The sequence below is a fragment of the Franconibacter sp. IITDAS19 genome, from assembly GCF_023079515.1.
Lineage (GTDB): Bacteria > Pseudomonadota > Gammaproteobacteria > Enterobacterales > Enterobacteriaceae > Franconibacter > Franconibacter pulveris.
Genome location: NZ_JALJCP010000001.1, coordinates 447,092 through 504,762 on the forward strand (window position 1 = coordinate 447,092; position 57,671 = coordinate 504,762).

Sequence of the window (57,671 nt, forward strand, 5' to 3'; positions counted from 1 at the left end):
AATGGTGCGGCCAAGGTTTGAGGCCTGCAGCATAGGAATCGACAGGTAGGCGGGGTTGATGCCGGAGCTGTGGGCAAGTTTCGGGATCATCTCCACGAAGGCATAAAACGGCGCGTTGCCGGAGCCGGTCGTCATGGCGGCGAGCATGGTCAGCGTCACCAGCACCAGCATCAGAATAATGCTGGCGGAGCCAAACGAGGTGGCGATAGAGATAAGGCTTTCGATAAAGCCGATGGCGCTTAACCCCTGAGCGAAAACGCCGGCGGCGACCAGCAGGATCACCACGCCTGCAAACGCGTCCGCCATGCCGCGATAGGCGACCTCAAGCCCGGAAAAGACCTTTTGCGTATTGAAGCCGCGAAAAAATTCGATCAGCGCGCTCAGCAAAATGCACAGCACCAGAATCGTGATGATATGCAGTTGCGGCCCCCATTTGCCGTCGAAAATCAGCACCCCGAGGATAGGCGTAAAGGGCAGGATGGCGTAAAACGACGGCGCCGTGGTTTCGATGTCGCTAACGTCCAGCATCTCGTGGCTTACCTGCTCTTTTTTATCGAGATAGCGCTGCCAGAAAAAGTGAGCAATCGCCATGGCGATAATCGCGGCGATGGAAATCGGCAATGTGGTTTTAAACGCGAAATCGATAAGCGGCATTTCGGCGGCTTTAGCGGCCAGCACCACGTCACCGGAGGTGGGCGAAAGAATGATCGCCGCAGGCGAGGCGCAAATGGCGGCGGCAGCGCCGCGGCTGATGCCGACGTTCACCATCACCGGAAAGAGCGTGGCCATAAGCAACACGCCAAGGCCGGTTGCTGAAGAGACGGCGAGCGACATCAGGCAGGCGACGAAATAGGCGGCAATCATCAGCAGATAAGGGGAGTTGATGTAGCGCAGCGGCTTTGACGCGAGCTTAACCACCATATCGTTCGCGCCGATGTGGGTCATGTAAGCGGCAAATCCGCACAGCATCATAATCATCATGCCGAGATCGCCGCCGCGGCTCATCAGCAAGATTTTGACATATTCGACGATATCGGTGGCGGTATAACCGGTGGACTCGCTGCTGGCCGGTAAAACCTGATGACCCATCAGCGCGCTGATGATTAACAAAAGCAGGCCGCCGACAAATAACACGCCGGTGGCGGAATAGCCTTTAATGATATAACGCGCCACACCGGCAATGACGATGACGCCGATAAAAAGCTCCAGAAGTATTTGCATAAATTCCTCTGCTAATCGCGGCCCGCGACAGGGCGCCCGAATAACAAGTCATAATAAGAAAGGGGGAAGAAACGCAACGAATGTGCCTAAATCTTCAACGCGTTTAGCTGATAAAAATCAACGAAAAGCGTGGTTGCGTGCAATTTTGTACCGTAGCTGAAAAGGTAAGTAAATAATTATACGGGCCAGTTTCACCTAAGGGAGGTTATTAGCGTGCGTCAATTGTTAGCGAAGAGGTAAATAATGTCGTGGGGAAAATGGCCTGAATGTTAATTAAAGGTGTTTTTTAGCGGGCCGTATGCAAAAGCCTTAAAAAGGCGTGTCTAAGTGAATCTCGCCTCGTTATACTCCCGATAATTTCTATTCATAAAGTGAATGTATGCCGACGCTGTTTGCCAGAATCAAAAGTCTGCGCGCGCTCCGTCAGCACCTGTTAAGGCTGCTGCTGGCGCTGGGCTTTTTGTTTATCGGCAGCCAGCTTGCTCTCGCCTCCCATGATTGCGGACTGGCGATTAGCGGCGATACGGTCATGGCGCAGCACATCGGGCATCTGCAAAGCCCGGCGATGCCCGACGCTCATGCCAAATCCCCCGCCTGTGAAAAACACTGCGTGCCGGATCTCGCGCAAAAAGAGACCGTGCATCTCTCTCTTACGGCGCTGCCGGTTGCCGATACGCTGGCTGTGGCGCAGCCGCCTTGCCCGCCCGTTATCGCTTCTCACTGGTCGCTTACCCCTCCCGCAGCAGGGCCGCCGGCAACGCTTCGTTTTTGCCGGTTTCGCGAATAGATCCAGAACTGTCGTGCCTTTACCGGGCTCAGGCCCTTTTATCGACTGAATTCTGGAGAAAATTATGTCTCGCTTACTGCTTTGCATTTTACTGGCGGCCGTTGCCGCGTTGACTTCCTTTTCCGCGTTTACCGCACCGCATCATGATATGCATCAGATGGCGTCAGCTGACGCGCCCGTGTACGCCTCTCAGGGCATTGTGAAGAAGGCGGACGCGCAAAGCGTCGCTATCGCCCATCAGGCTATTCCCGCGCTTAACTGGCCGCCGATGACCATGACGTTCGCCCAGCCCGCCACGCCGGTGGCGCTAAAACCGGGCGATGCCGTGGCGTTCACCTTCCGCCAGACGGCCGGGGGATATCAGCTCCTTTCCGCAACGCCTGCGAAGTAAAACGGAGGCGTAATGAAATCAACAACCCTGAGCCTCTGGCTCGCAGGGGGCGTGCTCGCCTGCGTCTGTTTCGCCGCAGAGGCGGCGCCGTGGACGCTGGAGCAAACCCTGAGCGCCGCACAGCGCTACTCCGCCGGGCTTTCCGCCAGCCGCAACGAAGAGCGCGCCTGGCGCGCCATGGCGGACTCGGCGCGCGAACTGCCGGACCCGAAACTGAAAGTGGGTATTGAAAACGTCCCGGTGGAGGGCGGCAATGCCCGTCGCTTCACCCGCGACGGCATGACCATGCAGCGTATCGGCGTAATGCAGGAGTATGTCAGCGGCGAAAAGCGCGAACGTAAAGCCCAGACCCTTATCGCCGAATCTGCCAGCGTCCGGGCCAAAGCGGATGTCATTCTCGCCGCCCTGCAACGCGATGCGGCGCAGGCCTGGCTTGATCTCGCCCTGTCGCAAAAAGCGCTGCAGGCGGCGCAACGGCTGGTCGTGGAAACCGAACGCCAGCTGCCCGCACAAAAAGCGGGGGTCGGCGCCGGGGAAACGTCCGCCGCTTCCGTGGTGGAGCTGCAGATGGCGCTGGCGGCGCTTCGCGATAATGTCACCCTTGCTGAGCGCGACGTTACGCTTGCCAGAACGCGGCTGCTGCAATTAACGGGCGAGGAGATTACTGACGTGCGCGGTCCGCTGCCGCGCTATCAGCGGTTGCCCGCCGACCCTGCCGCGCTTGAACAGGCGGTCGCGCAGCACCCGGAGCTTGCGCTCGCCGCACGGGAAGCGGAGGTTGCGAAAGCCCGCTCCGCCCAGTCTGCGGTGGCGGCAAAACCGGATGTGGGCGTGGAGGTGTGGTATGGCAAACGTGCACAACGGGAAGAGGATATGGCGGGCATTATGGTGACCGTCGATCTGCCGCTGTTCCAGGGGCACCGCCAGCAAAAGGATTACGCCGCCGATCTCTCCCGCGCCTATGAGGCGAACGACAAGCTGGCGCAGGTGACGAGGGATGAGATAGCCCGGGTGCGCACGCTGCTTGCGGAGTATCAGGCTGCGCAGACGCTCTGGACTCGTCAGCGGCAGGAGATAGTTCCGCTGCAGCGCCAGCGGCTCGCTTTGCTGGAGGCGCAATATCGCGCAGGGGAAAGCGATATTGCCGCCGTGCTGGCGGCGCGGCGCGACGTGCTGAACAGCGAAACCAGCGCCATCAGCGCCGAAAAGACACTCGCCAGCCGCTGGGTTGCCCTTCGTTACCTCACTCCCGAGGCGTTAGCACAATGAAAAAATTAACCTTAAGCGCGTTAGCGCTCTCTCTGTTTATGGCGGCGGCGGGCTACTGGGCTGGTCGTGAGCAAGCATCTGAAGGCGCAAGCCAGAAGGCGGAGCGCCAGGTGCTCTACTGGTATGACCCCATGGTGCCAGGCCAGCGTTTCGATAAGCCAGGCAAGTCGCCTTTTATGGAAATGGATTTGGTGCCGCGCTACGCCGATGAAGAGACGCAGCAGGGCGGTGTGACAGTGGACGCCCGCCAGCAGCAAAACCTTGGCATGCGCACCGCGCCAGTCGAGCGGCGCGCGCTGGCGTCGCCTTTCTCCGCTTTCGCGACCGTGGAGCAGGATGAGCGCAGCGTGGAGGTGGTGCCCGCTACGGCGACCGGCTTGGTGGAAAAACTTTTTGTTCGCGCGACGGGGCAACAGGTTAAAGCGGGAGAGCCGTTGGCAAGACTCTGGATCCCGCAGTGGACGGCGGCCCAGCAGGCTTATCTGGCGGTGCGGCAGCTTGGCGACTCTGCGCTGAGCAATGCCGCTCGCGAACGGTTGGCGCTGCAGTTTATGCCTCAGGAGGTGATCGCGCTCGTTGAGCGCAGCGGCAAACCGCAACCGCGCGTGACCCTGCGGGCCAGCCGGAATGGGTATGTCACAAAACTTGAAACGCGGGAAGGGGCGCAGGTAGCGGCGACCGCGCCGCTGTTTGAGCTAGCAGGCCTGGACTCTGTCTGGCTGGTGGTGGATTACCCCGCCTCGCAAACGCTGGAGCCCGCGAGCGAAGTGGTCGCCCGCAGTGAAAGCTGGCCGGGCGAGTGGTTTACCGGTCGCGTAAGCGAACTGTTGCCGACGCTTGAGAGCGGAACGCGCACGCGAAAAGCGCGGGTGGTGTTGGATAACCCGCAGCAAAAGCTGCGGCCCGGCATGTATCTCACTGTGCAACGCGCTAAGGAAACGGCGGTTCCCTCCCGGCTGGCTATTCCCGAAGAGGCGCTCATCGAGACCAGCAACGGCGGTCGGGTGCTGGTGGCGCAGGAGGGGGGACGCTTTGCGCCGGTTAACGTGACGACTGGCGTGCATAGCGACGGTTTTGTGGAAGTGCTTGCCGGACTCAAGGAAGGAGAGCGAGTGGTCACTTCCGGTCAGTTCCTTATCGATTCCGAAGCGAGTTTGCGCAGCGCGCTGCCGCAAGAGGCTGCCATGAGCGCAAGCTATGCCGGCGAGGGCGTAGTGAAAGCGCTGGAAGCTGACAGCGTCACCCTCGCGCATGGCCCCATTGCGGCGCTTAACTGGGGGGCGATGACCATGGATTTCGCGCTTGCGCGCCCCGTTACGGGAATACAGGTAGGGGACAAGGTGACGTTTCATTTTACCGTTGATGAGAAAGCGGGAGCCGTGATTACCCACCTCATGCCTGCCGGGGAGGCGAAGCCATGATCGCGCTTGTTATTCGCTGGTCGCTGAAAAACCGTCTGCTGGTGCTGCTGGCGACGCTGGGGCTGGCCATTTGGGGCATCTGGTCTCTCATGCGGGCGCCGCTGGACGCCTTGCCCGATCTCTCGGATGTGCAGGTCATTGTGCGGGTGAGTTACCCGGGAAAAGCGCCGCAGATTGTAGAAGATCAGGTGACCTATCCGCTTACCACCACCATGCTCTCAGTGCCGGGCGCGAAGACCGTGCGCGGCTTTTCGATGTTTGGCGACGCCTATATTTACATCCTGTTTGAAGACGGCACCGATCTCTACTGGGCGCGATCGCGGGTGCTTGAGTATTTAAGCCAGGTGCAGTCGCAATTGCCCGCCCAGGCGAAAGCCTCGCTCGGGCCGGATGCCACCGGGGTAGGCTGGGTTTACGAATACGCGCTGGTGGATCGCAGCGGCACACATAGCCTTGCCGATCTGCGCTCGTTGCAGGAGTGGACACTGAGGTATGAACTCAAAACCGTTCCCAATGTGGCTGAAGTGGCGAGCGTGGGCGGGATGGTGCGCCAGTATCAGGTCGTTCTGCTGCCCGAGAAGTTGCGCGCGTTAAGCATCACGCATCAGCAAGTTATCGACGCCATACAAAGCGGCAACCAGGCGAGCGGCGGCGCGGTAGTAGAGATGGGCGAAGCGGAATATATGGTGCGCTCCACGGGCTATATTCAGAGCCTTGATGATTTGCGCGACACGGTGGTGATAAACCGCAACGGCGTGCCGGTGATGCTTGGCGATGTCGCCACCCTGCGTCATGGTCCGGAGATACGGCGCGGCGTGGCGGAGCTGAATGGCGAAGGGGAGGCGACGGGCGGCATCATCGTCATGCGTTACGGTAAAAACGCGCTGGAGACGATTCACGCTGTGAAGGCGAAGCTTGCTGATATTCAGCGCACGCTGCCGCAAGGCTTGGAGATTGTGCCGGTATATGACCGCTCGACGCTTATCGGACACGCTATCGACACGCTCACCCATAAACTTATCGAAGAGTTTATTGTGGTCGCGCTGGTCTGCACCCTGTTTCTGTTCCACTTTCGCTCGGCGCTGGTGGCCATGGTTTCACTGCCGCTCGGGATCCTGGGCGCTTTCGTGGTGATGCATTACCAGGGCATTAACGCCAACATCATGTCGCTTGGCGGCATCGCTATCGCTATTGGCGCGATGGTCGACGGCGCCATCGTGATGATTGAAAACATGCATAAAGTGCTTGAGCACTGGCGGCGGGAGCATCCGGAGCAGGAGCCGCGCGGCGGCGACTACTGGCGTATCGCCGCTGAGGCGTCGGCAGAAGTCGGGCCTGCGCTGTTCTGCAGCCTGCTGATTATTACGCTCTCGTTTATTCCGGTCTTTTCGCTGGAAGCGCAGGAGGGGCGTATGTTTTCGCCGCTCGCCTTTACCAAAACCTGGTCGATGGCCGTCGCTGCCGGGCTTGCGATTACGCTTGTGCCTGTGCTGATGGGCGCGTTTATTCGCGGGCGCATTCGTACAGAAAAAGAAAACCCGCTTAACCGCTGGCTTATCGCCGCCTACGAGCCGTTGCTCAATAAAGCGCTGGCCTGGCCGAAAGCGACGCTGGCGCTGGCATTGGCCCTGCTGCTGGTTACGCTGTGGCCGCTCAGCCGTCTCGGCAGCGAGTTTCTGCCGCCGCTGGATGAAGGCGATTTGCTCTACATGCCCTCCACGCTGCCCGGGATCTCGGCCCGCGAAGCGGCCCGACTGCTTCAGCAGACCGACCGGCTTATTAAAACGGTGCCGGAGGTAGAGAGCGTATTCGGCAAGGCGGGGCGGGCGGAGACGGCGACCGACCCGGCGCCGCTCACGATGCTTGAAACCACCATTCGCTTTAAGCCGCGCGCGCAGTGGCGTGCTGGTATGACCATGGACAGGCTGGTTGAGGAGCTGGACCGCGTGGTGCAGGTGCCCGGCATCGCTAACGTTTGGGTGCCGCCTATCCGCAACCGCCTCGATATGCTGGCGACGGGGATTAAAAGTCCGGTGGGCATTAAGGTCAACGGCAATTCGCTTGCGGATATTGAACGGGTGGCGCAGCAGATAGAACAGGCGGTGAAAAATGTGCCAGGGGTAACCTCAGCCCTGGCGGAAAGGCTGACGGGCGGACGCTACGTTGATATTTCCATCGACAGACGCAAAGCCGCGCGCTATGGCGTTTCGGTAAAAGAGTTGCAATCGATGGTGGAGAGCCTGGTCGGCGGTGACAATATTGCGCAAACGGTGGAGGGGCGGGAGCGCTACCCCATTAACGTTCGCTATCCGCGCGAATGGCGCGACAATGTGCAGAAGCTGCGCGAGTTGCCTGTAGTGACCGCAGGCGGCGCGCAGGTGACGCTGGGCGAGCTGGCGGAGGTAGCCCTTGTTGAAGGGCCGCCGATGCTGAGAAGCGAAAATGCGCGTCTTTCCAGTTGGGTGTTCGTTGACCTGCGCGGGCGTGATTTGCGCTCTGCCGTCGTCGCCATGCAGCAGGCCGTTGCGCAGCAGGTGAAACTGCCGCAGGGGGTGACGCTTGCCTGGTCGGGGCAATTTGAATATCTGGAGCGCGCCGCGGAAAAGCTGAAAATTGTCCTGCCGTTCACCTTACTGATTATTTTTATTCTGCTTTATATTACTTTTGGACGACTGAGCGATGCCCTGATAATTATGGGAACGCTGCCATTTTCGCTTATTGGCGGCATCTGGCTGCTCTGGTTGCTCGGATATAATCTTTCCGTTGCCGGGGCGGTGGGTTTTATCGCGCTGGCAGGCGTTGCGGCGGAATTTGGCGTTATTATGGTGCTTTACCTTAATCAGGCGATGCAGAAACAACGTACTTCGCAGGCGTCTGAAAATCAGGAACATATTAAAGCCGCAATTCATGAAGGCGCGGTGCTACGGGTGCGGCCCAAGGCGATGACGGTCGCCACCATAATGGCGGGGCTATTGCCCATCATGTGGGGCGACGGAAGCGGCGCAGAGGTGATGCGCCGCATCGCTGCGCCGATGATAGGCGGCATGGTAACCGCGCCGCTGCTTTCCATGCTGGTTATTCCCGCGCTCTATTTTCTTCTCCATCGAAATAAATAGTTTTTGACCGCTCCGCAAGGGGCGGTTTTTAGCGTCTCAGGGAAAGCGGGGGCGCTATGCTAAGCTGGTTTCGGATTAAGCTTGCTGCGGTTAAGGCATTATTTAGTTAGCCTTTGGTAAGGTTAGCCTGAAACATATTTTATAAGTAAGAACTTAATTGATGAAAAAAGCAGTAACCCTTCTTATTCCTCTCTTGTTTTCATTTGATAACGCCAGCGCAGCGGAAAACAAACGCCTGCCTAAGCCTTTTACCACGCTCAAGAAAAATATTGCGCAAACGTGGGGTGAGCCTGCGCACTATGACGGCTATCTGCCCGTTATCACCTGGCATGCGCGCTTCGCATACGATAAAGAGAAAACCGACAGGTACAATGAGCGTCCCTGGGGCGCCGGTTTCGGCCAGTCGCGCTGGGATGAAAAAGGCAACTGGCATGGGCTGTACGCGATGGCGTTTAAAGATTCTTTTAACCACTGGGAACCCATCGCCGGCTATGGCTGGGAAGCCACGTGGCGCCCGCTTGCGGATGATAATTTCCGGCTTGGGCTTGGCTACACCGTGGGCGTAACGATGCGCGAAAACTGGAATTACATCCCGATTCCATTGGCATTGCCCCTGGCGTCGGTAGGATACGGACCGGCGACGTTTCAGATGACTTACATTCCCGGAACCTATAACAACGGCAACGTCTACTTTGCCTGGTTGCGGCTTACGTTTCAGTAACCTAAAAAAAATTTGGCCTACGTCACACTTTAAACCCTGAAAAAACAAGGGTTAAAAGCGGGGTGGAAAAAAAGTTGGCGACTTTTATCACTTTTTAGCAAAGTTCGACTGGACAAAAGCCATCACAATTGATGTACTGATACCCGACACAGCATTTGTGTCGTTTTTTCATGTAAAGGTAATTTTGATGTCTAAGATTAAAGGTAACGTTAAGTGGTTTAATGAATCCAAAGGCTTTGGTTTCATCACTCCGGAAGATGGCAGCAAAGATGTGTTCGTACACTTCTCTGCAATCCAGAGCAATGGTTTCAAAACTCTGGCTGAAGGTCAGCGCGTTGAGTTCGAAATCACTAACGGTGCCAAAGGCCCTTCTGCTGCTAACGTAATCGCTCTGTAAGCGTCAGCAAGAATTTCAAAACCCGCCCACTGGCGGGTTTTTTTATGCCTCTTTTTGGCAGCCATCAATAAAACAAAAACGTTTTTAAGAAGGCGGCGACGACCAGTACGCTTAGCAGTACGGCCCCCAGGCTTTGCAAATTCTCTTTCATGGCGACACCTCAAAATGACGATGCCGCCATGGTGGCAGAGAAAGATTAAGGCTGGATTAAGAAGGCGGCGTTAATGGGCGCTGGCGGTGGAAAAGATCCAGAATGCGATCGCCGTCATCATAAACGAACCCGCCAGGTTTACCGCCACGTTCAAGGCGGCCCAGCCAAAACGTCCTTGCTGCAATAAAAACACCACTTCCGCGGAGAAGGTGGAAAAGGTGGTTAAGCCGCCGCAAAAGCCAGTGGTGATAAGCAGCTTCCACACAGGATCGATATGCGTCAGGCGGTTAAACCAGGCAAGCCCTGCGCCGATAATGAATGCGCCAGCCAGGTTTGCCGTCAGCGTGCCAAGCGGAATGGCATGATGCAGCGGATTAAGGCGCAGGCTTAGCCACCAGCGCAGCACGCTGCCCGTGCCGCCGCCAATAAAAACGGCCAATAAAATATTTACCACGTTAAGATCCATCAGCAGAAATTTCAGAAACTAAAGTCTACCGCCGCTCCGCACAGCCTGGCTATCCCCGATATACTCGTTAAAAAAGCGCACGGGAGAAAATAATGAAAATCGCTGTTGGGCAGTTCGCCGTTACGCCGCACTGGCAGAAAAACGCGCTGACCTGTGTGGAGATGATGGCTAAAGCGGCAAAACAGGGCGCCGATTTGCTGGTCTTGCCGGAGGCGCTGCTGGCGCGTGAAGACAGCGACCCGGATTTATCCGTGAAATCAGCGCAGACGCTGGATGGCGAGTACATACGCATATTGCGCGAGGAGAGCCGTAAGAACGCGCTCACGACGCTTTTGACGGTGCATGTACCCACGACCAGCGGAAGAGCGGCAAACACGCTGCTGGCGCTTAAGTGCGGCAAAATTATCGCACGGTACGAAAAGCTCCATTTGTACGATGCGTTTTCGGTACAAGAGTCGCGATGTGTCGACGCCGGTGAAACCGTTCCTCCGCTGATTGAAGTCGCGGGCATCAAAGTCGGATTAATGACATGTTATGACCTGCGCTTTCCTGAGTTGGCGCTAAGCCTGGCGTTAGCTGGCGCTGAGGTGTTGGCGTTGCCCGCCGCCTGGGTACGCGGCCCGCATAAAGAGCATCACTGGGCGACGCTGCTTGCCGCCAGGGCGCTTGATACAACCTGTTATCTGGCGGCGGCGGGCGAGTGCGGCAATAAGAATATTGGCCATAGCCGGATAGTAGACCCCTTCGGCATTACCATCGCCGCCGCCGCCGAGGAGCCGGAGATGATTTTTGCTGAGATTTCTTCGCAGCGGGTTGCGCAGGTGCGGGAAAGATTACCGGTGCTAAAAAACCGGCGCTTCGCTCCACCGAGTCTGTTGTGATGTTTTTTTACGCAACGCTTGATTCACCTTGTTACAGATTGCTATTGTGTGTCGGGCTCAAATGTCCGTTAATAAGTGCGGGCTTTCGGGTGGCCATTTAAGCGCCAGTTTTTTAAAGAAGGTATGTATGGGTGAAATTAGTATTACTAAGCTTCTGGTGATCGCCGCGCTGGTGATCCTGCTGTTTGGTACCAAAAAGTTGCGCACGCTGGGCGGTGACCTTGGCGCTGCAATCAAAGGCTTTAAGAAAGCGATGAACGACGACGACGCCAGCGCGAAAAACGCCCCGGCGGCTGACGCGTCCGCAGAGCGTCTCTCTCACAAAGAGTAACTGCGTACTGCCCGTTTAAGGGTATAAAAAAACCGGCGCTAAGCGGCCGGTTTTTTTGTGGGTGAAAGCCCGAGAGTAACAGGATGTTACGCTGTTATTTGACTTCCATCCCTTTCGCCTGCAAATCAGCATGGTAAGAGGAGCGCACAAACGGGCCGCAGGCTGCGTGGGTAAAGCCCATCGCCAGCGCTTCCGCTTTCATCTCTTCAAACTCTTGCGGACTTACGTAACGCTGTACCGGCAGGTGATGACGGCTCGGCTGCAGATACTGGCCCAGGGTCAACATCGTCACGCCGTGGGCGCGCAGGTCGCGCATTACCGCAACGATCTCTTCATTCGTTTCGCCAAGACCCACCATCAAACCCGATTTCGTCGGGATATCCGGGTGCGCTTCTTTAAAGCGTTCCAGCAGCTTCAGCGACCAGGCGTAATCGGCGCCCGGGCGTACCTGACGATAAAGACGTGGCACGTTTTCCAGGTTGTGGTTAAACACATCCGGCGGCGTAGCGGTGAGGATGTCCAGCGCTTTGTCCATGCGGCCGCGGAAATCGGGCACCAGCGTTTCGATTTTGATGCTCGGGTTTTTTTCACGAATCGCGCTGATGCAGTCCGCAAAGTGTTGGGCGCCGCCGTCGCGCAGGTCATCGCGGTCAACAGAGGTGACAACAACATAACGCAGGCCCATGTCGGCGATAGTTTGCGCCAGCTTCTGTGGCTCGTTAGCATCTGGCGCGACCGGTCGGCCGTGAGCCACATCGCAGAACGGGCAGCGACGGGTGCAGATAGCGCCCAGAATCATAAAGGTGGCGGTGCCGTGGTTAAAGCATTCCGCAAGGTTCGGACAAGAGGCCTCTTCGCAGACGGAATGGAGGCCGTTTTTGCGCATCGCCGCCTTAATTCCCTGAATACGGGTAGAGTCGGCAGGGAGTTTGATTTTCATCCACTCCGGCTTTCTGAGCAGTGCCTCGCGCTCTGTAACCACGTTTTTAACCGGGATAAGGGCCATTTTATCGGCATCGCGGTATTTCACACCGCGTTCCATCACAATGGGTTTACTCATAGCGTGCGTGTTCCAGTTGCGGATAACGAAGGAAAGCGTCTCAATTCAAGCAAACGTTGTATTTATCAACTATTTTTGAATTAACGGCACGCAGTATATCATTAGTAACAGGCAGAAATCAGCCTGCGGGCACGGGAAATAGAGAAAGAATTGTAAAATAGTTGTTATTTCGTGCCCTTATGTGGGTTAAACGCCTGTACGCAGGCGTCTGATATGCATGAGCGCTTATTCGTGCTTGCCGAAGCCTTCCACCAGCGTTTCTATGACGCTTTGCACCACCGGGTCGCGCAGGCTGAACTTGTTGTAATGCAGAGAAATATCCACGCCTTCATCAATCAAAATTTCACTTTTCACTTCGCTTAACTGGCAGCTCTCTTTAAACATTTCATACAGCCTGCCGGGCATAAAGCCTATCAGATCGCTGCTGCCGATGATTGCGGCGATGGTCACCATGTTGTAGCTGCTAAAGGTGACGTTGCGGTTGGGCAGCAGGGCATTAATTTGTTTGCGCAGGCTGCTGAGCGCTTCGTTTGGCATCATGATAAGGGTTTGACCGTAGCGCTGCAGCTGTTCCATGGAAACAGGCGCTTCGCTGCAGGGATGGCCGCGACGGCATACCATAACGACACGGTCTTTAAACAACACGTGGCTGCTCAGGGTGCGTGAGGACCAGGAGCTGGCGTCAATGACCAGGTCGGTCTGAAACTGGCTGAGCTGGGCTTCGGTATCGGTAAGCGGGATGTTGCGGATTTGCAGGTTAGGATTGACTTGCTGAATCAGTTGGTAAATTTGAGGGATAACCAACGCGCCCACCGAAGGCGAAGTGGCGATACTGAGCGTGCGCTGTTTGTCATGCTCGCCGTGGAAGTCGAGCGCGCCGAGAATCGACTCAAGCCCCTGGCTGATATACTCGTGCAAATGAGTGGCATATGCGGTCGGCGTAACGCCCTGGCCTTTACGGATAAAGAGCGGGTCAGGAAATATCAGCCGTAATTTTTGAATCGACTGGCTAATCGCTGAAGGCGTCAGGTTCAATATTCTGGCCGCGTTCACTATCCCTTTATGAACGTAAACCGCTTCAAAAATGGTCAGCAGGTTGAGATCGATATTTCGCAGCGTCTGGAATATTTGCGGTTTGTTCGCATCGTTTTTTCTGGCGCCGGGGTGCTCCGGGGGATGGTTGAATTCCACGCTACGCTCCAAATACAGTGATAAAACATATAATAAATTGATTATATTTATTAAATCTATGAATTGGCGATTAAGCAGACAATAAAGCCGTTGACGTGTCGTTTCACTATTTAAGTGAATAGGACTTTCCGCTAACGGCAAGCAGGAAAAACGATTTTTCAGATTATTCTCGCATTGACCGCCCTGTCATTATTTATTGCCTGAATTAATAATTACTCGTTCAGGCGAAAAGAAAATATATAATCCATCACAGATTGTAAAGCGACAAATAAACGGCACGAATGGCCGCAATAGCGCATTGCGGCCTGAATAGAAATTTAAGCAGAAATATATTCCGCGGCGGGATTGTTAAGCAGTGCTAAAAAGTGATGGACCAGGCGCGGCTGGATTTTTTCGACGCTCGCGCCCGGGCGTAGCGCGCTGATTTGCGTCATCTCCATGCCGGCGTATCCGCATGGGTTGATGCGCAAAAAAGGCGTAAGATCCATATCAATGTTCAATGCCAGACCGTGAAAAGAGCAGCCTTTACGGATGCGCAGCCCCAGCGAACAGATCTTTTTCTCGCCTACATAGACGCCAGGCGCATCCGCACGAGGATGGGCTTCAATATTAAGCTCAGCCAGGGTATTCACGACGGTTTGCTCCAGTAGCGTGACCAGCTCGCGTACGCCAAGCTTGCGGCGTTTAAGATTAAGCAACACATACATCACCTGCTGCCCGGGGCCGTGATAGGTAACCTGCCCGCCGCGATCGCTTTGAACAACCGGAATATCGCCCGGCATTAAAACATGTTCCGCTTTGCCCGCCTGCCCCTGAGTAAAAACAGGCTGATGCTCAACCAGCCAGATTTCGTCTGGGGTAGTCTCGTCGCGGGTATCGGTAAACTCATGCATCGCCTGCGATATGGGCTCATAAGGCTGCAGGCCGAGCTGGCGTATCAGAAGGGTATCCTGAAACAAAACAGCGTCTCCGGAAGGAATAAGGTGCGGGGAGTATATCACAGCGAGTGGGGAAGGAGATTGCCCGGCTATGGCCGGGCGACGCGATTACAGCACCATACGGACAATTTCGATATTGCCCAGCTCTTCATAGAGCGTTTCTACCTGCTCGATATGCGTTGCGTTAATGGTGATAGAAACCGAGTGATAGTTCCCTTTGCTGCTCGGTTTAACCTGCGGCGTGTAGTCGCCAGGGGCGTGGCGCTGCACAACCTCAACGACCAGATCAACCAACTCAGGCTTCGCCAGACCCATCACTTTGTAAGTAAAGGGGGTAGGGAACTCAAGCAGTTCGTTAAGTTTGGTTTTCATGTCAGCTCCAGCGTTACGTCAGAAAATAATAACTCCCGCCGTAGCGGGAGTTGGTTTGATGCCTAGTATATGGGGACAAATCTGAGGCTTTCAAGTGGTCATTTTTTAGCCGAACCAGTGATGGAACATCAGTTTGATGTAATCAATGATTTTGCCAAAGAAATTGCCTTCCTGAATTTCTTCCAGCACCACCAGCGGGCGCTGGTCGATAGTTTTGCCGTCGAGCTGGAAGTTAATGGTGCCCACCACCTGGTTTTTAGCAAGCGGCGCGTGCAGTTCAGACGTGTTCAGCACATAGCTTGCTTTCAGATCTTTCATGCGGCCACGGGGAATGGTCAGATAAATGTCTTTATCCACGCCAAGCGAAGCGCGATCGCTGTCGCCAAACCACGCCGGTTCAGAGGCGAACTCTTTACCCGCTTTCAGCGGATTCACGGTTTCGAAGAAGCGAAAGCCCCAGGTCAGCAGTTTTTTACTTTCCGCTTCACGCCCTTTAAAGGTACGGCCGCCCATCACAGCGGAAATCAGGCGCATCTGGCCTTCAGTCGCTGATGCCACCAGGTTATAGCCTGCTTTATCGGTATGCCCGGTTTTAATGCCGTCCACGTTAAGGCTGTTATCCCATAGCAGACCGTTACGGTTGGTCTGGCGGATGCCGTTAAAGGTGAACTCTTTTTCTTTATAAATGGAGTATTCGTTCGGCACGTCGCGAATAAGCGCCTGGCCAATCAGCGCCATGTCGCGGGCGGAGCTGTACTGACCATCAGCATCAAGGCCATGCACCGTCTGGAAATGGGTGTTTTTCAGGCCCAGGGCGTTCACGTAGTTATTCATCAGCCCGACGAAAGCATCCTGGCTGCCTGCGACATAATCCGCCATCGCTACGCAAGCATCGTTGCCCGATTGCAGGTTGATGCCGCGGATCAGCTGTGAAACCGGCACCTGCATGCCGGGCTTCAGGAACATCAGAGACGAACCTTTGAACACCGGGTTGCCGGTGGCCCATGCATCATTGCCGATAGTGACCAGATCCGACTCTTTGAATTTATTGGCTTTCATCGCCTGGCCGATGACATAGCTGGTCATCATTTTGGTCAGGCTCGCCGGGTCGCGACGCGCGTCGGCGTTCTGCTCGGCCAGCACTTTGCCTGAGTTGTAGTCGATCAGGATGTACGCCTCGGCATCAATCTGCGGCACGCCCGGGATCATGGTTTTGATGTTGAGATCGTCAGCGTGAGCGGTAGAAAGTGCCGCGACAGAAAACGCGGTCGCGAGCGCAACGCGCTGCATAAAACGAACGGAGAGAGTGGTCTTCATGGTCAGAACAACGACATCCGTGATGAAAATGAAAAAAAGTGCCTTACTATAACAAATGCGTTTTGGGCTGGCATCCGACTTTGCTCATGAGTTTGTTAATGGCCTTTACCTTAACTGACAAAGCGGCAAGCCAGCCCTTCACGTTTTATTGTGCGGCGGCGTTAGTGACGAAAGATTGCAACTGGGCCTCGCTTAGCAGCCGCTGTTGCAGCGCGCTGGCTTCGGCTTTACTGGCGAAAGGACCAAGCTGAACGCGATAAACCGCGCCGTTTTGGTTGACCCGGCCCGGCACCGAAAATTGCTGGCTCAGCTTTTGTTGCCACTGGCTGGCGCGGCCCGCATCGCTGACGGCGCCCACCTGCACCACATAGCCTGCGGCTACCGTTCCGGCAGCACTCGCTGCGGCGCCCGGCACGCTGCCCTGAACGGAGCCGGGGGCGGTAACCGGTGCGGCAGGCTGACCAACAGGCTGCGCAGGGGCGGTTTGCTGCGGCGCGGCAACGACAGGCTGCGCCGCTGTCGGCTGGGTTGTCGGGGCGGCAACAGCGCCAGCGGGGGCGACAACCGGCTGCGTCGGCGCGTCGCTTTCCAGCACGCCGCTGTTTAGCGTGGTAGGCGCGCCGAGAAAACCGCTGCTTTTGACGGGCGCACCGGTCGCATCATCGCTTTGCAGCGTATCGTTGCTGATGGCGCGTACGTCGCCCTGCGGCTGTTGAGGCGCTGGCGCTGACGAAGCGCTGCCCATGCCGCCGCTTAAGTCCGGACGAGCGGGCAGGGCGTAAGTCTGTTTGGCGACCGTTGTACACGCCATGCCAGGACCAGAGAGCGAACCGTCCGGCGCGACGATAATCGGATCGACCCGCACTTTGGTGTTATTAGAGGTGTTCAGGCGGTCTGCCGAGGCGCGAGAAAGCGAAATAATCCGATCGTTGCCATACGGCCCGCGGTCGTTAATGCGCACCACAATCATACGGCCATTCGCCAGGTTCGTGACGCGCGCATAGCTTGGGATCGGCAGCGTAGGGTGCGCGGCGGTCAGTTGCATGGGATCAAAAGGTTCGCCGGATGCGGTCTGGTTGCTGCCAGGCTCCGCGTCATAAATGGCCGCAAGGCCTGCCTGGCTGAAGCGGGAGAGATCCTGCACGATTTTATAGCGCTTACCGTCGCGCTCGTAATCCTGGTTAACCGAGGGGTTCAGCGGCTCATAACGCGGCTCCGCGCCGCTGATTTCCACAACAGGCCCGTTACAGACCGCCGGTTGCGGCGCAACAGGCGCCTGTTGTTGTCCCTCGTCACTGGTAGTACAAGCCGCCAGTAATCCTGCGGCGATACAGACGCCAAGCCACTGCTTACGCATTGCGCACCTCTTATACGCTTTTCGACAACATTTTTCTGTGGGTATGGATCGACATCACGATGCCAAACCCGGCCATGAGCACGATAAGGGCCGAGCCCCCGTAACTCACCAGCGGCAGCGGTACGCCTACCACCGGCAAGATACCGCTCACCATACCAATATTTACAAAGACATAAACAAACAAAATCAGCATCAGGCCGCCTGCCATTACGCGCCCGAAGGTGGTCTGCGCGCGAGCGGCTATCCACAGGCCGCGCATAATCAGCAGCAGATAGAGCGCAAGCAGTATCAGTACGCCCACCAGCCCCAGCTCTTCCGCCAGCACGGCGAAGATAAAGTCGGTATGACGCTCAGGCAAAAACTCCAGCTGCGACTGGGTGCCATGCAGCCAGCCTTTGCCGCGCAGGCCGCCTGAGCCTATAGCAATTTTAGACTGGATAATATGATAGCCCGCGCCGAGCGGATCGCTTTCCGGGTCAAGCAGCATCATAACGCGCTGACGCTGGTAGTCGTGCATCAGGAAGAACCACAGAATCGGGATAAAAGCCGCCAGCAGCAGCACCGCGATGCCGATTAAACGCCAGCTCAGGCCGGAGAGAAAGAGCACGAATAACCCGGAAGCGGCGATAAGAATGGCGGTGCCGAGGTCCGGCTGCGCCGCTACCAGCAGCGTCGGCATAAAAATCAGCACCAGCGCGATGCCTGTATTTTTAAGCGAAGGCGGGCAGACGTCGCGGTTAATAAAGCGCGCCACCATCAGCGGCACCGCGATTTTCGCTATCTCCGAGGGCTGAAAGCGCACGACGCCCAGGTCAAGCCAGCGCTGCGCGCCTTTTGAGATGGCGCCGAAGGCGTCCACCGCCACCAGCAAAATAATACAGAAGATATAGAGATAGGGCGCCCAGCCCTCATAAACGCGCGGCGGGATTTGCGCCATGACGATCATGATGACAAGCCCCATCACAATCTGGCCAATCTTGCGCTCCATCATGCCGATATCCTGGCCGCTGGCGCTCCAGATAACCATCGCGCTGTAAAAGCAGAGCGCGAAAATAATCAGCAGAAAAGTCGGGTCGAGGTGGATTTTATCCCACAGCGACTTTTTATTGGGATTGTCGGTCATGGTAATTAATCCTCAGCCGCCGTCTGAGCCGGGTTCTCGCTCGGCAGGTCGGTGTTGTTATCCCCGAGCATAATATGGTCGAGAATTTGACGCATGATGGTGCCTACCGCCGGACCGGCGCCGCCGTTTTCCAAGATCATCGCCACAGCCACTTGCGGGTGGTCATACGGGGCGAAGGCGGTCATCAGCTTATGGTCGCGCAAACGCTCGGAAATTTTATGCGCGTTGTAGGTTTCGTTAGCCTTCAGGCCAAACACCTGCGCGGTACCAGATTTGGCCGCGATTTTATAAGGCGCGCTGGCGAAATATTTATGGCCTGTGCCGTTAGCGCGGTTCGCCACGCCATACATGCCGTCTTTCGCGATTTCCCAATAGCCGGAGTGGATATCGCCTACCGGCGGCTGTTCCGGCTGCTTCCAGGGCACCTGCTGGCCGTTGACGTTGGTGCTCATCAGCAGATGCGGCACTTTGACGATGCCGTCGTTAATCAGAATCATCATCGCTTTGTTCATCTGCACCGGCGTGGCGGTCCAGTAACCCTGGCCGATACCCACCGGAATGGTATCGCCCTGATACCACGGTTTCTTAAAGCGCTTCATTTTCCATTCGCGGGTCGGCATGTTGCCTGAACGCTCTTCCGCAAGATCGATGCCGGTAAGATGGCCGTAACCAAATTTGTTCATCCACTCGGAAAGCCTGTCGATGCCCATGTCGTAAGCGACCTGGTAAAAGAAGGTATCCGCCGACTCTTCAAGCGATTTGGTAACGTTAAGCCGCCCGTGGCCCCACTTTTTCCAGTCGCGGTAGCGTTTTTCAGAGCCCGGCAACTGCCACCAGCCCGGGTCGAACAGGCTGGTGTTACGGTTGATAACATTCGCGCTCAGCGCGGAAACCGCCACGTAAGGCTTAACGGTAGACGCCGGCGGGTAAACCCCCTGCGTGGCGCGGTTAATCAACGGCGTGTTCGGGTCGTTGAGCAATGCCGAATAATCTTTGCTGGAGATGCCGTCAACAAACAGGTTCGGGTTATAGCTTGGTGTGGAGACCATCGCCAGAATGCCGCCGGTGCGGGGGTCGGTTACGACGACTGCCGCACGGCTGCCCTGCAGCAAGGTTTCGATATAGCTTTGCAGCTTGAGATCGAGCGTCAGATAGATGTCGTGGCCTGCCTGCGGCGGCACTTCTTTAAGCTGGCGAATCACGCGGCCGCGGTTGTTGACTTCAACCTCTTCGTAACCGGTCTGGCCGTGAAGGATATCTTCGTAATAGCGCTCAATGCCAAGCTTGCCGATGTCATGCGTGGCGGCATAGTTAGCGAGCTTGCCGTCTTTATCGAGCCGCTCAACGTCTTTGTCGTTTATTTTTGAGACATAACCTATCACGTGGGTGAGGGCAGAGCCGTAGGGATAGTAACGACGCTTGTAGCCTTTCACTTCCACGCCGGGAAAGCGGTACTGGTTAACGGCAAAGCGCGCCACCTGAACTTCCGTCAGGTTGGTTTTCACCGGAATCGAGGTGAAGCGGTGCGAGCGGGCGCGCTCTTTTTTGAAGTTGGCGATATCGTCATCGTTAAGATCGACCACGCTGCGTAACGCTTCAAGCGTTTGCTGCACGTTATCGACCTTCTCCGGCATCATCTCAACCTGATAAATAGTGCGGTTGAGCGCCAGAGGAATGCCGTTGCGGTCATAGATAATGCCGCGACTTGGCGCAATGGGGACCAGCTTGATACGGTTTTCGTTCGAGCGCGTCTGGTAGTCGTTGAAGCGCACGATCTGCACGTTATAAAGGTTGGCGATCAGCACGCCGGTAAGCAGCAAAATCCCCACAAAGGCGACAAGCGCCCGGCGCACAAAAAGCGCGGACTCAGCCGTATAGTCGCGAAAAGAATTCTGTAATTTCATCCGCTGCTTAGTCTACCTGGTAGCGTTACTCACGATGGTAAGGGTGATTGGTGGTAATGCTCCACGCGCGATAAAGGCTCTCCGCCACCAGCACCCGCACCAGCGGGTGGGGGAGGGTCAGGGTCGAAAGCGACCAGCTCTGCTCCGCCGCCGCTTTGCAGGCGGGGGCCAGACCTTCCGGCCCGCCAATCAGCAGGCTGACGTCACGCCCATCCTGTTTCCAGCGCTCCAGCTCTTTGGCAAGGCGTGGCGTATCCCAGGGCTGCCCTGGAATATCCAGCGTGACGATGCGGTTGCCTTTGCCTGCCGCCGCCAGCATCATTTCGCCCTCTTTATCGAGGATGCGCTTGATATCGGCGTTTTTACTTCGTTTACCGGCGGGAATTTCCACCAGTTCGAACGGCATGTCTTTGGGAAAACGGCGCAGGTATTCGATAAAGCCCGTTTGCACCCAGTCGGGCATTTTGGTGCCGACGGCAACCAGCTGCAGCTTCACCCGTCAGCCCCAGAGTTTTTCGAGCTCGTACAGGCGACGGCTCTCTTCCTGCATGACATGTACGATGACATCGCCCAGGTCAACCACCACCCAGTCTGCGGCGCTTTCGCCTTCCACGCCCAGCGGCAGCAAGCCGGCGGCGCGGGATTCCTGCACGACGTGGTCAGCGATAGAGACGACGTGGCGGCTGGAGGTGCCGGTGCAGATTATCATACAGTCGGTGATGCTGGATTTACCCTGAACGTCTAAGGCGACAATGTCCTGACCTTTCAGATCGTCGATTTTATCGATAACAAAATCCTGGAGTGCTTTACCCTGCAAGTTTTCCCCCTGAGAGAGTGAAAAGTTAACAGACATGGAGGCCACGTCTTTGATTTGATTGTTCTGGTAGCCGTACCGGACGCATTTGGCCGGTCTGCGGACAGAAGTGGGCTATCATCCCACCGCTGGCAAGAGTTTGCATCGCCATTTTTGTAAAACAATTTCAGAAAGGCGCGTGCGGCGGGAGAAAGTCTGGCAGCGGAGAATAGCAGCATCCCCCGCCGTGTCAATGGGCGTATGCGACTATCGCCTTGATGCGCCATGCCCGTAAGTAAAATCAGACGGCGGGCAGGAGGTTTGCTTGCCACGGCGCGCGATTGTTGAGCGTGCGTAAGGTAACGAAATTATCGAATCGCTCCAGCATGCTCCATGCGCCCTGCTCGATAAGAAAGTGCCACAGCGAAGCGGAGGGCATTTGCATCAACCGGGCGATGAGCAGGCTCAGCACGCCCTGATGGCTCACCAGCAAGACGTTTTGCGCATCGTTCATGGTGTGAAGACGGGCGATAAGTTGCTCTACGCGCAGAGAAAACGCCTGAAAACCTTCGCCATTGGTGGGAACGACATTCTGCCAGTCGGCGCACCAGGCGGCATAGTTAGCCGCGTCTTCGCGCTGTAAATCACGGTGATGACGCATCTCCCAGTCGCCGAAATGCATTTCGTTAAGCAACGGTTCGACTTCCGGCGTCAGGCTGCGGCCCGCGACAATAAGCTTCGCCGTATGCTGCGCACGACCCAGCGCGCTGCACAGGACTTTATCGAATGGCGCCGCTTTTAGCATTTCGCCTACGGCCTGCGCCTGCTGGATCCCTCTCGTGGTTAACACTGTTTCCGAATGGCCGCTGTAAAGCCCGGCCACGTTAGCTTCGGTTTGCCCATGACGCACCAGCCACAGTTTCATTCTTCTTCTCCTCGCTTTATCTGTATGCAGTTTATCACCGCAAAACGACAGGGCGGCGGCTTTGGCTGAAGATGTGCGCGGAATCGGTTAACGGTAAAGGTGATGCTCGCGGATGTAGGCAAGGACGCGGGGAGGGACTATCTCATCACAGGGACGATTTGCCGCCAGGCGGTGGCGAATATCGGTGGCGGAGATATCAAAAAGCGGCGTGTCGGCAAGGAAGATTTGTCCGGCGGGACGCTGATGAAGCAGGGCGATATCGCGGGTAAGGCGCGCTTCTAACCAGCGCTGCTGTTCTTCATTCTGCATGCGCACCGGATAGCCGGGACGGCGACATACCAAAAGGTGGCATCGCTCCAGCAATTGCTCGTAGCGATACCAGTACGGCAAAGAAAGTAAAGAGTCCTGGCCGATGATAAAGGCCAGCGGACGGGTCTCGCCCTGTTCTTCACGCAGCTGGCGGAAGGTTTCGGCAGTATAAGACGGGGTTTCGCGCTGCAACTCCCGGCTATCCAGCGTAAAGAGCGGATTGTCGGCAATCGCCAGCTCCACCATCGCTCTGCGCTGTTCGCTGCTGGCCTGCGGCTGCGGACGGTGCGGCGGGACATTGTTCGGCATGATGACAACACGCTCAAGCCCCACCGTTTGCGCCAGCGCTTCCACTGGACGCAGATGGCCATAATGAATGGGATCGAAGGTGCCGCCGTAGTAAGCCTGTAATTTGCCAGCCGCGTTAGCCATCAATAAATATGTCCGCCAGGGGTTTATGACAGAGTAGCAGAGAGAGGCTGTCGAGCTCTGCCCAGACCGACTGGCCGTAATCCTGCTTAAGCGTCAATTCGATTTGCGTCAACAGGCGAACGGCCTGCCAGAGCTGATCGTCGCCAAGGCGCGTTAACGCTTCGGTCAGAAGCCCACGGCGGTTTTGCCAGACGCGGTGCTGATCGAACAGATTACGCAGCGGCGTAGCAGCAGACTGGCGCTTAAGGGTAACGAGCAGCAGCAGTTCGCGCTGAATGGTGCGCAGTAAGATAACCGGCTCGGCGCCTTCAAGGCGCAACTGTTGCAGAATATGCAGGGCTCGCTTGCTTTTTCCCGCCAGCAGAGCATCAACCCAGTGAAACGGCGTAAAGTGCGCGGCGTCGTTGACCGCCTGCTCGACTCGCGGCAGGGTCAGCTTGCCGTCGGGCCACAGCAGAGAAAGCCGCTCCAGCGCCTGGGAGAGCGCCAGCAGGTTGCCTTCATAGCAGTAGCAAAGCAGTTGGTTCGCCGCATCATCAAGCTGCAGGTTCATCTGCTTCGCCCGGGCGGCCACCCAGCGCGGCAGCTGCGCCTGTTCGGGCGTCTGGCAGGTAACCTGTACGGCGCGGTTCGCCAGCGCGGTAAACCAGGCGGCGTTTTCCTGCGCCTTAGTAAGTTTATTGCCGCGAATAATCAGCAGCAGGTCGTCATGCAGCAGGGAGACCAGCGTGGAAAGCTGTTCGTTGATAGCCGCGTTCGGGCCATTTTCCGGCAACGTGAGCTGTAACGTTTGTCGGCTTGCGAAGAGGCTCATCGCCTGGCATAACGAGAAAATCGACTGCCAGTCGGTGCTGGCGTCGAGAATAAAGCGATGGTGCTCGGCAAAACCCTGTTGCTGCGCTGAAGCGACGATGGCGTCGTGGCTCTCCTGCAGCAGCAGCGGGTCGTTGCCAAGCAACAGATACGCCGCGCGCAGCCCCTCATGGAGCTGCGCGTGGAGTTGTTCAGGGTAAAGCTTGATCATCAGAGCGTAGTGGAGACGCGGCCAGAAGAGGCGACCGGCGCGGTCGGCGGATTAGTCACCGTAACCGGCTTCTGCGCTTCCTGCGTTTCGGCAACATCTTTGGCGTGAACCGCCAGCAGTTTACGAATCAGCTGCTCGGCAGCTTTATCGTACATCTCCTGAATGATCAGCTCCTGTTCAGCCGTTTTCGCCAGCGCCGTCAGCGGGTTGTCGAAGAACGAGCGATACACTTTGGTGCTGATGGGGTAAATATCGTGATTCGGGATCAGAACCGAAGCATTGACCACCATTACCATCTGGTATTCCGCGGTCTGGCCATTCTGGAATACCGAAGCGGTATCCTGCGACAGCGACGCGCCGCCAAGACGCAGCGACGGAATATCTTTGCGTACCGCGCTCGGCTCGACAATTTCTACGCCGTTAAGGCGCAGCTGTTCGCGAACCGCACGCGTCAGCGGGCCATTCGGATCGCCAGAGTCCAGGATCAGTTTCTGCATTTGCGTCGGCACCGACGTCGTGTTGCGCAGGTGCCAGCCACATCCGGCGGTGACCAGCACCGCCAGGCTCATCATTACAGCGATAAAATATCGCACGCTTCCTCCTGCGCTTAGCCTACAACCAGGTTCAGCAGTTTACCCGGCACGTAAATCACTTTACGTACGGTAACGCCGGTAAGGTATTTCGCCACCAGATGCTCCTGGCCGGCGCGTTCGCGAACCTGCTCTTCGGTAGCATCTGCCGGAACGGTGATTTTGCCGCGCACTTTGCCGTTGACCTGCACGACCACGAGCGTTGTGTCTTCCACCATGGCGCTTTCGTCAGCCTGCGGCCACGGCGCGTTGTCGATATCGCCTTCGCCGCCCAGTTCCTGCCACAGCGTAAAGCAAATATGCGGCGTGAACGGGTTCAGCATACGCACCACCGCCAGCAGGGCTTCCTGCAGCAGAGCGCTATCCTGCTCGCCTTCCTGCGGCGCTTTCGCCAGCTTGTTCATCAGTTCCATAATAGCCGCGATAGCGGTGTTAAACGTCTGACGACGGCCGATATCATCGGTCACTTTAGCGATGGTTTTATGAACGTCGCGGCGCAGCGCTTTTTGATCTTCGCTCAGCGCAGCCACATCCAGCGCCGGCGCAACGCCCCGCGCGGTGTGTTCCGCAACCAGCTTCCAGACGCGTTTCAGGAAGCGGTTAGCCCCTTCCACGCCCGATTCTTGCCACTCAAGCGTCATATCTGCCGGGGAGGCGAACATCATGAACAGGCGAACGGTGTCCGCGCCGTAACGCTCAACCATCTCCTGCGGGTCAATGCCGTTGTTTTTCGACTTCGACATTTTGCTCATGCCGGTGTACACCAACTCATGACCCGCGGCGTCGGTCGCTTTCACAATGCGGCCTTTCTCGTCGCGCTCCACGATGGCGTCTTTCGGAGAAACCCAGATGCGCTCGCCGCTGTTGCCCACGTAGTAGAAGGCATCCGCCAGCACCATGCCCTGGCAGAGCAACTGTTTAGCAGGCTCGTCAGAGTTCACCATGCCCGCATCGCGCATCAGCTTGTGGAAGAAGCGGAAGTAGAGCAGGTGCATGATCGCGTGTTCGATACCGCCAATGTAGATATCCACCGGCAGCCAGTAGTTGGCGGCTTTGGAATCCAGCATGCCTTCCTGATATTGCGGGCAGGTGTAGCGCGCATAATACCAGGAGGACTCCATAAAGGTGTCGAAGGTATCGGTTTCACGCAGCGCCGGCTGGCCGTTAACGGTGGTCTTCGCCCATTCTGGATCGGCTTTAATCGGGCTGGTGATGCCATCCATGACCACATCTTCCGGCAGGACAACCGGCAGTTGATCTTCCGGGGTCGGCATCACGGTGCCATCTTCCAGCGTCACCATCGGGATCGGCGCGCCCCAGTAACGCTGACGGGAAACGCCCCAGTCGCGCAGACGGTAGTTAATTTTGCGCTCGCCAACGCCTTTCGCGGCCAGTTTGTCGGCGATGGCGTTAAACGCCGCTTCAAAGTCGAGACCGTCAAATTCGCCGGAGTTAAACAGCACGCCTTTTTCCGTCAGCGCCTGCTGGCTGAGATCCGGCTCGCTGCCGTCCGCTGCCAGGATAACCGGCTTGATCGGCAAACCATATTTAGAGGCGAATTCGTAATCGCGCTGATCGTGGCCCGGAACGGCCATCACGGCGCCGGTGCCGTATTCCATCAGCACGAAGTTAGCGGCCCAGACCGGAATGGCTTCGCCAGTCAGCGGATGAATCGCTTTAATGCCGGTGTCGACCCCTTGCTTCTCCATGGTCGCCATGTCGGCTTCCGCCACTTTGGTGTTGCGGCATTCCGCAATAAAATCACCTAGCGCCGGATTATAGGCTGCCGCCTGCTGCGCCAGCGGATGGCCCGCGGCGACCGCAAGGTAAGTCACGCCCATGAAGGTATCAGGACGGGTGGTGTAAACCGTCAGCTTCTCGTCGCTATCCTGCACGTCAAAAGTGATTTCAACGCCTTCGGAGCGGCCGATCCAGTTGCGCTGCATGGTTTTAACGGTATCCGGCCAGTGGTCGAGTTTATCCAGATCGTTAAGCAGCTCATCGGCGTAAGCGGTGATTTTGATAAACCACTGCGGAATCTCTTTACGCTCGACTTTGGTGTCGCAGCGCCAGCAGCAGCCGTCGATAACCTGTTCGTTCGCCAGAACGGTCTGGTCGTTCGGGCACCAGTTCACCGCTGAGGTTTTTTTGTAAACCAGGCCTTTTTTATAAAGCTCGGTGAAGAACTTCTGCTCCCAGCGGTAATATTCCGGGGTACAGGTCGCCAGCTCGCGGCTCCAGTCATAACCGAAGCCCAGCATCTTGAGCTGGTTCTTCATGTAATTAATGTTGTCGTAGGTCCACGGCGCCGGCGCGGTGTTGTTTTTTACCGCGGCGCCTTCAGCCGGCAGACCAAAGGCGTCCCAGCCAATCGGCTGCAGCACGTTTTTACCCAGCATGCGCTGGTAACGCGCGATAACGTCGCCGATGGTGTAGTTACGGACGTGGCCCATGTGTAGTCGGCCAGAAGGATAGGGAAGCATCGACAGGCAGTAATACTTCTCTTTGCTCTCGTCTTCGGTCACTTCAAACGTGCGCTTCTCTTCCCAGTGAAGCTGTACTTTGGATTCTATCTCTTCCGGGCGATATTGCTCTTGCATGGCAGCCAGTAGTCCTGTTTTCAAACCCGCTACAAATGTAGCGTATACGTGTGTTGTTTCAGATCCGCATAGCATAGCCGATTAGGGCGCAGCGCAACAGCCTTTCAACGGGGCGGCAACGGATGGCCTTTGCAGGAATTTACCTGCGGCTGTGCTCAGGCTAACAAAGCGCGGACCGATTAAGGTCTATCATTAGAAGAGGTTACCCACTCAGGAGGCAAAAGGCGATGAACAAGGTTGCTCAATATTACCGGGAACTGGTGGCCTCGCTCACCGAACGCGTACGCAATGGCGAACGCAATATTGATGCGCTGGTGGCCAGCGCCAGGCAACAGGTGGCGCGAACCGGCGAATTAACGCGTACGGAAATAGAGGAGGTAACCCGCGCGGTGCGGCGCGATCTGGAAGAGTTTGCCCGCAGCTATAACGAAAGCCGTGACGACGACTTTACCGACAGCGTTTTTATGCGGGTCATTAAAGAGAGCGTCTGGCAGGAGCTGGCGGACATTACCGATAAAACGCAGCTTGAATGGCGCGAAGTGTTCCAGGACCTGAACCACCATGGCGTTTATCACAGTGGCGAAGTGGTGGGGCTTGGCAATCTGGTGTGCGAAAATTGCCATCATCATCTGGCGTTTTATACACCGGAAGTTTTACCCGTTTGTCCGAAGTGCGGCCATAACCAGTTCCAGCGCCGTCCTTTCGAGCCCTGAGCAATCCATGCGCGGGCCCAGGCCCGCGCACGGCACGGTTTAGTGCAGGATTTTCGCAAGGAAATCTTTCGCACGCTCCGACTGGGGATTGGCGAAGAAATCTTCCTTCGGCGAGTCTTCGACAATTTTCCCTTCGTCCATAAAGATAACGCGGTTAGCCACTTTACGGGCGAAGCCCATTTCATGGGTAACCACCATCATCGTCATGCCTTCGTTGGCAAGCTCCACCATAACGTCCAGCACTTCGTTGATCATCTCCGGGTCCAGCGCCGACGTCGGTTCGTCAAACAGCATAGCGACCGGGTCCATACACAACGCGCGCGCAATAGCCACACGCTGCTGCTGGCCGCCGGAAAGCTGCGCCGGGTATTTATTGGCGTGAGCGGAAAGGCCTACGCGCTCCAGCAGCTTTAGCCCTTTCTGGCGTGCAGCCTCTTTATCGCGCTTGAGCACTTTGACCTGCGCGAGCGTCAGGTTTTCGATAATCGACAGATGCGGAAACAGTTCAAAGTGCTGGAACACCATGCCCACGTGAGAACGCAACTGGGCAAGATTGGTTTTCTTGTCGTTGACTTTGGTGCCGTTAACGACAATTTCGCCTTTCTGCACCGGCTCAAGGCCGTTAACTGTCTTAATGAGCGTGGATTTGCCGGAACCGGAGGGGCCGCAGACGACCACCACTTCGCCTTTTTTCACTTCCGTGGAGCAGTCGGTGAGCACCTGAAACTGACCATACCATTTCGAAACGTTTTTCAGGGAAATCATTACACAGTCCTTTTCTTCAGCCAGCCGACCAGGAGCGAAGCGCTCAGGCTAATAACAAAGTAAACCACACCCGCGAAGAGGATCATCTCGACCTGGGTGCCATCACGTTCACCAATAGTGGACGCGGTGCGGAAAAAGTCCGCGAGGCTCAGTACATAAACCAGAGAGGTATCCTGGAAAAGTACGATGCCCTGGGTGAGCAGCAGCGGCACCATGGCGCGGAAAGCTTGCGGCAGGATGATGAGTTTCATCGACTGCCAGTGGGTCATGCCGAGCGCCAGCGCGGCGCTGGACTGGCCGCGCGAAATGCTCTGGATGCCAGCGCGAATGATCTCGGAGTAGTAGGCGGCTTCAAACATGGAAAAAGCCACCATCGCGGAGATAAGGCGAATATCGGTTTTCGGCGACAGGCCCAGCACATTTTGTAGAAAGCCCGGCACAATCAGATAAAACCAGAGCAGCACCATCACCAGCGGGACGGAACGGAAGACGTTGACGTAGCTGCTGGCAAACCAGGCGATGGGTTTAACGCTCGACAAACGCATTACTGCCAGCAGCGTGCCCCACACGATGCCGATAACCACAGCGGTGACAGTAATTTTCAGCGTAATAAGCATGCCCTGAAGCAGATAGGGCAGGGCCGGGCCGATAGAACTCCAGTCAAACTCGTACATTATTTGCCCCCCAGATTGCCCGGCAGGCGGACTTTGCGTTCTACCAGATGCATCACCAGCATAATGACGGTATTGATAAGCACGTAAGCGAGCGTAATAGCGGTAAAGGATTCCCACGCGTGGGCGGAGTAGTCCAACAGTTTGCCCGCCTGGGCCGCCATATCCACAAGACCAATGGTCGAAGCGATGGCAGAGTTTTTCACCAGGTTCATCATCTCCGAGGTCATCGGCGGTACTATCACGCGATAAGCGTTGGGCAGCAGCACATAGCGGTAGGTCTGCGGCAGCGTCAGGCCCATCGCGAGACCGGCGTTTTTCTGGCCGCGCGGCAGCGACTGAATAGCGGCGCGCACCTGCTCGCAGACGCGGGCGGCGGTGAACAGCCCCAGGCAGATCATCGAAGAGAGGAAAAACTGCACATTCGGATCCAGCTCGGCTTTAAACCACATGCCCAGATCTTCAGGCAGCAGCTCCGGTACAACCAGATACCACGTAAAGAATTGTACGATCAGCGGAACGTTGCGAAACAGCTCCACATAGCAGGTGCCGATGCCCGATAAAAAGCGATTAGGCACGGTGCGCAGAATGCCAAACAGGGAGCCGACCAGGAAAGCGATGATCCATGCGGTAACCGACAGGGCGACGGTGACCTGAAAACCACTCCATAGCCAGCCCAGATAGGTGGTGTTGCCGAACGGGGCGGGCTGCAGAAAAATTCCCCAGTTCCAGTCTATAGACATAACGTACTCCGAAAAAAGAGGGGTAGCAGCGCTACCCCCGAAGATTGATGAGAAGCCTCTCTTTTCGCGCCGGATGGGGAACGGCCATCCAACGTATAGTCTGTCCGGGCTTCATTCGTCAATCGAGAGGGCAGGGTGTCCCGCCCCTTAATGGTTGTAATTAGTTAAGCGCTTTATCGTTAGGTTCTTTAAAGAGCGTCTGCATATCCTGAGACAGCTCGAAGTTCAGGTTAAGGTTCTTCGGCGGAATTGGGTTTTTAAACCATTTGTCGAACCATTTCGCCGCTTCGCCAGAGGTCTGGGCCTGAGCGATAGTATCGTCTACCAGTTTCTTAAACGACGCATCGCCTTTACGCATCATGCAGCCGTAAGCCTCTTTTGACTGCGGCGTGCCGACGATTTCCCAGTTATCCGGTTTCTTCGCTTTTGCACGCTCGCCCGCCAGAAGCGCGTCGTCCATCATGAACGCTACCGCACGTCCGCTTTCCAGGGTACGGAAAGAGTCGCCGTGGTCTTTCGCGCTGATGATGCGCATATCCATTTTCTTCTCATCATTGAGCTTGTGCAGCAGCACTTCAGAGGTGGTGCCGGAAGTCACGACCACCGCCTTGCCTTTCAGATCCGGGAAATCTTTAATCGGGCCGCCTTTTTTCACCAGCAGACGAGTGCCGACGACAAAGATGGTGTCGGAGAAAGCGGCCTGCTTCTGGCGCTCAAGGTTATTGGTGGTAGAGCCGCATTCAAAATCGAACGTGCCGTTTTGCAGCAGCGGAATACGGTTCTGCGAGGTAATCGGGATGAGCTTGACCTGCAGGTCTGGCTTGTTGAGCTGTTTTTTAACCGCTTCAACGATGGCGTTGGAATAGTCCTGAGAGTATCCCACCACTTTCTGTTGATTATCGTAGTAAGAGAAAGGGACTGAGGACTCACGGTGGCCGACCACAATTACCCCGTTGGCGTTGATTTTATCCAGCGTGCTCTGTCCGGTAGCGGCCTCTTGCGCGTGCACAGCGCCTGCGCTGAGCCCCATTACCAGCATTGCTGTGGTCAGTTTACGTAATTGCATATCCAACTCCTTTATCGTGGCGCCAGAAGCGCCATTGATACCCAATAGTGATGGTGTGTTGTTATGTTCTGCTACAAAATCGTGCAGTGTTGTAACTGTGTTGTTAACACTTAGCTTGGCTGAATGTAAATAATCTGCTCTTTATTTGTTTATTTTTGCGAAGTGCGCCGCACCATTCAGAGGCAAAAATAGCGCCTTGCACTGTTTTAGTGCCTGGGCTGTGCCGCTCTGGTGCAGTTGCCCGGGCAAGCGCCCGCCGCAGGACAAATCAGCCAATGTGTCTGAAGTTAATAAGCAAAGCGTATGCCAGAAATGAAAAAGGCCAGCATAGCTGGCCTTAGAAGAGGGACTTAACCGCGCTTACGGCTGCGCAGGTTATAAAGCACGGCGCTAAAGCCAAGGATAAGCGTAAGCGCCCATAGCGGCCAGTTGCCGAAGCGGGCGTAAGGGGTCAGCCCGCGGGTCGGCGTAACGGTGCTGGTCAGCGCTTCGCGGGTGAACTGCGGGATAATGTCCTGCACTTCACCGGTTGGGGTAATAATGGCTGTCACGCCGTTATTGGTGCTGCGAAGCAGCGGGCGGGCAAGCTCCAGCGCCCGCATCCGCGCCATCTGGAAGTGCTGCCAGGGACCGATGGAGTGGCCGAACCAGGCGTCGTTAGAAATCGTCAGCAGGAAATCGGTATCGGGACGGAAGTTATCGCGCACCTGCTCGCCGAGGATGATTTCATAGCAGATAGCTGCCGTTAAATTAAAACCGTGCGCCTGAAGCTGCGGCTGCAGATAAGGGCCGCGGCTGAATGAAGACATGGGCAGGTCAAAGAACGGCGCCAGCGGACGCAGAATCGACTCCAGCGGCACGAACTCGCCAAAAGGCACCAGGTGGTTTTTGTTATAGCGGTCGGCAGAGCTATAGCTATAAGCGTTACCTGCGCCAAGCGTAATAATGGAGTTATAAGTATCGTAGCGGTTATGCGGGTTTAGCCGCGCGTCCACAATGCCGGTAATAAGCGAAGTGTTGCGTTCCCGCAACATCTCGTCCAGCGACGTCAGGAAACGCTGCTGGTTAATTTCGAGATCGGGAATGGCGGACTCCGGCCAGATGATCAGCTGCGATTTGCCCATCTGCGGCAGCGAGCCGTTCATATAAATCTCAAGCGTGTTTTGCAGCTCTTTTTCATCCCACTTGAGCGACTGTGGGATATTCCCTTGCAACAGCGTAACGTTTACAGCGCGATCGATCTGCGGCGTAAACCACTGGATATAGCGTAGCGGGAAGGGCAGGGCGAAGAGAATAAACGCCGCCAGCGCGGGCTGCCAGCGGCGGGTATGCAGCGCCAGCACCAGCAGGCCGCTTACCGCCATCAGCAGGAGGTTAATTGCCTCAACGCCAAGCAGCGGCGCAAGTCCTTTCAACGGACCATCCACCTGGCTGTAGCCAAACTGCAGCCATGGGAAGCCCGTCAGCACCCAGCCGCGCAAAAATTCCGTGATTTGCCAGACCACAGGGGCGGCAATCGCCACGCGCCACCAGGTTGTCTTCGGCCACAGCCGCGAGAGGAGGCCTGCGAAAAGTCCGGTATAAAGCGAGAGATAAGCGGCGAGCAGGATAACCAGCGCGACGTTAACAGGGCCAGGCATGCCGCCAAAAGTCGCGATGCTGACATAAACCCAGTTAATGCCCGTGCCAAACAGGCCAAACCCCCAGAAAAAGCCGATGGCGGCGCTCTGTAGCGGTCGACGGTTAAGCGTCAGCCCCTGAAGACCCATCAGGGAAATCAGGGCGGCGGGCCAGAAATCGTAAGGGGAAAAAGCCAGCGTTCCGCTGGCGCCCAAAAGCAGCGCCAGCAGCAGACGCACACGCTGGCGTTCAATCAATGAGGCAAAGGCCATTCCATTAGTCTTCCAGTTTTGGCGTCGGCGAGTCGTCCGGTATTCTGACGTGAACCTGAATGATGCGGCGGCTGTCAGCCATCGCGACCTTGAACTGATAACCGTCAATTTCAATGGTCTCGCCACGTGCCGGCAGATGGCCAAAGGCCTGCATCACCAGACCGCCGATGGTATCGACTTCTTCGTCGCTAAACTGCGTGCCGAAAGTGTCGTTAAAATCTTCAATCGGCGCGAGGGCGCGTACGGTCCAGGTATGACGGCTGAGTTGACGGAAATCGATATCCTCTTCGTCGTCATATTCGTCTTCAATTTCACCGACGATGAGCTCAAGGATATCTTCGATGGTCACAAGGCCGGAAACGCCGCCGAACTCATCGATGACGATAGCCATGTGATAACGCTGAGAACGGAACTCTTTCAGCATGCGGTCGACACGCTTGCTTTCCGGCACGACAACCGCCGGGCGCAACACTTTTTCCATGCTGAACGGCTCGGCGTCGCTGCGCATAAACGGCAGCAGATCCTTAGCCATCAGGATCCCTTCAATGTGATCTTTATCTTCGCTGATCACCGGGAAGCGCGAGTGGGCGGACTCGATGATAACATCGAGGCATTCGTCCAGGCTCTGGTTGCGTTTCAGGGTAACCATCTGGGAACGGGGGATCATGATGTCGCGAACGCGTTGGTCGGCAATATCCATTACCCCTTCAAGCATGTCGCGCGTATCTTCGTCGATAAGCTCGTTCTGCCCGGAATCACGGATCAGCGCCAGCAGCTCATCACGGTTTTTCGGTTCGCCGTGAAAAAGCTGGCTCAGAAGGAGGGAGAAAAATCCCTTTTTAGTGTTAAGTGAGTCGCTACTGTGTGAATTGTCGTCGCTCATGGCGTTAATTCAAGGTTCTCATGTTAGTGGATGTGTCGCAAGCGGCGGACAAAACGCGCCGCAACGGCATAAAACGCTGGCGGCAGCGAACTGCCGCACAGATTACTCTTTCTCGGCAATGTACGGATCGTCAAAGCCCAGGGCAAGCATTATCTCGGTTTCGATGCCTTCCATCTCTTCGGCTTCGTCATCTTCGATATGGTCGTAGCCCAGCAGATGCAGGCTACCATGCACCACCATGTGCGCCCAGTGGGCTTCCAGCGGTTTTTCCTGCTCTTTCGCCTCCTGTTCGACCACCTGACGGCAAATGATAAGGTCGCCCAGCAGCGGCATTTCGATGCCAGGCGGCGCTTCGAACGGGAAAGAGAGCACGTTGGTGGGCTTATCCTTGCCGCGATAAGTCAGGTTGAGATCGTGGCTTTCCGCCTCGTCCACGAGACGGACCGTCACTTCCGCTTCTTCCTGAAACTGCGGGATAACGGCATCCAGCCAGCGCTGAAACTGCGCTTCTTCCGGCAAACCGGATGCGTCTTCGCAGGCGACCTGCAAATCAAGCATTACCTGACTCATTTATTCTCCTGCGCACCGGCGGCCAGCGCCTGCGCTTCACGTTTACGTTCGGCGGCCTGTTCCGCTTTACGTTTCTGGTCGGCCTCTTCCCAGGCTTCATAAGCATTCACTATGCGCGCGACAACCGGATGGCGCACAACGTCTTCGCTGAGGAAGAAATTGAAACTGATCTCTTCGACTTCCGAGAGCACTTCAATCGCATGACGCAGGCCCGATTTCATATTGCGCGGCAGGTCAATCTGCGTGACGTCGCCGGTGATAACCGCTTTGGAGTTAAAACCAATACGCGTCAGGAACATTTTCATCTGCTCGATGGTCGTGTTCTGGCTCTCATCGAGAATAATGAAGGCGTCGTTCAGGGTGCGTCCGCGCATATAGGCGAGCGGGGCGACCTCAATCACGTTGCGCTCCATGAGCTTTTCCACGCGCTCAAAGCCAAGCATTTCGAACAGGGCGTCATAGAGCGGACGCAGATACGGGTCCACTTTCTGGCTAAGATCGCCTGGCAAGAAGCCGAGTTTTTCACCGGCTTCTACCGCCGGGCGGGTCAGCAGAATACGGCGTATCTCCTGGCGCTCCAGCGCATCCACGGCGGCGGCAACCGCAAGGTAGGTTTTCCCCGTACCCGCCGGGCCGATGCCGAAGGTAATATCGTGATCGAGAATATTGGCGATGTACTGCGCCTGGTTTGGCGTACGCGGTTTAATCACGCCGCGTTTGGTCTTAATGTTGACCGCTTTGCCATACTCCGGCACGCTCTCCGCGCTTTGCTCCAGTACGCGAGATTCTTTAATGGCCAGATGAATCTGTTCCGGCTCGATGTCTTTGATTTGCCCACGCACAGGCGCGGTATCCACGTAGAGATGGCGAAGGATATCCGTCGCGGCGCTGACGCAAATCGCGCGTCCGGTGAGTTTGAAGTGATTATCGCGACGGTTGATTTCGATACCGAGGCGGCGCTCCAGCTGTTTGATGTTGTCATCAAACGGTCCGCAAAGGCTAAGCAGACGGGCATTGTCTGCGGGTTCCAGCGTAATTTCACGTGTTTCGATATTCAAACTTATCCTCTTGGTCACACAGGGCCAGTTAGGGTAAACAATGATGCCTGCTGATTTTCTCAGGCCCTGTCGAAATTATTCACGGCGAGGGAAAAAGGCGCAAGCGACAGCACTGATATTTGGGTGTGGGATGCAGAATACAAGTGTAGCGAATGTAAATGACCGTATGCGCACAATATGCGCATACGGTCTGATAAAGCGGGGAAATCAGGGCTGGTAGATACCGACGCCGAGCTCGTTCTCTTTACGGGTACGGGCGATAACGGCGGCGGGAGATTGCGCTACGCGCAGACCCATCTCCTCTTCGGTACGCACGACTTTGCCGCGCAGCGAGTTCGGGAAGACCTCGGTGATTTCCACATCAACAAATTTACCGACCATATCCGGCGTGCCTTCAAAATTCACCACGCGGTTATTCTCGGTACGGCCTGAAAGCTCCATGATGCTTTTACGCGAAGTGCCTTCAACCAGAATGCGCTGGGTGGTGCCGAGCATACGGCGGCTCCATGCCATCGCCTGCTGGTTAATGCGCTCCTGCAGAATATAAAGACGCTGTTTCTTCTCTTCTTCCGGCACATCGTCAACCATATCGGCAGCCGGCGTGCCTGGGCGCGCCGAGAAGATAAAGCTGTAGCTCATGTCGAAATTCACTTCGGCAATCAGCTTCATGGTCTGCTCGAAATCCTGCTGGGTTTCGCCCGGGAAGCCGACGATAAAATCGGAGCTTATCTGGATATCAGGACGCGCAGCGCGCAGCTTGCGAATAATGGCTTTATATTCCAGCGCGGTGTGGGTGCGTCCCATCATATTAAGCACGCGGTCGGCGCCGCTCTGGACCGGCAAATGCAGGAAGCTCACCAGCTCTGGTGTATCGCGATACACTTCGATAATGTCATCAGTAAACTCGATCGGGTGGCTGGTGGTAAAGCGGATCCTGTCGATACCATCAATAGCTGCGACCAGTCGCAGCAGATCGGCGAAGGTGCCGGTGGTGCCATCGTAGTTTTCGCCGCGCCAGGCGTTAACGTTCTGGCCGAGCAGGTTTACTTCACGCACGCCCTGCGCCGCCAGCTGAGCGATTTCAAGTATGATATCGTCGCTCGGCCGGCTCACCTCTTCACCGCGGGTATAAGGCACCACGCAATAGGTGCAGTATTTGTTGCAGCCTTCCATGATGGAGACGAAAGCGGTTGGGCCTTCAGCGCGCGGCTCCGGCAGACGATCGAACTTCTCAATTTCCGGGAAGCTAATATCCACCACCGGGCTGCGGGTGCCTTTCACCTGATTGATCATTTCCGGCAGGCGGTGCAGCGTCTGCGGCCCGAAAATAATATCGACATAGCGGGCGCGGTCGCGAATATGGTCGCCTTCCTGAGAGGCTACGCAGCCGCCGACGCCGATAATCACATCCGGATTTTTTTCCTTTAATGTTTTCCAGCGACCTAACTGATGGAAAACCTTCTCCTGTGCCTTTTCACGGATTGAACAGGTATTCAGCAGCAGAACATCCGCTTCTTCAGCCACATCGGTCAGCTCATAGCCGTGGGTGGCATCCAGCAGATCGGCCATCTTCGATGAATCGTATTCGTTCATCTGACAGCCCCAGGTTTTGATATGCAGTTTTTTTGTCATCGACTTGCCATTGCTCAGTTAAAGCCAGGAATGCAGGGCGCGTATTGTAATGCTTTGGCGTGTTCGTGACCAGTATTGCGCAGGAACGCTTACAGCGGCGAAAAATCCGGTAAACTTAAGGGATATACCTTAAGGATAAAAGCCCATGATAAATCAACCCATTGAAGTCGTCGTTGTCGGCGGAGGCATGGTCGGCGCGGCGGCGGCGCTGGGACTGGCGCAAAATGGTTTTCAGGTTGCCGTGATTGACCATGCCGCGCCTCCCGCTTTTGATGCGGCAGGCGCGCCTGATATCCGCATCTCTTCCATCAGCAGCGCTTCAGTCGACCTACTCAAAGGTCTCGGCGTCTGGCAGGCGGTTAAAGCCATGCGAAGCCACCCCTACCGGCAGCTTGAAACCTGGGAGTGGGAAAGCGCGCACGTCGTGTTTAACGCCGATGAGCTGAAACTGCCCGAGCTGGGGTATATGGTGGAAAACAATGTGCTGCAGCGTGCGCTTTGGGAAGCGCTGGAGGCGCACCCCGGGGTTACGCTCTACTGCCCGGCGCAGCTCACGCAGATGCGTCGGCGCAGCGCAGGGTATGAACTGACGCTGGCAGATGGGCTTGCGCTCGACGCAAAGCTGGTCATCGGCGCCGATGGCGCTAACTCCCAGGTGCGCAAATGGGCAGGCATTGGTTTACATGCCTGGCATTACCATCAGGCTTGCATGCTGATAACCGTTCAGTGCGAAGCAGCGCCGGGAGAGAGCACCTGGCAGCAGTTTACGCCCGACGGACCGCATGCCTTTTTGCCGTTATTTGATAACTGGGCTTCGCTGGTCTGGTACGACCGCCCGGCGCGGATCCGCCAGCTGCAAACGCTGGGTATGGCGCAGTTGCAGCGGGAAATCGAAAAATCATTTCCCGCCCGCCTTGGTAAAGTGACGCCTGTCGCCAGCGGCGCTTTTCCGCTGACTCGTCGCCATGCCCTGCATTATGTCCAGCCTGGTCTGGCGTTGATTGGCGATGCGGCGCATACCATTCACCCGCTGGCAGGGCAGGGAGTGAACCTGGGGTATCGCGATGTTGAAGCGCTGCTGGACGTGGTTATCAATGCACGCGGCAATGGCGAGGCCTGGTCAACGGAGCCGGTGCTTAAGCGTTTCGAACGGCGTAGACAGATTGATAACTTTATTATGCAAAGCGGTATGGATCTCTTCTACGCCGGGTTCAGCAATGATTTACCGCCAGTACGCATGCTGCGAAATCTTGGGCTAATGGCGGCGCAGCGTGCCGGCGTGCTGAAGCGGCAGGCACTGAAATATGCGCTGGGGTTATCGTAACCTGACGACTCTTAGTTACAACATACTTTTTTTGTGCATGTGCTCCCTCCGCGTTGGCGGAGGAGAGTGGCAAGCGAAACAACAGAATTTATGGGTTAACCTAACCATGTGACAGCCACAAACGCAGAAAAGCAAAAAGCCCGCAAAAGCGGGCTTTTTAATAAGTGGCTGGGGTACGAGGATTCGAACCTCGGAATGGCGGAATCAGAATCCGCTGCCTTACCGCTTGGCGATACCCCAACAGGGTGCGTTCAGTTTCCTGGACGTCTTTTAATATGGCTGGGGTACGAGGATTCGAACCTCGGAATGGTGGAATCAGAATCCACTGCCTTACCGCTTGGCGATACCCCAAGAAAATGGTGGCTACGACGGGAATCGAACCTGTGACCCCAGCATTATGAGTGCTGTGCTCTAACCAGCTGAGCTACGTAGCCAAATTGTGTTGCTTTACCAGCCTGCATCGACTGGCTGGGGTACCTGGATTCGAACCAGGGAATGCCGGTATCAAAAACCGGTGCCTTACCGCTTGGCGATACCCCAACGACTAACGCGTTTGAAACGCAAGAGTCGAAGAAAAATGGCTGGGGTACCTGGATTCGAACCAGGGAATGCCGGTATCAAAAACCGGTGCCTTACCGCTTGGCGATACCCCATCCGTGCAACGCTTAACGGAAATGGTGCGGGAGGCGAGACTTGAACTCGCACACCTTGCGGCGCCAGAACCTAAATCTGGTGCGTCTACCAATTTCGCCACTCCCGCAAAAAAGATGGTGGCTACGACGGGAATCGAACCTGTGACCCCATCATTATGAGTGATGTGCTCTAACCAGCTGAGCTACGTAGCCATCTTTTTTCGCGTTACCTTATCGGCGTTGCGGGGCGCATTATGCGTATTGGGCCTGGCAGCGTCAACACCTTTTTTGGTGAAAATAGCCTGAATGTGACTGTTTGACTAGCTTGCGAACAGCTTGACGCAATATTCGGCAATTATTGTTTATTTATCAGTACAGAGAATAAAAAAGAGAAGGCCGCTGCCCGAAAGCTGCGAAAAAAAAACGGGCCCTTGAGAGGCCCGTTATGAAGGTTTTTTCGCTTACTTATAAGCGGACTGGTGAACGCCTACCGCGCGGCCTGATGGATCGTTCATCGTTTTGAACGCTTCATCCCATTCAATCGCTTTAGCAGAAGAGCAGGCGACAGACGGACCGCCCGGAACGCACTCTGCCGCGCTCGGCACCGGGAAGAGCTCTTCAAAGATTTCACGGTAAAGATACGCTTCTTTAGACGAAGGCGTGTTGTAAGGGAAGCGGAATCGCGCCGTTTCCATCTGCTGGTCGCTAACCTGCTGCGCCGCGACCTCTTTTAAGGTGTCGATCCAGCTGTAACCCACGCCGTCGGAGAACTGCTCTTTCTGACGCCACGCCACGCTCGCCGGCAGATAAGACTCAAAGCATTCACGCAGAATATGTTTTTCCATTTTGCCGTTGCCGCACATTTTGTCCTGCGGGTTGATGCGCATCGCCACATCCAGGAATTTCTTGTCGAGGAAGGGCACGCGGGCTTCCACGCCCCAGGCGGACATCGCTTTGTTGGCGCGGGCGCAGTCAAACATATGCAGCGCCTGAAGCTTACGTACGGTCTCTTCATGCAGCTCTTTGGCGTTCGGCGCTTTGTGGAAATAGAGGTAACCGCCGAACACTTCATCTGACCCTTCGCCGGAAAGCACCATCTTGATGCCCATGGCTTTGATTTTACGGGACATCAGGTACATCGGCGTGGACGCGCGGATGGTCGTCACATCATACGTTTCGATGTGATAAATCACGTCGCGAATTGCGTCCAGGCCTTCCTGCACGGTGAAATGAATTTCATGGTGCACGGTACCGAGGTGATTAGCCACTTCCTGCGCGGCTTTCAGATCCGGTGAACCTTCCAGGCCCACAGCGAAGGAGTGCAGCTGCGGCCACCAGGCTTCGGAACGCTCCTGATCTTCCACGCGACGCGCGGCGAATTTCTTGGTGATGGCGGAAATAACCGAGGAGTCCAGGCCGCCGGAAAGCAGTACGCCGTAAGGCACGTCAGACATCAGATGGCTTTTAACGGAATCTTCCAGTGCCTGGCGCAGTTCCGCTTTGTCGGTCACGTTGTCTTTGACGGCGTCGTATTCGAACCAGTCGCGGGTATAGTAAGGGCGAATCTCGCCATCCTGGCTCCACAGGTAGCTGCCCGCCGGAAACTCTTTGATGGTGCGGCATACCGGCACCAGCGCCTTCATTTCGGAGGCGACGTAAAGGTTGCCGTGCTCGTCATAACCCATATACAGCGGGATGATGCCGATATGGTCGCGGCCAATCAGGTAAGCGTCTTTCTCGCTGTCATAAAGGGCGAAGGCGAACATGCCCTGCAGCTCATCGAGGAATTCCGGCCCTTTTTCCTGGTACAGCGCGAGAATAACTTCGCAGTCAGAACCGGTCTGGAAAGGGTAGCGGTCGCCATATTCGGCGCGCAGCGCCTGATGGTTATAAATTTCACCGTTAACGGCAAGCGCGTGCGTTTTTTTCTGGTTGTAGAGCGGCTGCGCGCCCGCGTTAACGTCGACGATGGAAAGACGTTCATGAGCGAGAATCGCTTTATCGCTGGCATAAACGCCCGACCAGTCAGGGCCGCGATGGCGCATCAGACGTGAAAGCTCCAGCGCTTTTTTACGCAGTTCTGTCGCGTCAGTTTTAATATCCAGCACACCAAAAATAGAACACATAGACTTCTCCGTTAACCCTGGCGGTGATGTTGCGTTTGTTGTCAGCGCGCTGCGTCATTTTTCTCTTTCTCGCCGCGGCGCGCCTTGCTTACTAAAGAAAATGCCGTATACGCCCAGGTCAATGCAAGCGCTTTAGCGCTGCGAAAAGAAATAATGCAGTGGTGATTAGCGAATAATGAAAAAAGGTTATGTTTAACGCGGCGAAATTAGCGAATCGTCAATTAAAGAGCGTTTTTATTGAACGCCGCTTTTCAAAGATTGGGAGGAGTTAATGAAACGGCAGCCGCGCATCACGCGGCTGGTGAAATTAGAGGATGTCGATTTCAGCAACGGAAGGGTAAATCCAGGAGGGGCGGAACGGCATAGCGTCGATATCATTGAGCGTTGAAACGCCGGAAAGCACCAGAATCGTTTCCAGACCCGCCTGAAACCCCGCCAGGATATCGGTGCGCAGGTTATCGCCGACGATGACTGTCTGCTCTGAGTGCGCCTGCATCTTGTTCAACGCGGCGCGAATTATCCACGGACTCGGCTTGCCGACATAAAAAGGCTTACGACCGGAGATTTTTTCAATGCCGGCACACAGCGCGCCGCAGGCCGGATAAAACCCCCGCCCGTGCGTATCCGGGTTGGTGGCGATAAAACGCGCGCCGCCAGCCACGAAGAAAGCGGCTTTGTGCATCATCTCCCAGTTATAGGAGCGCGTCTCGCCAACGATGACAAAGTCGGGATTGATATCGGTTATCGTAAAACCTGCTTTGTAAAGCTCGTGAATGAGCGCGCCTTCGCCAACAACGTAGGCTTTTTTCCCTTCCTGACGACGCAGAAAATCAGCCGTCGCCATCGCAGAGGTATAAAAAACGCTGTCCGGCACATCAATCCCTGCGGAGGCGAACCGGTTAGCCAGGTCTTGTCCTGTCTGGGAAGGGTAGTTTGTCAGCAGCACCAGCGGCATCCCTTTTTCAAGGATGCGGTTGAGGAATTCGCTGGCGCCCGGGACGGCAACGTTGTCGTGCATCAGCACGCCATCAATATCACAAATTACGCTCTGGATGGTCATCGACTACTCTGGCTCAAAGAAAAGAAAGGCGTAACTATAGCCTGGTTAAGGTTGAAACCCTGTTAACTTTCAAGCAAACGCTGCAATAACATACCGTTAAGCATGGCCCGTTTCACCAGCGCAAAGGCGCCGATGGCCGAACGGTGATCCAGCGTGGAAGGCACTACCGGCAAATTCTTACGAAACGCCGCCAGCGCCTGGGCATTGATGCAGCTTTCAATCGCAGGCAACAGAATTTTTTCCGCTTCGACAATCTCACCCGCGATGACGATTTTTTGCGGGTTGAAAAGATTGATAGCGATAGCGATAGTTTTTCCGAGATGGCGGCCTACCTGTTCAATCACTTCGCAGGCCAGTTCATCGCCTTTATTGGCGGCTTTGCAGATGGCTTTGATAGTGCATTCATCAAGCGTGACGCGGCTCTGATAGCCTTTCTCCAGCAAATGACGCACGCGCTGTTCGATGGCGGCATTTGCCGCCACCGTCTCAAGACAGCCGAAGTTGCCGCAGTGGCAGCGCTCGCCGAGCGGATCGACCTGAATATGGCCGATTTCGCCGACATTGCCGTTACGGCCAATAAAAATGCGGCCATTTGAGATAATGCCTGCGCCTGTGCCGCGATGAACGCGCACTAAAATGGAATCTTCGCAATCCTGACTTGCACCGAAGTAGTGCTCGGCCAGCGCCAGGCTGCGGATATCGTGACCGACAAAACAAGTCACGTTAAACCGCTTTTCCAGCGCCTCTACCAGCGCCCAGTTCTGCACGGGAATATGAGGCATATAGCGGATTACGCCGCTTTCCGGATCCACGAGGCCGGGCAGGATAATGGAGATAGCGATAAGCTCGCGAATTTTACGCTGCTGCGTTTCGATAAACAGCGCAATGGTATTGAGCAACGCATGCTCCAGCGTCTCCTGGGTGCGTTCAGGCAGAGGATAATGCTCTTCCGCCACCACTTTGCTGCTCAGGTCGTATAGCGTCAGGGTGGTGTCGTTACGGCCAAGGCGCACCCCTATGGCATGAAAGGGGCGCGTCTCGGTAATAATGGAGATAGCGCGGCGGCCCCCGGTGGAAGCCTGTTGATCGACTTCTTTGATAAGGCCGCGCTCAATAAGCTGGCGAGTAATTTTGGTGACGCTGGCGGGTGCAAGCTGGCTCTGTTCCGCTATCTGAATACGCGAGATAGGTCCGTGTTGATCGATAAGGCGGTAAACCGCCGCGCTGTTAAGCTGTTTTACCAGATCAACGTTACCTATTTGAGCCTGTCCGCCAGTTGTCATGCCTGTTCTTACTCAGTAAAGACCTCGTTGCCGTTAACGAGAGTCCGGGTGATTTTATAATCGCGGGTAAAGACGGTCAGGTTAGCCACTTTTCCGGCTTCGATTGTCCCTAGCGTCTTATCCACGCCCATAGCGCGGGCCGGGTAAAGGGTCGCCATGCGCAGCGCTTCATCCAGCGCGATGTTGACATGCTCGACCAGGTTGCGCACGCCTTCGATCATCGTCAGCGCGGAACCGCTCAGGGTCCCGTTCTCGTCTACGCACAGCCCATTACGGAAGTATATGGTTTTGCCAGCAAAAATGAACTCATCAATATTCGCGCCCGCGGGTGCGGTTGCGTCTGTCACCAGACAAAGCTTGTCGCCTTTTACCTTTTTCGCGGTGCGAACGTTGGCGAAATCGACATGCAATCCGTCGACGATAATGCCGCAGTATAAATCAGGCTCATCGAAAATCGCCCCGGTCAGGCCCGGCTCGCGACCGGTAATATAAGGCATGGCGTTAAACAGATGCGTGGCGAAGCTGATGCCGGCGCGAAAACCCGCTTTGGCTTCTTTCAGCGTGGCGTTGGAGTGGCCTGCGGAGACGACAATGCCCGCCGCGACAAGCTGGCGAATCACTTCCGGTTCGACCATTTCCGGCGCGAGCGTCAGCTTGGTAATGACATCGGCGTTCTCGCACAGAAAATCAACCAGCGCCTGGTCAGGTTTGCGCACATAAGCTGGGTTATGGGTGCCTTTTTTGACGATGTTCAGCCATGGACCTTCCAGATGCAGGCCGAGCGCCTGGTTTTTATTTTTCGCCAGATAGTCACGCATTACGCGCACGCCCTGTTTCATCAGATCGTCGCTGGCGGTAATCAACGTCGGCAGATAGCTGGTGCAGCCCGATTTCTCGTTTGCTTTCTGCATAATTTCCAGCGTCTCGACGCTGATGGCTTCGGCGGTATCGTTGAACTGCACGCCGCCGCAGCCGTTTAACTGCACATCAATAAAACCGGGGGCAATGATGGCGCCACCGGCGTCGCGTTGCTCAATGCCGACCGGTAATTCCGCCTGCGGGCAAACGCGCTCGATAAGGCCATTCGCGATAATTACCGCATGGTCGTCCAGAATTTCATGGCCGGTGAAAATCCGGCCGTGGGTTAAGGCATACATAGTGACCCCCGGTGTAAATGCGCTTAAAGATCTTTAATATTTTCAGCTTCGAGCTCAGTGAAGTATTTCAGTGTCTTCACCTTCAGCTCCATGGTGGACGGCTCATCGCAAACCACGACCGCTTTCGGATGCAGTTGCAGGCAACTAATCGTCCACATATGGTTTACGTTGCCTTCGACCGCCGCCTGCAGCGCCTGCGCTTTCACATGCCCCTGCACCAGGATCATCACTTCTTCGGCATCCAGCAGCGTGCCGACGCCCACGGTGAGCGCGTATTTCGGCACCTGGTTTACATCGCCGCCGAAGAAGCGGGAGTTTGCCACGCGGGTGTCATGCGTCAGGGTTTTAATGCGAGTACGGGACGCGAGTGACGAGGCCGGCTCGTTAAAAGCAATGTGTCCATCGTTGCCAACGCCGCCCATAAAGAGATGAATTTTGCCATAGGCGCGAATTTTCTCTTCATAACGGCGACATTCTGCGTCAACATCAGGCGCATTGCCATCAAGAAGGTTGATATTTTCAGCAGGAATATCAACATGATCAAAGAAATTACGGTGCATGAAGCTGTGGTAGCTTTCCGGATGTTCTTTCGGCAGGCCGACATATTCATCCATGTTAAAGGTGACCACATGTTTAAAACTCACCTGGCCCGCTTTATGCATCTCTACCAGCGCTTTATAGGCTTCGAGCGGCGTGCCGCCGGTCGGCAGGCCCAGCACGAACGGGCGATCGGCGGTTGGGTTAAATGCGTTGATGCGCTTAACAATATGGCGTGCTGCCCATTTGCCGACCTGCTGTGCGGTAGCCAGGGGGATCAGTCTCATCATTCACCTCGTAAGTTGTAAGTCATAAATGGCGCGGATTGAAAGCGGGATAAAGTAAGGGTAAACCATATTCATCGGGCTCAGGGATCAATCCGTCCTGATTTTTCGAATGATAAAATAAGTTTTGCGAGTTAGCCAGTAAAGGGGAAATGATAAAGCAAATTTTGGTGATAAAAATCACAAACAGCACCCTTTTAATTTGCGAGGCGAATTAATTTTTCACACACTCCACAGGTGAAGTGAAGCGTCGCCGCTTAATCAGGGTGGGTCGTATTATAAAAACACTGCTTTGACGAGCCTCATCGGGGCCTCATAGGGGGAATAAAGTGAGTATTCTAGGTTATTTGCAAAACGTAGGCCGGGCGCTGATGGTGCCCGTGGCTACGCTGCCTGCCGCAGCAATTTTGATGGGGGTAGGGTACTGGATTGACCCTACCGGTTGGGGTGGAAGCAACGCGCTGGCCGCGTTTTTTATCCAGTCCGGTTCCGCAATCATCGACAATATGGGCGTGCTGTTCGCGGTCGGTGTAGCGTATGGCATGTCTAAAGATAAAGACGGCGCGGCTGCGCTGGCCGGCTTTGTCGGATTCCTCGTTTTAACTACGCTCTGCTCGCCTGCGGCTGTCGCCATGATCCAGAAAATCCCGGCGGACCAGGTGCCAGCGGCGTTTGGCAAAATCAAAAACCAGTTTGTTGGCATTATGGTCGGCATTATCGCGGCCGAACTCTATAACCGTTTCAGCGCCGTCGAACTGCCCAAAGCGCTTTCGTTCTTCAGCGGTCGCCGCCTGGTGCCGATTCTGACTTCATTTGTGATGATCGTGGTCGCTTTCATCATGATGTACATCTGGCCGGTGGTGTTTGATGGCCTGGTGAACTTCGGCGAGCATATCCAGAAACTCGGTTCTGTTGGCGCAGGCGTTTACGCTTTCTTCAACCGTCTGCTTATCCCGGTTGGCCTGCACCACGCGCTGAACTCCGTGTTCTGGTTCGACGTAGCCGGTATTAACGACATCCCGAATTTCCTTGGCGGCGCGCAGTCTATCGAAGCCGGGAAGGCGGTTGTCGGCATTACCGGCCGCTATCAGGCGGGCTTCTTCCCGATCATGATGTTTGGTCTGCCAGGCGCGGCGCTGGCGATTTACCACTGCGCACGTCCGGAAAACAAGGCTAAAGTGCTGGGTATTATGATGGCGGGCGCGTTTGCGGCCTTCTTCACTGGCATCACTGAACCGCTGGAGTTCTCCTTCATGTTCGTAGCGCCGGTGCTTTATGTGCTGCACGCCATTCTGACTGGTATCTCCGTGTTTATCGCGGCGACCATGCACTGGATTGCTGGCTTCGGCTTTAGCGCCGGGCTTGTGGATATGGTGCTTTCTTCACGTAACCCGCTGGCCACACACTGGTACATGCTGATCCCGCAGGGTCTGGTGTTCTTCGTTATTTATTACCTGGTGTTCCGCTTTACCATCACCAAATTCAATCTGATGACGCCGGGCCGTGAACTGGCGGTAGCCGGAAGCGAAGAAGACGGCGAAGATGTTAACGTCAGCGGCAATAAAGACCAGGATGTCACCGGTCTTGCGCGTCAGTATGTCGCGGCTATCGGCGGCTCTGATAACCTCACCGGCATTGACGCCTGCATTACGCGTTTACGTCTGACCGTAAAAGACTCCGCTCAGGTTAACGAAGTGCTGGCGAAACGCCTTGGCGCAACGGGCGTGATTCGCCTGAATAAAACCAGCGTGCAGATTATCGTGGGCTTTATGGCAGAAAAAATCGCGAACGCGATGAAAACGGTCGGCGCCGTGCCAGCCTCCGCCCCGGCTGCAGCCAGCGCGTCTGTAGCGCCTGCTGCAGGGGTTAAACCGCAGGTTATTCCGGAGGCCGCTACCGCCGCCACGGTTGCTGAACTGCTCTCTCCGGTGACTGGCGAGGTTGTTGCGCTGGAACAGGTGCCGGATGAAGCGTTCGCCAGCAAAGCGGTAGGGGATGGCGTGGCGGTGAAGCCGACGGAGAAAACCGTTGTTTCCCCGGCTGCCGGCACCATCGTGAAGATTTTCAATACCAACCACGCGTTCTGCCTGGAAACAGAAAAAGGCGCGGAGATTGTTGTTCATATGGGCATCGACACCGTAGCGCTGAACGGTCAGGGCTTTAAACGTCTGGTAGAAGAGGGCGCTGAAGTGGCCGCCGGCCAGCCGGTGCTGGAAATGGATCTCGATTTCCTCAATACCCATGCCCGTTCAATGATTAGCCCGGTCGTATGCAGCAATATCGACGACTTCGGCGGTCTGGTCATTAAAGCTCAGGGGCAGGTTGTTGCAGGCGAGACGCCGCTTTATGAGATTAAAGGCAAGTAACGCGGTTGGATTTTAGGGCGCCTCAAGCGGCGGGGAAATTCCTCGCCGCTTTTTTTGTTGTAAAAATCTACGCTACCGCAGGGAGGCGCCTATTTTCTTCAACTAAAGGTTGTTTCCCGACCCTGCTTATAAGATCATGCTGCGTTAACTGATGTTTACGCTTTGAGGAATCTACGATGAGTGAGGCTGAAGCCCGCCCGACTAACTTTATCCGCCAGATCATCGATGAAGATTTGGCCAGTGGTAAGCACACTACCATCTGCACCCGTTTTCCGCCGGAGCCGAACGGCTATCTGCATATCGGACACGCAAAATCTATCTGCCTGAACTTCGGCATTGCCCAGGATTACCAGGGGCAGTGCAATCTGCGTTTCGACGATACCAACCCGGTTAAAGAAGACATCGAATACGTCGAGTCCATCAAAAACGACGTGCAGTGGCTGGGCTTTCACTGGTCGGGCGATGTGCGCTATTCCTCTGATTACTTTGATCAGCTGCACCACTATGCGATCGAACTGATTAATAAAGGCCTTGCTTACGTTGATGAGCTTTCGCCGGAGCAGATCCGCGAGTACCGCGGCACGCTGACGCAGCCGGGCAAAAACAGCCCGTACCGCGATCGCAGCGTGGAAGAGAACCTGGCGCTGTTTGAGAAAATGCGCAACGGCGAATTCGCCGAAGGCACCGCTTGCCTGCGTGCGAAAATCGATATGGCTTCGCCGTTCATTGTCATGCGCGACCCGGTGCTGTACCGCATTAAATTCGCTGAACACCATCAAACCGGCAACAAGTGGTGCATCTATCCGATGTACGACTTTACCCACTGCATTTCCGATGCGCTGGAAGGCATTACCCATTCGCTGTGTACGCTGGAATTCCAGGATAACCGCCGTCTCTATGACTGGGTACTGGATAACATCACTATTCCTGTGCACCCGCGCCAGTACGAGTTTTCGCGTCTTAACCTTGAATACGCGGTTATGTCCAAGCGTAAGCTTAATCTGCTGGTGACCGACAAGATTGTGGAAGGCTGGGACGACCCGCGCATGCCGACTATTTCTGGCCTGCGCCGTCGCGGCTATACCGCTGCTGCTATTCGCGAGTTCTGCAAACGCATCGGCGTAACCAAGCAGGATAACACCGTCGAGATGGCGGCGCTGGAAGCCTGTATCCGTGAAGATCTTAACGAAAACGCGCCGCGCGCGATGGCCGTTATCGATCCCGTTAAGCTGGTGATTGAGAACTACCCGCAGGGCCAGACTGAACAGGTCGCCATGCCGAACCATCCGAACAAACCGGAAATGGGCAGCCGCGACGTGCCGTTCTCTGGCGAAATCTGGATCGATCGCGCCGATTTCCGTGAAGAGGCCAACAAGCAGTACAAGCGCCTGGTGCTCGGTAAAGAAGTACGCCTGCGCAACGCCTACGTCATTAAAGCTGAGCGTGTTGAAAAAGACGCGGAAGGCAACATCACCACCATCTACTGCTCTTACGATGCCGAAACGCTAAGTAAAGATCCGGCGGATGGCCGCAAAGTGAAAGGCGTTATCCACTGGGTTAGCGCACAGCACGCGCTGCCGGTAGAAATCCGTCTTTACGACCGCCTCTTTAGCGTGGCGAACCCGGGCGGAGCGGACGATTTTCTCTCGACCATCAACCCGGATTCACTGGTTATCAAGCAGGGTTTTGCGGAACCGAGTCTGAAAGAGGCTGAAGTGGGTAAGGCATACCAGTTTGAGCGCGAAGGTTACTTCTGCCTCGACAGCCGCCACACGTCAGCCGATAAGCTGGTCTTTAATCGCACGGTAGGACTTCGCGATACCTGGGCTAAAATCGGCGAATAAGTCGAACTACAAAATAAAACGCCGCGCAATGCGGCGTTTTTCATTTCCGCAGCGCTGACTGGAGTTTTTATTAAAAAAGAAGCGGAAAGTTTTTCCTGATTATAACTCTTATAAATTCATCAAAATAAATTCATAGTAACCATCAATATAAATTGTGGCGATGCAAGGCTTTAAAAAATAAGTTGTTGCATAAGGCGTTTATTTTAATAAAAAGAACGAGAGCGTTTATTTGTGCTTGATGTCATATTTTGACAATGCTGTGCAAACAAAATATTGATAATTAATGTCGTGAAAAATACTATTCAATAGCGTTAAAAAATCATAAGCATGCATTTATTTTGCATGAAAGCTTTTTTATAAAGTTATTATTGAGAAGAAATTTGATATGCCTCTTTTTTTAAAAAGGCGCAGGACGCGGCTATTATTAATGGCGAGCGTAAGCGCTTTATCTACTTTAAGTTTTACACCCGCTGTTTATTCCACAGGCTTTATTGATGATTCAACGCTGACGGGCGGCCTCTATTACTGGCAGCGAGAGCGAGACCGCAAAGATGTCGCAGAAGATAAATACAAAACTAACCTTTCTCATGCAACCTGGAACGGCAATCTTGATTTTTCGTCAGGGTATGCGGCAGATCTGTTCGGCGTCGATCTCGCGCTCTTTACGGCAATTGAAATGGCGGAAAATGGCGACAGCGCGCATCCAAATGAAATCGCCTTCTCATCCAGTAATAAAGCTTACGATGAAGACTGGTCCGGTGATAAAAGTGGAGTAAGCCTTTATAAAGCCGCCGCGAAATTTAAATATGGTCCTTTATGGGCGCGCGCCGGATATATCCAGCCCACCGGCCAAACGCTTCTGGCGCCGCACTGGAGCTTTATGCCTGGCACTTACCAGGGCGCGGAGGCAGGGGCCAGCGCGGACTACGGCGAGGCGGGCCTGCTCAGCTTCTCATATATGTGGAGCAACGCTTATAAGGCCCCGTGGCATCTTGAAATGGATAAATTTTACCAGAACGATAAAGCGACCCGCGTCGACTATCTCCATTCTTTAGGCGCGAAGTATGACTTCAAAAATAACTTTATTCTCGAAGCGGCTTTCGGCCAGGCGCAAGGTTACGTTGACCAATACTTTGCTAAAGCCAGCTATAAATTTGATATTGCGGGAAGCCCGCTCGCCGCCAGTTATCAATTCTACGGCGCTCGCGACAAAGTAAGCGACGGCTCAGGCAACGATATTTATGACGCCACGGCATGGCTGCAGGCGTTGACCTTTGGCTACAGGGTGGGGCCGGTTGATCTACGTCTGGAAGGCACCTGGGTGAAGGCCGACGGGCAACAGGGCTATTTTCTGCAACGCATGACGCCAACCTACGCCTCATCAAACGGTCGGCTGGATATCTGGTGGGATAACCGTTCTGACTTTAACGCTAACGGTGAAAAGGCGCTTTTCGTCGGCGCTATCTATGACCTTACCCACCTGAAGCTGGCGGGATGGTCTCTTGGCGCGTCTTACGTGTACGCCTGGGATGCTAAGCCCAGCTCCGCGCCGACCCGCGATGGTTATTACGATCCTGATTATCGTCTCAAGGAATCGGCTTACAGCCTCGATGCAATTTATACCTTCGTAGAAGGGCGCGCTAAAGGCGCCACGTTTAAGCTGCATTTCACGCAGTATGACAACCACTCCGCTATTCCCAGTTACGGCGGTGGCTACGGCAATATTTTTCAGGACGAACGCGACGTGAAATTGATGTTCATTGCGCCGTTCACCCTGTTCTGATGCTTCCCGCTTCATACTCATTAATGCTATCTCGCTCTGAGGGAACAAAATGAAGAGATTACAGCGTAGTGTTTTAGCGCTCGCTCTGGCCGGACTAATGAGCAGCGCCTGGGCAGACCAGGAACTGGCGAATAAACTGAGTCAGTTTACGCTCAATTATGCCGTGCAGGATAACCACGCACAGCAACACGGCGTGGACTGCGCGGCGCTCGGCGCCGACTGGGCCGCCTGCAGTAAAGCCGTTATCACCTTAACGAACCATGGCGATGCGCTAACCGACAGAAACTGGACTATCTGGTTTCACAGTATCCGGCAAATCCTGAAGGTGGAGAATGAACAGTTTAAGGTCACCCACGTCATGGGTGACCTGCATAAGCTTGAACCCACCGATAAGTTTACGGGCTTTCCGGCAAACCAGACCGTCACTATCCCGATTATTAATGAGTACTGGCAGCTTTTTATTACCGACGTGCTCCCTCGCTGGTATGTCACCTCTGACGACAGTCGTCCCGTTATTATCGCCAACACCGACACAGAAGATCTGGCCCGGTTTGTCAGCCCGCTCGGTGAACAGTGGAGGCGTACGCCGGATGATAAAAATGTGTTGATGACCGCAGAGGCGCGCTATAACAAAAACAGCGATGTCGCTTTACCGGATGCTGCGGCGCTGCGAGGAGAGATTGTTCCTACCCCTAAAACGGTTACGGTGCATGCCGAAAATGTGGACTTAAGCCGCGGGGTCGTGCTCGACCTGGCTTCGCTTGCGCCGGCTTCCCGCGAGGCGGTGGCTTCGCGTTTCGCGCAGCTCGGCGTGAAAACCGGTCAGGGCTATCCGGTTAACACTCTCGTTGCGCCAGACGACTTTCAGAAACCGGAGGCGGTATCCGGCGCTTACCGTTTACAAATCAAGCCGCAGGAGACAATAGTGACGGGATACGACGCCGCTGGCGTCTTCTACGGTCTACAATCCCTGCTCTCACTGCTCCCGGCGCAAGGTAAGCCGCAAATCGCTACGCTTGAGGCGAGCGATGCGCCTCGCTTTAGCTGGCGCGCTATTCATCTGGACGTCGGACGCAATTTCCATTCAAAAGCGGCGGTGTTGCGTCTGCTGGATCAAATGGCCGCTTATAAACTCAACAAGTTTCATTTCCACCTGAGCGATGATGAAGGCTGGCGCCTGGAAATCCCCGGGCTGCCGGAACTGACCGAAACAGGGGCGAAACGCTGCCATGACCTCACTGAAAAACGCTGTCTTCTGCCGCAGTTGGGTTCGGGGCCCGAGAGTAATAACAACGGCAGCGGCTACTTCACGCGCGCTGATTATATTGAGATTGTGAAATACGCTGCTGCGCGGCACATCGAGGTTATCCCTGAAATTGATATGCCCGCGCATGCGAGGGCGGCGGTGGTATCAATGGAAGCGCGCTATGCCCGCTTAATGGAAGCGGGAAAAGCGCAGGAAGCAAACCATTACCGCCTGCTGGATCCCGCCGACACCTCAAACACAACAGGCGTGCAGTATTACGATCGAACCGGTTATCTGAATCCTTGTCTCGCTTCGTCACGCAACTTCGTCGACAAAGTCATCTCTGAGGTTCAGTTGATGCATAAAGAGGCGGGGCAACCTTTAACCGTCTGGCACGCTGGCGGCGACGAGGCGAAGAATATCTACCTGGGAACAGGGTATACCGACAAGTCCCATCCGGAAGAGGGGAAGGGGATTATCGATCTGAGTAAACAAAATAAGCCGTGGGAAAAATCACCTGCGTGTAAAAAGCTGCTTGAACGGGGCGAGGTCGCGGACGTTGAACACCTTTCCAGCTACTTTGGCATTGAGATCAGCAAGCTGGTAAATGCGCACGGCATCAGCGTCATGCAGGCCTGGCAGGATGGGCTGAAAGATGCGAAAGACGCCAGCGCGTTCAGCACCCGTCAGGTTAATGTTAACTTCTGGGACACGCTGTTCTGGGGCGGCTTTGATACGGCAAACGACTGGGCGAATAAAGGTTTCAGGGTTATCGTCTCCAACCCTGACTACCTCTATCTGGATTTCCCCTATGAAGTCAACCCGGCGGAGAGCGGCTATTACTGGGGAACACGGTTCAGCGACGAGCGTAAAATCTTCAGCTTTGCGCCAGACAACCTGCCGCAGAATGCGGAAACTTCCGTCGATCGCGATGGCAATACCTTCAGTGCGAAATCTGACAAGCCCTGGCCGGGTGCGCTGGGCCTTTCCGCTCAGCTCTGGAGCGAAGTCGTTCGTACCGATAAGCAGATGGAGTACATGATCTACCCAAGGCTTATTGTTGTCGCTGAGCGCGCATGGCATCGCGCCGCCTGGGAGCAGGATTATCAGGCGGGTCGCGAGTATAAGGGCCAGGAAACGCAGTGGGTGGATAAAAAAGCCCTCGCCTCAGACTGGGCTCGCTTTGCAAGCCTTATAGGCCACCGGGAGCTGGCGAAACTGGACAAAGCGGGCATCCAGTATCGTTTGCCGGTGCCGGGCGCCAGAGTGGAAAAAGGCATACTGGAAATAAACACCAGCCTGCCGGGGCTGGCGGCAGAATACTCTACGGATAACGGTAAAAACTGGCTACGCTATGACAGTAAGGCGCGACCACAGGTTGAGGGCGAAGTACTGATTCGCGCGGTAAGCCCGGATGGTCAACGCTACAGCCGTGTCGATAGCGTTAAATAGTCCCGTAAAAAAAAGCCCGCCTGATGGCGGGCTTTTTTTATCTTTCAGCAAAAGCTTACAGGCTTTCTGGCAGCGTACGCAGCGCGGTTAATTTTCCTTTGCTTATTTCTACGTAATTATCATGCCGCAACTGCGACAACGTTTTCATCACCATGCTGCGAGAAAGATTGGTTCGCTTAACGATATAATCGGCAACGTTAATCTTATTTCGCATAAATTCATCCATGGCGGCAAGCGTGACCAGATTACCTTTAATCATGAGGTAGCTATTATGCCCAAGCAATAATTCTTCGCGATGGCAGAGTAAGTCGATGTTCCAGGCCAGTACCTTATATAACTGTGGTTGGCACTGATGATTCTCTATTTCACTCAGAAATTTATCAAAAGGAATGAGCTGATAGTGGCACTCAGCATCGGCCTGAATTCTGAAATAGTTTTTATTATTAAGATTACGCGCAACGCCCAGAATAGACGGGGCGCTACATTTTTCAATCAGTAATCTGTCACTTTTACGCAATACGGAAAAAAGGCCGCCGCGAATAATGCAAACAAAGCCTTCACGCGTTGGAATAGACGTATTTTTTTCTGCGCGATACCAGTTGCCGTAACCATTAAAGATATCGGACAGTCGATAAATTTCGGCAAGGGGTTTCTGAGGTATTACCATAACGGCGACCTTTGTATAAGTATATTATTGGAATAAATAACGAGGGGCTATTCTAATAGAGTTGATTTTTTTACTGCAAGACAGGCCAATGACGTTGTAAGCCTGAATGGGGCGCTTGAGGGGGGTAACTGATTGAATGGTAAAATAATTTACTTTTTCTGAAAATAAAAAGTAAGAAAAAGATAAGATAAAATAAGTTCTTGACCAGTATATTAAAATAGCAAGCATCAAAAAAATGGATTATTAGCGTCGCGCCTGCCTGATAAAGGTGTAAAAAAAGCCGACATACTATGTCGGCTTATTAACAAAAAGCAAAAACGGAACGCTATTTTCGCTTACTTTGTGTCGTGCGCGTGCTCGTTTTCGCGGCAGTCGCCATCGGCACAGTGGCCATAGAGATAGAGGCTATGGTTAGTCAAACGAATGCCATGGCGAGAAGCGATTTCACGCTGACGCGCTTCGATAGAGTCGTCGCTAAACTCGATAACTTTGCCGCAGTCGAGGCAAATCAGGTGGTCATGATGATGCTGTTGAGTCAGTTCGAAAACGGATTTGCCGCCTTCAAAGTTATGACGCGTAACGATACCCGCGTCGTCAAACTGATTCAGCACACGGTAAACGGTCGCGAGACCAATCTCTTCGCCCATGTCAATGAGGCGCTTGTATAAGTCTTCCGCACTGACATGATGGTTTACTGGCTCCTGCAACACTTCAAGGATTTTCAGTCGAGGAAGCGTGACTTTCAGGCCAGCCTTCTTTAATGCGGTGTTATTGTCAGTCATGCGGAATCTGTCCTGTTGCTAAACGGTGTGCTCCGGAGAGCTTAAGATCGGATGCGCTGAAGATGAATGCGACTCATTATAGAACTGACAGGCCCAAATGAAAACCGCAAGCGTCCAGCAATAGTGCTTTTCAAAACGTGGCGAGCGCGGCGCTTGCCGTCTCGTTACCCGATAATCCAGAAGGGTATTGTACAGATATGCGGATGAAAGTTAAAAATTTGTAGCAATCATTTTTATCGCTTTTATCTATCAATGAAGCTAAAACGGCGATAAAAAATACATTTATCGCCGTTTCACGATTAGGCGTTAATGATTTCCTGCAGATGCAGCTCTTCAGAAACTTGCTTAACCCATTTTTCGACGCGTTCAGCGGTCAGTTCCGGCTGACGATCTTCATCAATGGCAAGGCCAACGAAGTGATCGTCATCGGCAAGACCTTTAGAGGCTTCAAAGTGATAACCTTCCGTCGGCCAGTGACCCACAATAGTGGCGCCGCGCGGTTCAATAATGTCGCGAATGGTGCCGAGCGCGTCGCAGAAGTATTCCGCGTAGTCTTCCTGATCGCCGCAGCCGAAGAGCGCGACCAGCTTGCCATTGAAGTCAATCTCTTCAAGGGTCGGGAAGAAATCATCCCAGTCGCACTGCGCTTCGCCGTAGTACCAGGTCGGGATGCCAAGCAGCAGGATATCGAAACCTTCCAGATCTTCTTTGCTGCTCTTGGCAATATCGTGCACTTCAGCAACGTCTTTCCCGAGCTGTTTCTGAATAACTTTTGCGATATTTTCGGTGTTGCCGGTGTCGCTGCCGAAAAAAATGCCTACGATTGCCATGAGAAAAATAACCTCTTGAATCCTAATGATATGGTAGTGGCGAAATGCCCACAGATAGGGCAATCATAGCAGAACAGAGAAGAGGGCGGAAACAGCTATCACGGTGGGGTGCACACTCTGACACATTTCCATACAAGAAAAAGGGTTTTAAGGCCTTAGCTATTCAGCGCCTTGAGCTGCGCCAGCAAAATTTCTTCAATCAATTCGCTGCGACTCATGTTGCGCGCCTGCGCCAGCTGCGTCAGGGCGTCAACCGCTTCCGCGTTAAGTTTTAACTCTACACGTTTAAGCCCGCGAACTTTGTCGCGCTTGAGCTGGTTCCGTTTGTTGATGCGCAACTGTTCGTCACGCGACAGCGGATTGGTTTTCGGGCGACCCGGGCGACGCTCGTCCGCGAACAGATCTAATGTCGTACGGTCCGTTTGTTCTTTGGCCATGATTTGACTACTGACAGGGGAAACAGGCTGCCGGAGCGGATGCCCGGGTGTCATTCAGCGCGCCATCATACATCAGGGAACGAGGCGCGCCAACGCGTTAGCGGCATGTTAGCGCCAGTCGCCTTGTTTTTAATCAGTTTTCAGGAAGCGACGAATGGCGCGCAATACGGCTTCAGGCTTTTCGGCATGCACCCAGTGCCCGGCGCCGGCAATGACATGCGCTCGCGCCGCCGGGAACTGCTTAAGCAAGGCCTCGCGGTGATTTTCCTGTACGTAAGGCGAAGCGCCGCCAGCGATAAACAGCGAAGGACCATGCCAGGCGGGCACCTCCTGCCAGCCAACTATGTGCTCATACTGCTCCCAGAGCGTCGGCACATTGAAACGCCATTCACCGTCGGCGAAGGATTTCAGCAGAAACTGAACGACGCCTTCTTCAGAGAGGCGCTCGCGCATAATGGCGGCCGCCTGCTGGCGCGTCGCGGCGCCCGCTTCGCTTACCGCGCGAATGGCGGCGAAAATTTCATCGTGACGTCGTACCTGATAGTCGACAGGCGCTATATCAATCGTCACCAGTTTAACGATGCGCTCCGGTATCAGCGCGGTCACGGCCATTGCCGCTTTGCCGCCCATGGAGTGCCCGATAAGCACCACGTTATCAAGCTGGTGGGCATCCAGCGTTTCCACGATATCCTGCGCCATTGCAGGATACGTCATCTCATCGCTACGCGGCGAAAGACCGTGGTTGCGCATATCGACCTGCAGCACATCGCGATCTTTCGCC

General features: G+C 55.1%; 51 protein-coding genes and 7 tRNA genes (2 of these 58 running past the window's edge). 15 read left to right on the plus strand and 43 right to left on the minus strand.

Annotated features, from left to right (window positions below; translation table 11 throughout):
• Positions 1-1,221, minus strand: the 5' portion of a protein-coding gene (dcuC, locus tag MT962_RS02255; protein WP_247364428.1) for an anaerobic C4-dicarboxylate transporter DcuC. Its footprint begins 156 nt before the window's first position; 1,221 of the gene's 1,377 nt are visible here — the first part of the coding sequence; its start codon is at positions 1,219-1,221; the stop codon falls past the left edge of the window.
• A 379-nt stretch (positions 1,222-1,600) separates the two neighbouring features.
• On the opposite strand from dcuC, the gene MT962_RS02260 reads away from it, so the two are divergent.
• The 7 genes from MT962_RS02260 to cspE all read left to right on the plus strand — a co-directional run bounded on the left by MT962_RS02260 (position 1,601) and on the right by cspE (position 9,323).
• A complete protein-coding gene (locus MT962_RS02260) occupies positions 1,601-2,008 on the plus strand; it encodes a hypothetical protein (RefSeq protein WP_024561433.1) in 408 nt (135 codons plus the stop codon).
• A 64-nt stretch (positions 2,009-2,072) separates the two neighbouring features.
• Entirely contained in the window at positions 2,073-2,399 is a 327-nt protein-coding gene (locus MT962_RS02265; protein WP_247364429.1) for a copper-binding protein, read from the plus strand.
• Positions 2,400-2,411: 12 nt separating this feature from the next.
• Entirely contained in the window at positions 2,412-3,668 is a 1,257-nt protein-coding gene (locus MT962_RS02270; protein WP_247364430.1) for a TolC family protein, read from the plus strand.
• On the plus strand, positions 3,665-5,089 hold the full coding sequence (locus tag MT962_RS02275) for an efflux RND transporter periplasmic adaptor subunit (RefSeq protein ID WP_247364431.1): 1,425 nt from the start codon (positions 3,665-3,667) through the stop codon (positions 5,087-5,089). Before MT962_RS02270 ends, MT962_RS02275 begins: the two co-directional genes overlap by 4 nt.
• Positions 5,086-8,205, plus strand: coding sequence for an efflux RND transporter permease subunit (locus MT962_RS02280; protein WP_247364434.1), 3,120 nt, complete (start codon positions 5,086-5,088; stop codon positions 8,203-8,205). The genes MT962_RS02275 and MT962_RS02280 overlap by 4 nt, the downstream gene beginning before the upstream one ends.
• A gap of 160 nt (positions 8,206-8,365) precedes the next feature.
• Positions 8,366-8,926 carry a lipid IV(A) palmitoyltransferase PagP gene (gene pagP, locus MT962_RS02285; RefSeq protein WP_051390626.1) on the plus strand — a complete coding sequence of 187 codons (561 nt, stop codon included), beginning with the start codon at positions 8,366-8,368 and terminating at the stop codon, positions 8,924-8,926.
• 187 nt (positions 8,927-9,113) lie between these two features.
• Positions 9,114-9,323 carry a transcription antiterminator/RNA stability regulator CspE gene (gene cspE / locus MT962_RS02290; protein WP_002439184.1) on the plus strand — a complete coding sequence of 70 codons (210 nt, stop codon included), beginning with the start codon at positions 9,114-9,116 and terminating at the stop codon, positions 9,321-9,323.
• A 221-nt stretch (positions 9,324-9,544) separates the two neighbouring features.
• On the opposite strand, the gene crcB is transcribed toward cspE, so the two are convergent.
• The gene (gene crcB, locus MT962_RS02295) at positions 9,545-9,928 is read right to left on the minus strand and encodes a fluoride efflux transporter CrcB (RefSeq protein ID WP_247364437.1); all 384 of its coding nucleotides are present in this window, start codon (positions 9,926-9,928) and stop codon (positions 9,545-9,547) included.
• 104 nt (positions 9,929-10,032) lie between these two features.
• Here crcB and MT962_RS02300 point away from each other — a divergent pair, with 104 nt between their 5' ends.
• Complete coding sequence (locus tag MT962_RS02300; protein WP_247364441.1) at positions 10,033-10,821, plus strand: deaminated glutathione amidase; 789 nt, start codon at positions 10,033-10,035, stop codon at positions 10,819-10,821.
• Positions 10,822-10,948: 127 nt separating this feature from the next.
• Positions 10,949-11,152 carry a twin-arginine translocase subunit TatE gene (tatE, locus tag MT962_RS02305; RefSeq protein ID WP_024551844.1) on the plus strand — a complete coding sequence of 68 codons (204 nt, stop codon included), beginning with the start codon at positions 10,949-10,951 and terminating at the stop codon, positions 11,150-11,152.
• A gap of 94 nt (positions 11,153-11,246) precedes the next feature.
• Here tatE and lipA read toward each other — a convergent pair whose 3' ends face one another.
• From lipA to leuS, 15 genes are all read right to left on the minus strand, one after another.
• Positions 11,247-12,212: a lipoyl synthase gene (gene lipA, locus MT962_RS02310; protein WP_024560381.1), complete on the minus strand. Its 966-nt coding sequence runs from the start codon at positions 12,210-12,212 to the stop codon at positions 11,247-11,249.
• A gap of 225 nt (positions 12,213-12,437) precedes the next feature.
• The gene (locus tag MT962_RS02315) at positions 12,438-13,403 is read right to left on the minus strand and encodes a YbeF family transcriptional regulator (protein WP_024559116.1); all 966 of its coding nucleotides are present in this window, start codon (positions 13,401-13,403) and stop codon (positions 12,438-12,440) included.
• A 317-nt stretch (positions 13,404-13,720) separates the two neighbouring features.
• Entirely contained in the window at positions 13,721-14,362 is a 642-nt protein-coding gene (gene lipB / locus MT962_RS02320) for a lipoyl(octanoyl) transferase LipB (RefSeq protein ID WP_024559117.1), read from the minus strand.
• An 87-nt stretch (positions 14,363-14,449) separates the two neighbouring features.
• Positions 14,450-14,713, minus strand: coding sequence for a DUF493 family protein YbeD (gene ybeD, locus MT962_RS02325; protein WP_007710678.1), 264 nt, complete (start codon positions 14,711-14,713; stop codon positions 14,450-14,452).
• Positions 14,714-14,818: 105 nt separating this feature from the next.
• Entirely contained in the window at positions 14,819-16,030 is a 1,212-nt protein-coding gene (gene dacA / locus MT962_RS02330; protein ID WP_024559118.1) for a D-alanyl-D-alanine carboxypeptidase DacA, read from the minus strand.
• A 145-nt stretch (positions 16,031-16,175) separates the two neighbouring features.
• Positions 16,176-17,387, minus strand: a complete 1,212-nt coding sequence (gene rlpA, locus MT962_RS02335; protein ID WP_048887194.1) for an endolytic peptidoglycan transglycosylase RlpA — start codon at positions 17,385-17,387, stop codon at positions 16,176-16,178.
• Positions 17,388-17,397: 10 nt separating this feature from the next.
• A complete protein-coding gene (mrdB, locus tag MT962_RS02340; RefSeq protein WP_048887193.1) occupies positions 17,398-18,510 on the minus strand; it encodes a peptidoglycan glycosyltransferase MrdB in 1,113 nt (370 codons plus the stop codon).
• A gap of 5 nt (positions 18,511-18,515) precedes the next feature.
• Positions 18,516-20,414, minus strand: a complete 1,899-nt coding sequence (mrdA, locus tag MT962_RS02345) for a peptidoglycan DD-transpeptidase MrdA (protein WP_024559121.1) — start codon at positions 20,412-20,414, stop codon at positions 18,516-18,518.
• A 25-nt stretch (positions 20,415-20,439) separates the two neighbouring features.
• Complete coding sequence (gene rlmH, locus MT962_RS02350; protein WP_024559122.1) at positions 20,440-20,910, minus strand: 23S rRNA (pseudouridine(1915)-N(3))-methyltransferase RlmH; 471 nt, start codon at positions 20,908-20,910, stop codon at positions 20,440-20,442.
• Positions 20,911-20,913: 3 nt separating this feature from the next.
• Positions 20,914-21,231, minus strand: a complete 318-nt coding sequence (gene rsfS / locus MT962_RS02355) for a ribosome silencing factor (protein ID WP_024559123.1) — start codon at positions 21,229-21,231, stop codon at positions 20,914-20,916.
• Between the two features lie 277 nt (positions 21,232-21,508).
• Entirely contained in the window at positions 21,509-22,132 is a 624-nt protein-coding gene (locus MT962_RS02360; RefSeq protein ID WP_029592210.1) for an adenosylcobalamin/alpha-ribazole phosphatase, read from the minus strand.
• An 87-nt stretch (positions 22,133-22,219) separates the two neighbouring features.
• Entirely contained in the window at positions 22,220-22,873 is a 654-nt protein-coding gene (nadD, locus tag MT962_RS02365; protein WP_247364445.1) for a nicotinate-nucleotide adenylyltransferase, read from the minus strand.
• Positions 22,866-23,897, minus strand: coding sequence for a DNA polymerase III subunit delta (holA, locus tag MT962_RS02370; RefSeq protein ID WP_024559126.1), 1,032 nt, complete (start codon positions 23,895-23,897; stop codon positions 22,866-22,868). The genes nadD and holA overlap by 8 nt, the downstream gene beginning before the upstream one ends.
• Positions 23,897-24,490, minus strand: a complete 594-nt coding sequence (gene lptE, locus MT962_RS02375) for an LPS assembly lipoprotein LptE (RefSeq protein WP_024559127.1) — start codon at positions 24,488-24,490, stop codon at positions 23,897-23,899. Before lptE ends, holA begins: the two co-directional genes overlap by 1 nt.
• Before the next feature lie 14 nt (positions 24,491-24,504).
• Entirely contained in the window at positions 24,505-27,087 is a 2,583-nt protein-coding gene (gene leuS, locus MT962_RS02380; protein WP_152526311.1) for a leucine--tRNA ligase, read from the minus strand.
• A gap of 227 nt (positions 27,088-27,314) precedes the next feature.
• Here leuS and MT962_RS02385 point away from each other — a divergent pair, with 227 nt between their 5' ends.
• Positions 27,315-27,800, plus strand: coding sequence for a zinc ribbon-containing protein (locus tag MT962_RS02385; RefSeq protein WP_024559129.1), 486 nt, complete (start codon positions 27,315-27,317; stop codon positions 27,798-27,800).
• A gap of 39 nt (positions 27,801-27,839) precedes the next feature.
• Here the strand turns inward: MT962_RS02385 and MT962_RS02390 are convergent, their stop codons facing one another.
• From MT962_RS02390 to miaB, 9 genes are all read right to left on the minus strand, one after another.
• Positions 27,840-28,565 (minus strand): amino acid ABC transporter ATP-binding protein, encoded by a 726-nt coding sequence (locus tag MT962_RS02390; RefSeq protein WP_024559130.1) that lies wholly within the window; start codon positions 28,563-28,565, stop codon positions 27,840-27,842.
• The gene (gene gltK, locus MT962_RS02395) at positions 28,565-29,239 is read right to left on the minus strand and encodes a glutamate/aspartate ABC transporter permease GltK (protein WP_024559131.1); all 675 of its coding nucleotides are present in this window, start codon (positions 29,237-29,239) and stop codon (positions 28,565-28,567) included. Before gltK ends, MT962_RS02390 begins: the two co-directional genes overlap by 1 nt.
• Positions 29,239-29,979, minus strand: coding sequence for an amino acid ABC transporter permease (locus MT962_RS02400; protein ID WP_024559132.1), 741 nt, complete (start codon positions 29,977-29,979; stop codon positions 29,239-29,241). Before MT962_RS02400 ends, gltK begins: the two co-directional genes overlap by 1 nt.
• 160 nt (positions 29,980-30,139) lie before the next feature.
• Positions 30,140-31,045, minus strand: coding sequence for an amino acid ABC transporter substrate-binding protein (locus MT962_RS02405; RefSeq protein ID WP_024559133.1), 906 nt, complete (start codon positions 31,043-31,045; stop codon positions 30,140-30,142).
• Positions 31,046-31,395: 350 nt separating this feature from the next.
• Positions 31,396-32,937 carry an apolipoprotein N-acyltransferase gene (lnt, locus tag MT962_RS02410; RefSeq protein ID WP_247364448.1) on the minus strand — a complete coding sequence of 514 codons (1,542 nt, stop codon included), beginning with the start codon at positions 32,935-32,937 and terminating at the stop codon, positions 31,396-31,398.
• A gap of 4 nt (positions 32,938-32,941) precedes the next feature.
• Positions 32,942-33,820 (minus strand): CNNM family magnesium/cobalt transport protein CorC, encoded by an 879-nt coding sequence (corC, locus tag MT962_RS02415; RefSeq protein ID WP_024559135.1) that lies wholly within the window; start codon positions 33,818-33,820, stop codon positions 32,942-32,944.
• A 102-nt stretch (positions 33,821-33,922) separates the two neighbouring features.
• Positions 33,923-34,390 (minus strand): rRNA maturation RNase YbeY, encoded by a 468-nt coding sequence (gene ybeY / locus MT962_RS02420; RefSeq protein ID WP_024559136.1) that lies wholly within the window; start codon positions 34,388-34,390, stop codon positions 33,923-33,925.
• Positions 34,387-35,448 carry a PhoH family protein gene (locus tag MT962_RS02425; RefSeq protein ID WP_024559137.1) on the minus strand — a complete coding sequence of 354 codons (1,062 nt, stop codon included), beginning with the start codon at positions 35,446-35,448 and terminating at the stop codon, positions 34,387-34,389. Before MT962_RS02425 ends, ybeY begins: the two co-directional genes overlap by 4 nt.
• Positions 35,449-35,655: 207 nt before the next feature.
• Positions 35,656-37,080, minus strand: a complete 1,425-nt coding sequence (gene miaB / locus MT962_RS02430) for a tRNA (N6-isopentenyl adenosine(37)-C2)-methylthiotransferase MiaB (protein ID WP_024559138.1) — start codon at positions 37,078-37,080, stop codon at positions 35,656-35,658.
• A gap of 145 nt (positions 37,081-37,225) precedes the next feature.
• On the opposite strand from miaB, the gene ubiF reads away from it, so the two are divergent.
• Positions 37,226-38,404 carry a 3-demethoxyubiquinol 3-hydroxylase gene (gene ubiF / locus MT962_RS02435; protein ID WP_247364451.1) on the plus strand — a complete coding sequence of 393 codons (1,179 nt, stop codon included), beginning with the start codon at positions 37,226-37,228 and terminating at the stop codon, positions 38,402-38,404.
• Between the two features lie 165 nt (positions 38,405-38,569).
• Here ubiF and MT962_RS02440 read toward each other — a convergent pair.
• The 12 genes from MT962_RS02440 to nagB all read right to left on the minus strand — a co-directional run bounded on the left by MT962_RS02440 (position 38,570) and on the right by nagB (position 45,486).
• Positions 38,570-38,644: transfer RNA gene (locus tag MT962_RS02440), tRNA-Gln, on the minus strand.
• Positions 38,645-38,680: 36 nt separating this feature from the next.
• Positions 38,681-38,755, minus strand: a tRNA-Gln gene (locus tag MT962_RS02445).
• A gap of 6 nt (positions 38,756-38,761) precedes the next feature.
• Positions 38,762-38,838: transfer RNA gene (locus tag MT962_RS02450), tRNA-Met, on the minus strand.
• Positions 38,839-38,869: 31 nt separating this feature from the next.
• Positions 38,870-38,944: transfer RNA gene (locus MT962_RS02455), tRNA-Gln, on the minus strand.
• A gap of 38 nt (positions 38,945-38,982) precedes the next feature.
• Positions 38,983-39,057, minus strand: a tRNA-Gln gene (locus MT962_RS02460).
• Between the two features lie 22 nt (positions 39,058-39,079).
• Positions 39,080-39,164 (minus strand) — tRNA-Leu (locus tag MT962_RS02465).
• 8 nt (positions 39,165-39,172) lie between these two features.
• Positions 39,173-39,249: transfer RNA gene (locus MT962_RS02470), tRNA-Met, on the minus strand.
• A gap of 248 nt (positions 39,250-39,497) precedes the next feature.
• Positions 39,498-41,162: an asparagine synthase B gene (gene asnB, locus MT962_RS02475; RefSeq protein WP_024557174.1), complete on the minus strand. Its 1,665-nt coding sequence runs from the start codon at positions 41,160-41,162 to the stop codon at positions 39,498-39,500.
• 307 nt (positions 41,163-41,469) lie between these two features.
• On the minus strand, positions 41,470-42,222 hold the full coding sequence (locus tag MT962_RS02480) for an HAD-IIA family hydrolase (RefSeq protein WP_024557173.1): 753 nt from the start codon (positions 42,220-42,222) through the stop codon (positions 41,470-41,472).
• 62 nt (positions 42,223-42,284) lie between these two features.
• A complete protein-coding gene (locus tag MT962_RS02485; protein ID WP_024559700.1) occupies positions 42,285-43,505 on the minus strand; it encodes an N-acetylglucosamine repressor in 1,221 nt (406 codons plus the stop codon).
• Between the two features lie 8 nt (positions 43,506-43,513).
• The gene (nagA, locus tag MT962_RS02490) at positions 43,514-44,662 is read right to left on the minus strand and encodes an N-acetylglucosamine-6-phosphate deacetylase (protein WP_247364454.1); all 1,149 of its coding nucleotides are present in this window, start codon (positions 44,660-44,662) and stop codon (positions 43,514-43,516) included.
• Positions 44,663-44,685: 23 nt separating this feature from the next.
• Positions 44,686-45,486: a glucosamine-6-phosphate deaminase gene (gene nagB, locus MT962_RS02495; protein ID WP_024557170.1), complete on the minus strand. Its 801-nt coding sequence runs from the start codon at positions 45,484-45,486 to the stop codon at positions 44,686-44,688.
• A 326-nt stretch (positions 45,487-45,812) separates the two neighbouring features.
• Between nagB and nagE the strand changes: the two genes are divergently transcribed.
• From nagE to MT962_RS02515, 4 genes are all read left to right on the plus strand, one after another.
• A complete protein-coding gene (nagE, locus tag MT962_RS02500) occupies positions 45,813-47,849 on the plus strand; it encodes an N-acetylglucosamine-specific PTS transporter subunit IIBC (protein WP_247364456.1) in 2,037 nt (678 codons plus the stop codon).
• Between the two features lie 176 nt (positions 47,850-48,025).
• Complete coding sequence (gene glnS / locus MT962_RS02505; RefSeq protein ID WP_024559698.1) at positions 48,026-49,693, plus strand: glutamine--tRNA ligase; 1,668 nt, start codon at positions 48,026-48,028, stop codon at positions 49,691-49,693.
• 385 nt (positions 49,694-50,078) lie between these two features.
• Complete coding sequence (locus MT962_RS02510) at positions 50,079-51,476, plus strand: OprD family outer membrane porin (protein WP_247364457.1); 1,398 nt, start codon at positions 50,079-50,081, stop codon at positions 51,474-51,476.
• Positions 51,477-51,525: 49 nt separating this feature from the next.
• Entirely contained in the window at positions 51,526-54,174 is a 2,649-nt protein-coding gene (locus MT962_RS02515) for a beta-N-acetylhexosaminidase (RefSeq protein ID WP_247364458.1), read from the plus strand.
• Positions 54,175-54,229: 55 nt separating this feature from the next.
• On the opposite strand, the gene MT962_RS02520 is transcribed toward MT962_RS02515, so the two are convergent.
• The 5 genes from MT962_RS02520 to ybfF form a co-directional block, all read right to left on the minus strand.
• Positions 54,230-54,841, minus strand: a complete 612-nt coding sequence (locus tag MT962_RS02520; RefSeq protein WP_024557165.1) for a helix-turn-helix domain-containing protein — start codon at positions 54,839-54,841, stop codon at positions 54,230-54,232.
• A 335-nt stretch (positions 54,842-55,176) separates the two neighbouring features.
• The gene (fur, locus tag MT962_RS02525; protein ID WP_024557164.1) at positions 55,177-55,623 is read right to left on the minus strand and encodes a ferric iron uptake transcriptional regulator; all 447 of its coding nucleotides are present in this window, start codon (positions 55,621-55,623) and stop codon (positions 55,177-55,179) included.
• A gap of 299 nt (positions 55,624-55,922) precedes the next feature.
• Positions 55,923-56,453, minus strand: coding sequence for a flavodoxin FldA (fldA, locus tag MT962_RS02530; protein ID WP_024557163.1), 531 nt, complete (start codon positions 56,451-56,453; stop codon positions 55,923-55,925).
• A 155-nt stretch (positions 56,454-56,608) separates the two neighbouring features.
• Positions 56,609-56,890, minus strand: coding sequence for a LexA regulated protein (gene ybfE / locus MT962_RS02535; RefSeq protein ID WP_024557162.1), 282 nt, complete (start codon positions 56,888-56,890; stop codon positions 56,609-56,611).
• Positions 56,891-57,019: 129 nt separating this feature from the next.
• Positions 57,020-57,671, minus strand: the 3' portion of a protein-coding gene (ybfF, locus tag MT962_RS02540) for an esterase (RefSeq protein ID WP_247364459.1). 116 nt of this gene lie beyond the right edge of the window; 652 of the gene's 768 nt are visible here — the last part of the coding sequence; the start codon falls outside the window, past its right edge; its stop codon occupies positions 57,020-57,022.

What these genes read in the sequence shown, in the direction of transcription:
- MT962_RS02260 (WP_024561433.1), top strand. Translation starts at nt 1,601, where the DNA reads ATGCCGACGCTGTTTGCCAGAATCAAAAGTCTGCGCGCGCTCCGTCAG.
- MT962_RS02265 (WP_247364429.1), top strand. Translation starts at nt 2,073, where the DNA reads ATGTCTCGCTTACTGCTTTGCATTTTACTGGCGGCCGTTGCCGCGTTG.
- MT962_RS02270 (WP_247364430.1), top strand. Translation starts at nt 2,412, where the DNA reads ATGAAATCAACAACCCTGAGCCTCTGGCTCGCAGGGGGCGTGCTCGCC.
- MT962_RS02275 (WP_247364431.1), top strand. Translation starts at nt 3,665, where the DNA reads ATGAAAAAATTAACCTTAAGCGCGTTAGCGCTCTCTCTGTTTATGGCG.
- MT962_RS02280 (WP_247364434.1), top strand. Translation starts at nt 5,086, where the DNA reads ATGATCGCGCTTGTTATTCGCTGGTCGCTGAAAAACCGTCTGCTGGTG.
- pagP (WP_051390626.1), top strand. Translation starts at nt 8,366, where the DNA reads ATGAAAAAAGCAGTAACCCTTCTTATTCCTCTCTTGTTTTCATTTGAT.
- cspE (WP_002439184.1), top strand. Translation starts at nt 9,114, where the DNA reads ATGTCTAAGATTAAAGGTAACGTTAAGTGGTTTAATGAATCCAAAGGC.
- MT962_RS02300 (WP_247364441.1), top strand. Translation starts at nt 10,033, where the DNA reads ATGAAAATCGCTGTTGGGCAGTTCGCCGTTACGCCGCACTGGCAGAAA.
- tatE (WP_024551844.1), top strand. Translation starts at nt 10,949, where the DNA reads ATGGGTGAAATTAGTATTACTAAGCTTCTGGTGATCGCCGCGCTGGTG.
- lipA (WP_024560381.1), bottom strand. Translation starts at nt 12,212, where the DNA reads ATGAGTAAACCCATTGTGATGGAACGCGGTGTGAAATACCGCGATGCC.
- ybeD (WP_007710678.1), bottom strand. Translation starts at nt 14,713, where the DNA reads ATGAAAACCAAACTTAACGAACTGCTTGAGTTCCCTACCCCCTTTACT.
- dacA (WP_024559118.1), bottom strand. Translation starts at nt 16,030, where the DNA reads ATGAAGACCACTCTCTCCGTTCGTTTTATGCAGCGCGTTGCGCTCGCG.
- rlpA (WP_048887194.1), bottom strand. Translation starts at nt 17,387, where the DNA reads ATGCGTAAGCAGTGGCTTGGCGTCTGTATCGCCGCAGGATTACTGGCG.
- mrdB (WP_048887193.1), bottom strand. Translation starts at nt 18,510, where the DNA reads ATGACCGACAATCCCAATAAAAAGTCGCTGTGGGATAAAATCCACCTC.
- mrdA (WP_024559121.1), bottom strand. Translation starts at nt 20,414, where the DNA reads ATGAAATTACAGAATTCTTTTCGCGACTATACGGCTGAGTCCGCGCTT.
- MT962_RS02360 (WP_029592210.1), bottom strand. Translation starts at nt 22,132, where the DNA reads ATGAAACTGTGGCTGGTGCGTCATGGGCAAACCGAAGCTAACGTGGCC.
- nadD (WP_247364445.1), bottom strand. Translation starts at nt 22,873, where the DNA reads ATGGCTAACGCGGCTGGCAAATTACAGGCTTACTACGGCGGCACCTTC.
- holA (WP_024559126.1), bottom strand. Translation starts at nt 23,897, where the DNA reads ATGATCAAGCTTTACCCTGAACAACTCCACGCGCAGCTCCATGAGGGG.
- leuS (WP_152526311.1), bottom strand. Translation starts at nt 27,087, where the DNA reads ATGCAAGAGCAATATCGCCCGGAAGAGATAGAATCCAAAGTACAGCTT.
- MT962_RS02385 (WP_024559129.1), top strand. Translation starts at nt 27,315, where the DNA reads ATGAACAAGGTTGCTCAATATTACCGGGAACTGGTGGCCTCGCTCACC.
- MT962_RS02390 (WP_024559130.1), bottom strand. Translation starts at nt 28,565, where the DNA reads ATGATTTCCCTGAAAAACGTTTCGAAATGGTATGGTCAGTTTCAGGTG.
- gltK (WP_024559131.1), bottom strand. Translation starts at nt 29,239, where the DNA reads ATGTACGAGTTTGACTGGAGTTCTATCGGCCCGGCCCTGCCCTATCTG.
- MT962_RS02400 (WP_024559132.1), bottom strand. Translation starts at nt 29,979, where the DNA reads ATGTCTATAGACTGGAACTGGGGAATTTTTCTGCAGCCCGCCCCGTTC.
- MT962_RS02405 (WP_024559133.1), bottom strand. Translation starts at nt 31,045, where the DNA reads ATGCAATTACGTAAACTGACCACAGCAATGCTGGTAATGGGGCTCAGC.
- lnt (WP_247364448.1), bottom strand. Translation starts at nt 32,937, where the DNA reads ATGGCCTTTGCCTCATTGATTGAACGCCAGCGTGTGCGTCTGCTGCTG.
- corC (WP_024559135.1), bottom strand. Translation starts at nt 33,820, where the DNA reads ATGAGCGACGACAATTCACACAGTAGCGACTCACTTAACACTAAAAAG.
- ybeY (WP_024559136.1), bottom strand. Translation starts at nt 34,390, where the DNA reads ATGAGTCAGGTAATGCTTGATTTGCAGGTCGCCTGCGAAGACGCATCC.
- miaB (WP_024559138.1), bottom strand. Translation starts at nt 37,080, where the DNA reads ATGACAAAAAAACTGCATATCAAAACCTGGGGCTGTCAGATGAACGAA.
- ubiF (WP_247364451.1), top strand. Translation starts at nt 37,226, where the DNA reads ATGATAAATCAACCCATTGAAGTCGTCGTTGTCGGCGGAGGCATGGTC.
- asnB (WP_024557174.1), bottom strand. Translation starts at nt 41,162, where the DNA reads ATGTGTTCTATTTTTGGTGTGCTGGATATTAAAACTGACGCGACAGAA.
- MT962_RS02480 (WP_024557173.1), bottom strand. Translation starts at nt 42,222, where the DNA reads ATGACCATCCAGAGCGTAATTTGTGATATTGATGGCGTGCTGATGCAC.
- MT962_RS02485 (WP_024559700.1), bottom strand. Translation starts at nt 43,505, where the DNA reads ATGACAACTGGCGGACAGGCTCAAATAGGTAACGTTGATCTGGTAAAA.
- nagA (WP_247364454.1), bottom strand. Translation starts at nt 44,662, where the DNA reads ATGTATGCCTTAACCCACGGCCGGATTTTCACCGGCCATGAAATTCTG.
- nagB (WP_024557170.1), bottom strand. Translation starts at nt 45,486, where the DNA reads ATGAGACTGATCCCCCTGGCTACCGCACAGCAGGTCGGCAAATGGGCA.
- glnS (WP_024559698.1), top strand. Translation starts at nt 48,026, where the DNA reads ATGAGTGAGGCTGAAGCCCGCCCGACTAACTTTATCCGCCAGATCATC.
- MT962_RS02510 (WP_247364457.1), top strand. Translation starts at nt 50,079, where the DNA reads ATGCCTCTTTTTTTAAAAAGGCGCAGGACGCGGCTATTATTAATGGCG.
- MT962_RS02515 (WP_247364458.1), top strand. Translation starts at nt 51,526, where the DNA reads ATGAAGAGATTACAGCGTAGTGTTTTAGCGCTCGCTCTGGCCGGACTA.
- MT962_RS02520 (WP_024557165.1), bottom strand. Translation starts at nt 54,841, where the DNA reads ATGGTAATACCTCAGAAACCCCTTGCCGAAATTTATCGACTGTCCGAT.
- fur (WP_024557164.1), bottom strand. Translation starts at nt 55,623, where the DNA reads ATGACTGACAATAACACCGCATTAAAGAAGGCTGGCCTGAAAGTCACG.
- fldA (WP_024557163.1), bottom strand. Translation starts at nt 56,453, where the DNA reads ATGGCAATCGTAGGCATTTTTTTCGGCAGCGACACCGGCAACACCGAA.
- ybfE (WP_024557162.1), bottom strand. Translation starts at nt 56,890, where the DNA reads ATGGCCAAAGAACAAACGGACCGTACGACATTAGATCTGTTCGCGGAC.